Consider the following 57,671-nt stretch of genomic DNA (forward strand, 5'->3'; position numbering starts at 1 on the left):
ACGCCGTGTCCACGATTCGCAGGTTCGGCAGGCTGTGGCGCGTCGTCGCCGCCGCCGTCACGGCAGCGGTGGCCGTCGGCGGGCCCGCACTGACTGCAGCCCCCGCGAACGCCGCGCCACCGCTCCCGGCCGAGTTCAACCTGAACCTCTACACCCCGGTCAATCCCGGACCATTCCAATCGCTGGCCTATACCGACAACGGGCGGACGTTCTTCACCACGGGACGGTGGAAGTGCCAGATCGGTCCACGACCTCGCCACGTGGGCTGCCAGGGAGCCCCGGCGACCGCTCCCTCACCGACACCGGGCGCCAAGACACTGGGCGCCAAGACACTGGGCGCGGCCATCACCGCCGACCAGCAGGGGCCGTGGTGGGTGCGTACCGGTTTTCTGTACACACCGAGCTACAAGTTCGGCCCGAACAGTGGGTTCCGGCCACCGCTGCTTCGAGTCGGGCAGAGCCTGACCGCGGCGGGCGTCACATGCACGGTGCCACGCGCCGACGAGGTGGCCTGCCGGACCGGTGGGCGCGCACTGATTTTCACGCCCGCGTGGCACAAGTTCTATTGGCCTGCGTGGGACACCCAGGGACACAGCGCAAATCCTGCGCCACAGTACCTGCCGCCTCGGTTGCGGGGATCGAGTCACTTGCCGTAAGGGTTTGTTGGTTCGAGGTAAGCCGTTGGGCGATGGGGGTTTTCGGCTCTGCGTGGTCTCGACACGGTTCAGCGGAACAACGGGGCTCGTCCGGCAGCACAGGATGTGCCCAACTGCCACAGCCCGCCACACGCTTTCGCGTGTGACGGGCTGTGATCAGGTGTGCGTCGAACCGATCAGCCGGTGACGACGGCCAGCTGCACGCTGGCGGTGACGTCGGGGTGCAGGTTCACCACGATCGGGTAGGTGCCGGTGGCCTTGATGTGGGCCTTCGGCAGTTCCACGTTGCGCTTGTCGACGGCCGGGCCGCCGGCGGTGCGGATGGCACCGGCCACGTCGGCGGCGGTGACCGAACCGAACAGCTTGCCCGAGTCGTGGGTCTTCACGGTCAGCGAGACGTCGGTCAGGTTCTCCAGAGCCTGCTTGATCTCGTTGGCGTGCTCGAGGCCGCGGACCTCGCGGGCGGCCTGGACACGACGGATGTCGGCAACCTGCTTCTCGGCGCCACGGGTGGCCTTGATGGCCAGGCCGCGGGGCAGCAGGTAGTTACGGCCGTAACCGTCCTTGACCTCGACGGAATCGCCGGCCTCGCCGAGATTCTCCACAGCAGCAGTCAGGATGAGCTTCATGTTGTGTTCTCTCCCTTCGGCTTATCGGCTGGTCGAGGTGAAGGGCAGCAGAGCCACTTCACGCGAGTTCTTCACGGCCACCGCGACGTCACGCTGGTGCTGGACGCAGTTGCCGGTCACGCGACGCGAGCGGATCTTGCCGCGGTCGGACAGGAAGCGACGCAGCAGCGCGGTGTCCTTGTAGTCGATGTTGTTGGTGTTCTTGTCCTTGCAGAAGGAGCACGCCTTGGTCTTGGTGACCTTTTCGACGCGCACCTTCCGGCCGCCTTTTGCTTTAGCCATGTGTAAGTGATGCTCCAGTCAAAAAAATTTCAGAAAGGTGGTTCGTCGTCCGCTGCACTGCCGCCGCCGAACGAGGACCCGCTCGCGGGGGCACTGCCCCACGGATCCTCGGGCGCCGACGATCCCGATCCGCCGCCGCGGCTTGCGCCGCCACCGGAGGAACCGAAACCACCGCCGGACGATCCACCGCGTGAGGCCCGATTGACCCGTGCGGTGGCGAACTTCAGTGAGGGACCGATCTCCTCGACATCGAGTTCCACAACCGTGCGCTTCTCGCCTTCGCGGGTCTCATACGACCGCTGCTTCAGACGTCCCTGCACGATGACCCGGGTGCCCTTGGTCAGGCTTTCGGTGACATTCTCCGCGGCATCGCGCCAGATGCTGCAACGCAGGAACAGCGCTTCGCCGTCCTTCCACTCGTTGCTCTGACGGTCGAAGGTCCGAGGAGTGGAGGCCACCGTGAAACTGGCCACCGCTGCTCCCGCGGGCGTGAATCGCAATTCCGGATCCGCGGTCAGATTGCCTACAACGGTGATGACGGTGTCGCCTGCCATGTGTCTCCCCTTGGTCGTGGTTGGGCACTCGTTGATCGATATGCACCGGACTCTTATCGTCGCGATCGGCTCGCGACTGCCTTCAGGTGTTCACCCTAGGGTCCGGCACCGACTAACTCGGCACATCGGAAAGAAGTCTGTGGACTACTTCCGGAGAACCTTGGTGCGCAGCACCGATTCGTTCAGCTTCAGCTGACGATCGAGCTCGCTCACGGTCTGCGGTTCGGCGTTGAGGTCGATGACCGCGTAGATGCCCTCGCTGTGCTTGGCGATCTCGTAGGCAAGACGACGCTTGCCCCAGATGTCGACGTTGTCGACCTTGCCGCCGTCCTTGCGGACCACGTTCAGGAACGTGTCCAGAGACGGAGCAACGGTGCGCTCGTCGAGACTCGGGTCGAGGATGACCATCAATTCGTAATGACGCATGTGACCACATCACCTCCTATGGGCTCATCGGCCGCGGACTGTCCACGGCAGGAGGGTCGCCTGCGTCGGCAACCCCTCCAAGATACACGCATCACCCCTGACCAGCGAAATCGTCATCCACACCGCACCGCGAACAGGCTCGCCGGTTCATTGCGGACCGTGGCTGACCTCGATTGGGGGCACCGTAAGCCCGGCACGCAACCACCCGAGTCCCTGGGAGACATCCATGCATCTCGCCGCAACCCGCATCATCACCGACGACGTCGAGGGCCTCGTCGCGTTCTACGAGAAGGTCACCGGAGTCGCCGCGAATCGTCTGCATCCATTGTTCGCCGAGCTCGTGACGTCGGGCGGAACCCTCGCGATCGCGTCGTCGTCGACGGCACCACTCCTCGGCGAGAACGTCGTCGAGGCCGGCGTCAATCGTTCGGTGATGCTCGACTTCCACGTCGACGACGTCGACGCCCTCTACCCGACATTGACGCAGGTCGTCGACCATTTCGTGAACGAGCCGACGACCATGCCGTGGGGTAATCGTTCGCTGCTGTTCCGCGACCCCGACGGTAATCTGGTCAACTTCTTCACCCCCGTCGCCACGCCCGCGGCGCCTGCGCAGTGACGGCTCCGTGACGCCCCGGTGGGCGATGGTGACGCCGATCACCGTTGCCGACCGTGGCTCGGGACGCCGCGCCGCGTCCCCTACCCTGTAGCCCATGTCCGACCGCCTGAGCACGACGTTCCGCTACGGGCGCGTCACGTTGTCTCGTCGCGGGGATCTGGCATTGATCCTGACGGTGTCACTGCTGACCACCCTGCTGCTGATGTTCTGGAGCTACAAAGTCAAGGCCGCGTGCGGTGGTCCGCCGTTCTTCCCGGACGGCCGCAGTCACCGCTGGCCCGTCGGCGACCCCGACGCCGTGGTCCCCTGTTACTCGGACCTGATGTACCTGTGGATCGGGCGTGACATCAACAACCACGTCTTCCCCTATATCCACGGCGGCATCGGCGCCGATGGACAACTTTTCGGCGGGGCCGTCGAATACCCGGTGCTCTCCGGCCTGTTCATGTGGCTCGGCGCCATCGGCGCACACACCGACCTCGAGTTCTTCCGACACTCGGTGGTGCTGATCGCCCCCTTCGGACTGCTCATCACGGCGATGCTCGCGGTGCTGACCCGCTGGAATGTGTTGTGGTGGGCGCTCACTCCGCCCCTGGTGCTCTACGCCTTCCACAATTGGGAACTGCCCGTGGTGGCAACCGCAGTGGGTGCGGTGGCCGTGATGGCATGGGGCGCGAGCATCCATCCGGTCACCGGACGACGACGAATGACGCTGCGCACCAGCGCGATTCTCGCCGCAGTGGTCCTCGCCGTCGGATTCTGCCTGAAGCTCTATCCCGGGTTCTTCGTGCTACCGCTCGCGCTGTATGTGCTGACGCGCGGCGGATTCACGCGCTCCGACGACCCCGATGGCTCCGGCCGATCCGACGAGGACGCGTCGACGCCAACGCGTGGACCGCTGGACTGGGTCGGGGCGGCCTGGGTGGCCGCCGCCGCCGCGATCACCGTCATCCTCATCCAGTTGCCGTTCATGCTGCTCGGTTACGAGGGCTGGCGCGCCGCCACCACCTTCCAGGGCAAACGTCGCGCCGACCTCGACACCAATTCCATCTGGTACTGGGGACTGCGCCACCTGACCGGCGGCCAGACCGACACCTACAACTCGCTGGTCGGTGTGCTCTCACCGATCCTGATCCTGAGTTCCTTCGTGGTGGCGGTCTATTTGGGGTGGCGGCTGCGCCACCGGACCGGGGTGTACCCGTGGATCGGTGTCAGTGCCGCGATGCTCGCCGGTTTCATGGTGTTCCACAAGGTGCACTCGCCGCAGTACACGCTGTGGATTCTCCCCTTCTTCGTGCTCCTGCGGGTCCGGTGGCCGGTCATCGTGCTGTATCTGATCGCCGACTTCATCCTCGACACCACCATCTTCCGGCTCTTCGGCATCTACGTGTCGGGTGAGCCGATGAAGTGGTGGGTGATGGCCGGCGTCAACGTCGGGGTGTGGGTGCATGCCGTCCTGCTGGTGTATCTCATCTGGGCGTTCGTTCATGCCGGTATGCGTGAACCGCTCGCCTCGATCGGTCGCCGCCGGGTTCCGGCGCCGTACGATCCACCCGAACCCGACGACGTCGGACCCGGCGACCGCATCCGGGAAGACGCATGAGAGTGGTTGTATGAGTGGCTGGTTGGGCACCGACGCGCTCGTCGGCGATCGGGTGACGTTGCGTCCCTTCACCGTCGACGACGCCACCGCACTGGCACGGGTGGTGGGTGACCCCGGCCGATTCCGGTGGTCACCGGGCATCCCCACCGGCGTCGACGCCGCCCGCGAGTGGATCACCGCCGCGATCGCCGACCCGGAACGTCGCGTCGCCTACGCCGTCATCGACAACTCCGACGGCACGCTCGTCGGATCCACCAGCTTCTACGACATCGACTCCCCCAACCTGGCCTGCGCCATCGGGTACACCTTCTACAGCGAACGAGTGCAGGGAACCGCCGTGAACCCGACCGCCAAGTACCTGCTGATGTCGCACGCCTTCGAGCGCTGCGGGGCCGTGCGACTGGTGTGGCACACCCACGAGAACAACACCCAGTCCCGGGCGGCGATCACCAAACTCGGTGCGACATTCGAGGGGTTGCTGCGCAAGCATCGGCGCTTCGGCGACGGATGGCGCACCACCGCTCAGTACGCGATGATCGACGACGATTGGCCGGCGGCGAAAGAGGCTTTGCGCGCGCGACTTTGACGTTGTGCGCAGTCAGACGCCGGCGACATTCCACACGCAGGGAGTGGTTCCCGGTCGCAAGGTGATCAGGAACTCGCGAGTGGTCGTCGTCGGTTCACCGACGTAGTCGGAGATCGCCACCGTCATCGTCAGATCCAGCGGCACCTCCGTGTCGGTTCGGCGTGCGGTGTCGATGGTCGCCTCCGGCGTGCCCACCGGCTTCGTCGTCAGGTTGGGTGAGTTCGTGATGGCGTTCTCGGTGTCGGTGATGTTCGCCTGGAGCTGACCGCGCGCCGGCGACCCCTCGCACGTACGGGTCAGCGCGGCCCGCGGCTGAGACACATCACCGCCGGTGACCGTCGCGACGTCGACCGCAAACGTCCGGGCGAAGGCGACGTAGTCGGCATCGGACGGGCCGGCGTCACCCTGATCGCGGTGTGTCACCACCACCCAGACCGACCCCACGACGACGAGCACGACGGCCGCCCCGAGCGTCAGGCCGACGACGAATCCCAGTCGGCGTCGACGCGGCGACCCCGCCTGCGTGAAACCCGACTGCGTGGAGCCCTCGTGCGACGACCGCACTCCGGTTTGTTTCGCGGTCATGGCCACATTCTGCGCGACTCATGTGGTCCACACGTGCGGATCGGCGACGACACGCTGGACCGAACCTCGTCAGTAGTCGTCGGGGTAGCACTGATCGCGATACCGTGCGGGCCCCTCGTCGTCGCCGCGCGGATACGGCGGGGCACCCACATCGCCGTGCAGGGACGTCGAGATCTTGCGGCCGAGTCGCGAGAAGTCCTGCGCCACCGGCGACATCGGATAGAGAGTCGCGAACATGCCGAGCCAGTGGAAGATTCGACGCAGTTCCGCGGAGTTGAGAGGTCCCGGAACCCAGCCGTCGCGAGGCCAGGAGTCGCGTTCGAAGTTCTGCCACGGGTGGTCCCATCCGGTCGGTGGTGCGGTCGACACCAGACCGCGCACGATGACGTCGTTGCGGTCCGCGTCGGTTTCGTCGCGCCATCGACCGACGAGTGCGCAGTAGTCGGCGTACTCCTGTGGGGTCCAGGTGGTTGCGTGGAGGTCGTGCCATCCCGCACGTTTCAGGGCACGGGCGATCGGCGCCTCGAGCGGCTGACTCGGATGCGTCACCTCACCGGCACCCGCGAAGTAGAGGTACCAGGTGAATCCCGCGGGCCCGAAGCGGTCAATCTTGTTGCCGCCCTGGGATGGTCGCAGCATCTCGTACGCGGCGGCCGGATCCTCGCGGCCGCAGATCGCCGCGGTCTGCAGCAGTGCACCCAATCGTTGCCGGTCGACGCTGACGGCCGTGATGCGCTTCTTGGTGTCAGTGGTCTTGCGCCCGACGCAGAACGCGATGGTGTTCCACAGCAACGCGATGGCGTCGTCGGGGGAGTTCACCGCGGCGGCACCGAGGCGAAACAAGTCCTCTCGGCCGACCCAGTCACCACACATGACGTCGGCGAAGTTGCGTTCGACGAGTTCGGCTGTCCACCAGCGTCGGTCGATGTAGACCTTGTCGGCGAGAAGCTGTGCGGTGCGATCGGCCTCGGCGAGCCATGCGGTGAGGTCGGCGGGAACGGGAAGGGTTGTATGCGTCATGGTGGGTTGGACGCAGAAGGAGGCTCCACGGTTCCATCGAATTCAGCGGGTGTGGAGTGAGTGCGTCAGGTCCGAAGTCGAGCAGACACAACCGCTTTCCCTCGGTCGACGACGATCCCGGTGTTCCGACCTCGATATGAAGCATACCGCTGCGGAGCACTTCGAACTTCGAGGATCCGATCATCTCGGCGGGAATGAGGTGATCGCGTCCGTTCATGTCCACCCACTGAATGCCCTCGGCATTCAGGACGATGCGGGCGTCGGACTTCCAGGTCCGGTCCGCGGCCACGGTACCGGCGACCGCGCCATCGCCGGCGACAAGGCTCCCGGCGAGGGCAATGATCCGGTCACTCGCGTCAACGGACCTTTATCGCGAGTCCGAAGAGCAGGAATCCGAACGCACGTACCCCGATCGCCGTCGACGCCGCGAAAGCGCCGTCAGTGAAGGAGCGAGCGCCGTCAACGCTGGTGCGGGTCGGTATCCGGCGCCGGGCCCCACGCTAGTCCACCGCTTCCGGCCATCGCCGGTAGTTCACCGTCGGGGTCGACGTCGTGCCGGGGCCGGGTGAACACACGATGATCGGGCGCGCCGTCGAGGACGCCGCCGGCCGGGTCGTCGAGGTCGTTACCCTCGTTGTCGCGCCGCATCAGGTCGTTCTCCGGGCGGTAGATCTGCCAGATGACGATGGCGCACAGGGCGATCACGAACAACGCCCGGATGATGATGATCGTGGTGAACCATTCCTGCGGCAACCACTTTCGCGACGGGTCGATGAACAGCGACATCCGCGGAATCCAGACGAGTGCGTCGACGGTCATCCATGCCAGCAGCAGCCGGGTGTGTGGAATGGCCAGCACCGCAAGGGGAACCAGCCACAGGGAGTACTGCGGACTCCACACCTTGTTGACGAGTAGGAAGCCCGCCACGATCAGGAACAACAGCTGCGCAACCCGCGGGCGGGTCGGCGCGGTCAGCGCCACCACCGCGACGCCGATGATGACCGCGATCATCAGCCCCAACGAGACGACGTTGAGGACGTCGACATTCCAGCGCACCCCGACCGCCTTGGCCGCCAGTCGCAGCAGCGTGTCGGAGTCGGCATTTCGGTCGGAGTTGAGCCGGAAGAATTCGTACCAGCCCTGCGGATACCGCAGGAGGATCGGCAGGTTCACCGCCAGCCAGGCTGCCAGCGCAGCGAGCGCGGCGGCACCGAAGTCGCGGAGTTTCCCGGTGCGCAGGCACAGCACGAACAACACCACCAGGGCGAGCACCGGATAGAACTTGGCCGCGGCCCCCAGGCCGATGAATACGCCTGCCAGCCACGGTTTCCGGCGTGCCCAGCAGAGAATCGCGACGGCGAGGAACGCGGTGGCGATGGCGTCGAAGTTGGTGAAGGCGTGCACGATCACCAGCGGTGAGACGGCGGCGACCCAGGCCGCCCAGATCCGCGCTCGTGCGGTCAACGCGGTCGCCCAGATCGTCACCAGCCAGAACAGTGCCAAACCCAGTGCGGCGAGATCGAAATACAGCACCGCGGGCAGCGCTCCGGGAATGCCCCAGCTGTCCATGGCCTGCGACCACCGCAGCGCGATGCGGGAGACGCCGTACATGTACATCCCGGTGAGCACCGGATACTCCATGTACCGGGTGGTCTCGACGCCGTTCTCCGGTTCGGTCCACGACGTGCGGTACGGGAAAGTGGTGACGTCGTCGAGCTGTTCGGCCGGAAAGAGCTGCAGCACATCGGAGTAGCAGAGGTCGGTGAACAGCCGCTGATCGTCGTGGTCGAGGGTGAACGTCGCCGCGCCGGGCGCCGGATTCACCACCTGCTTCTGCTGCAGGCACCCGGCCTTGCCGAACCAGCCCAACGCGAGCGTGCACAGGGCGAGCAGGAACAGCACGCGGATGGGCGTCCAGTTGCGGCTGCGCCCCACCGCGGCGTGCACGCCGAGCGGTCCGCCGACAACTCGGGACGCCTCGGCGACGACCGGATCCTGATGGCTCGGGATCAGCCGTCTGGTGTCGACCCGCAGGTCCTCGGCCAGCGGCGCCGGGCTCTCGTCCGGGCCGCCGTCGCCGTCATCGGGCCGACGCGAATCCGCGTCAGCCGCCGGACTCAGGGACCGCTCCTCCGTCGCCGCCACCAGTATCGCCCGTTCCGCCGTCGCCGGTGTCATCGCCACCGTTACCGGCGCCACCGCCAGTACCGGTGCCACCGCCATTACCGGTACCACCGCCGTTGTTGGTGCCGCCACCACCGCCGGGCACCGGAATGGTGATGCCGGGGGCAACCGTCAGGTTGCCATCCTGACCGGCACCGGGGAGTCGCGGGATCGACGGCTGCTGCGCACGCGACGTCGGATACTCGGTGCTGTAGGTCGTTGGCGGCGGCTCGTACGGGACACCCGCCTGCCCGCCGACCGCGGCCGGCTCCGGGAACTGCTCGATGGGGTCGCCTGCGAGGGCGTTGTCCATCGTCTTCTTCCAGATCTGCGCGGGCAGACCACTGCCGTACACCGGTGAGCCGCCGTAGTTCACCAGCGCGGTGCCGCGGTCGGTACCAACCCACACCGCGGTGGACAGCTGCGGGGTGTAGCCAACCATCCAGGCGTCCTTGTTCTGGCCGGTGTCACCGAGCTGCGCGGTGCCGGTCTTGGCCGCCGACGGTCGCGAGCCGAGCTCGCCGTCGTAGAGCGAGTTGCCGTTGGAGTAGGCCGCGATCGGTTCGAGTGCCGCGGTCACGTTGTCGGCGACCTTGGCCGGGAACACCCGCTTGCCGGCGTCGGGCTGACGCTCGTAGAGCACCTCGCCGCTGGAGGTCTCGACCTTCTGCACGAAGTGCGGCGCTCGGTAGATACCCGACGCGGCCAGGGTCGCGTAGGCCGAGGCCATGTCGATGACGCGGGACGGATACTGCCCGAGCACCACACCACCCTCGACGCTGCCGTTGGCCTCCTGCAGGGTCTTGGCCGTGTCACCGAACGATTCGGCCACACCGGCGGCGTGCGCGGCGTCAGCGACATCCTGCGCCTTGTGATCGAGATCCATCATCAGGCGGTAGTAGACGGTGTTCAGCGACATCTTCATCGCGGTCGCCAGGTTGCACGATCCGCAGCTCTCACCGTCGGAGTTCTCGACGGTGATGTCGGTGTTCGGAATCGAATACGGGGCACTCGAGTACACCTTGGACAGCGGAACGCCCTGTTCGAGAGCCGCAACCAACGCGAACACCTTGAACGACGATCCGGTCTGCAGGCCGGCCTGGGCGTAGTCCCAGCCCTGCGCGTCGTCACCGCCGTAGTAGCCCTGCACACCGCCGGTCTTCGGGTCAATCGACACCACGGCACTGCGGATCTGTTTGGGCTCACCGTTGAGGACGCCGTTCTCACACGGGTAGATGTTGTTCGCCCGACACGCCGCCTGCACGGCGGCGTTCTGCACCTGCGGGTCGATCGTCGTGGTGATCTTGAGTCCCTCGGTACTCACCTGCTGCTCGGAGATCCCGAGGTCGGCGAGCTCGGCGAGCACCTGACGTTTGATCAGGCCGTTGGGGCCAGTGGTCTCGCCGGTGGCCGCAGGCGCCGCCGACACCTTCGGATACACCATGGCGGCACGGTCGGCCTGGGTCAGCGCACCGGTCTGCACCATCCCATCGAGGACGTAGTTCCAGCGGCCCACCGCCGCGTCCTCGTTCACTGCCGGGTCGTAATAGGAGGGCGAACGGATCGCCGCGGCCAGCACGGCCGATTCGGCGGGTGTGAGGTTCTTGACGTCCTTGCGGAAGTAGGCCTGTGACGCCGCGGCCACACCGTAGGCACCGCGACCGAAGTAGATGGTGTTGAGGTAGGCGGCCATGATGTCGTCCTTGGACCACTCGCTCGACATCTTGGTGGCGATCACCAGCTCGCGCAGCTTGCGCTCATAGCTGTGTTCGTCGCCGACCAGCGCGTTCTTGACGTACTGCTGGGTGATGGTCGATCCGCCGCCGGCGAGATCGTTGTCGGTGACGCGACCCCACACGGCGCGCGAGAGTCCTCGGACGGAGAAGCCGTCGTTGGTGCGGAACTCGCGATCCTCGGCCGCGATGACCGCTTCCTGCAGCGACTTCGGGATGTCGTTGATGCCGACGTCGGTGCGGTTGCCCTCCGGCGGCACGATCCTGGCCAGTTCTTTGCCCTTGGCGTTGACGATGGTCGCCACCTGGTTCTGCTTGATGTCACCGGGGCTCGGCACGGTCGCCGTTGCGTAGGCGATGAGGAAACCGACCACGGCGATCAGCGCGACCGTCGGCACGATCAGGCCGATAGCGCCGACCACCCAGGCGACGATCCGCTGACGGGAGCGGGTCGTGTCACCCTTCTTGTCGGGGCGGGTGCGTCGCGACGTCGTCGTCTCGCGTGACTCGCTCATCACCGGTCCTCCCACTGAACCGCATCCATCATCGGCTCAACGTTCCTCACACTACTTGTCGGCATTTTTCACCGCTGTCCACTCTGACTCATCTCCGCTGCCCTGCCAAAAGCGTCATCGGCGCACGACAGCGTCATCGGCGCACGACATGGCGCATCGCCGACGAAGATACTGGGTTCGTCGGCGACAAGTATTACTTGGCGACCCTGCGACGACGCTGAGAGCGCGGGGGCAGACCGGCAACGTAGGACTGGACCAGATGGTTCCAACTGCAGGTGCGGCACACCTCGACGACGTGCACGGAGAACTCCTCGGCGCTGGCGTCGAGGCGGGCGATCTCCTCGGCCGAGCGTGCCGATCCCGAGACCTGACCCAGCCGCTCACCGAAGACCCAGGAGACCAACGTCACCTGCTCTTTGCGACAGATCGGGCACAGCGTCGGAGTGGTGCGCCCGTGGAATTTGGCCGCCCGCAACAGATAGGGACTGGCGTCGCAGACCTCGGACACCGCGACGCGCCCGGAATGCACCGCAGACAGCCGTGATCGCCGCTGGAGGGCGTAGTCGACGATCTGGCGCTGCACGTGAACCAGGGTACGTGGTCCACCCGGACGACGTTGTCGTGACCGTCTCGGTCCTCCGTCCACTCGGTGTGCACCAACTCGACACTTTTTATATCGGTGCGATACATTGGGAAATGCATCGACACGAGGTGTTGATGCATCAGTGTCGTCGATACACGGAGCGAAGGGAGGCGTCGGTGCTCGAACTGGCGATCCTCGGTCTCCTCATCGAATCCCCGATGCACGGCTATGAGCTGCGCAAACGTCTCACCGGGCTGCTCGGCGCGTTTCGCGCGTTCTCCTACGGCTCGCTGTATCCGACGCTTCGGCGCATGCAAGCCGACGGCCTCATCGACGAGGCCAGTGCACCGTCGGGGACCAAGGTGCGTCGCGGACGCCGCGTCTATCAGCTCACCGACGCCGGACGAGTCCGGTTCAACGAACTGGTCGCCGACACCGGGCCGCAGAACTACACCGACGACGGTTTCGGTGTGCACCTCGCATTCTTCAGCCGTACCCCGGCCGTGGCGCGGATGCGCATCCTCGAGGGCCGTCGCCGGCAGGTCGAGGAACGCCGCGAGGGACTGCGCGAGCTCGTCGGACGTGCCACCGGCAGCGCCGACCGCTACACCCGGCAGATGCACGAGCTCAGCCTCGAATCCAGCGAGCGCGAGGTGCGCTGGCTCAATGAGCTCATCGCCGCCGAGGCATCCGAGGCGCAGCCGCGTACCGCCGAGCCACAGTCGAACCCCGCCGAATCGCAGCCGGGCGAGTCGGCCACCCCCACAGATTTCCCGCACGCCACGTCGTCGACGACCGGTGAGCAGGGTCAGGAAGAAACCGAGCACGATCAGCTCGGCCGAACCCCCGTGTCACAGCCCAGCGCTGCGACCCGACAAGAAAGAGGAGAACCCGACCATGGGTGAGCCCAATAAGGTGCGCGTGGCCATTGTGGGCGTAGGAAACTGCGCTTCATCCCTGGTCCAGGGCGTGCAGTACTACAAGGATGCCGACGAGAACTCGACCGTCCCCGGTCTGATGCACGTCACGTTCGGCCCTTACCACGTGCGTGACGTGGAGTTCGTCGCCGCATTCGACGTCGACGCCAAGAAGGTCGGCTTCGACCTGTCCGACGCGATCTTCGCCAGCGAGAACAACACCATCAAGATCGCCGACGTGCCGCCGACCGGCGTCACGGTGCAGCGCGGCCACACCCTCGACGGCCTCGGCAAGTACTACCGCGAGACCATCACCGAGGCCGACGGCGACGGTGTCGACGTCGTGCAGATCCTCAAGGACGCCGAGGTCGACGTCCTGGTCAGCTACCTCCCGGTGGGTTCGGATCAGGCCGACAAGTTCTACGCCCAGTGCGCCATCGATGCGAAGGTCGCCTTCGTCAACGCCCTGCCGGTGTTCATCGCCTCCGACCCCGAGTGGGCCGAGAAGTTCCGCGCGGCCGGTGTGCCGATCGTCGGCGACGACATCAAGAGCCAGGTCGGCGCGACCATCACCCACCGGGTGATGGCCAAGCTGTTCGAGGACCGCGGCGTCGCCCTCGACCGCACCTACCAGCTCAACGTCGGCGGCAACATGGACTTCAAGAACATGCTCGAGCGTGAGCGTCTGGAGTCCAAGAAGGTCTCCAAGACCCAGGCCGTCACCTCCAACCTGACCGGCTCGCTCGCCGGCAAGGTCGAGGACAAGAACGTCCACATCGGACCGTCGGATCACGTCGAGTGGCTCGACGACCGCAAGTGGGCCTACGTCCGCCTCGAGGGTCGCGCCTTCGGCGACGTTCCGCTCAACCTGGAGTACAAGCTCGAGGTGTGGGACTCCCCCAACTCGGCCGGCATCATCATCGACGCCGTGCGCGCGGCCAAGATCGCCAAGGACCGCGGCCTCGGTGGCCCGATCCTGCCGGCCTCGGCCTACCTGATGAAGAGCCCGCCGGAGCAGATCGCCGACGACATCGCGCGTCAGCAGCTCGAGGCCTTCATCATCGGAGCCGACGCCTGACGAACTGACAGCCGATTCGGTTGTCCGCGAAACATGATTGTCGCCCGCGAGTGAGATGTCACTCGCGGGCGACAGTCGTTTCCGGCCCTCACACCCGCAGTGCACGATTGACTCCGCCGGTGAAGTGGGGGCGACGTGGCAACGGGCTTCGGCCACGAACTCGTCGAGGGCAGCGCGTACCCGCACGTTGTATGAGGACGAGCCCCGTCCCCGGGGATGGAATCGAGACCCACCCGCAGGTCGAGCCGGGCGAAGTGATCGCGAAGCCCGAGTCGAGACCCGGCGAGGTAACGCTGGACATCACGTACGAGCCGGCGAACAGAGGTCCCCACACAGCCGTTCGGCCGGATGACGTGGCCGGCGCCGATGTCGGTGGGCCTCGGTAGGCTCGCACTGTTTCTGATGCGTTCGGGTTCTGATGGGTCGGGAGGAGTGGTCGTGGCGATGCGCTGGGGTCGATCGCGACCGAAGGAGGTGGTCGCCGAGTTCGCCGACGCCGCCCGCGCCGCGATCGCCGCCAATGGCGTCAGCACCCGTGATGCGTCGCTACCCGATCGGGTCGCCCGCTACGTCATCGACGGGGACGACATCGGGGTGATCGCGGCCATCCGTGCCGCCCACCGTGGGGGTTGGTCGTCCGACTGGAAGCCGTCTCAACGCGAGCCCCGACGCACGATGTACCGACTCCTCGACTCGGTACCTCCGGAGGTCGGGCTGCGCTGGGCACATGTCCTCACCGCGTTCGGGCACTGGGGGCTGACCTTGGCGCCGATCGCCGGCAGTGACTGGGCCGAGCTGCTGATCGATGACATCGGCAAGTGCTTCCGGTGGGGAGCCTTACAGGATCGCGAGCCACTCCCGTGCACCTACGCCGGAATCGAGGCGATCATCCTCGCCGGCGGTGGTCGTCGCGGGGAGCTGCTGGTCGCGATGTTCTCCTACAGCCCGCTGACCCCACCCGTCGGGAACACCTTCGGCAGTTTCACCGTCACACCGATCTCCCGCGCGTATGCGGGCCTGTTCTCCGGCGCCCGTTCCATCGTGTGCGCGATGAGTGACTACCGGCCGGCCGTGGCCGCCCATGCAAGCGAATTGGCCGATCTGGCACTGCATCCGGGCAAGGGCGGACCCACCATCATCGAACTCCTCGAGGCCCTCGACGACGACGGCCTGCGCCCGTTCGCGCCAGCCATTGCGGAGTTCCTGACCGGCACCAACACCACCCTCGCCCTCTCCGCCGAGAAGTTGGCCGGGCGGTGCCCGCCGACGGAACTGACTGCCGCGCTGCAGGACCGCGCGGTCGAGGGTGCGGGTGGGCAGCAGCTCCGCGCACTGCGCGCCCTGTGGAAGCTGAGGTCCCGAGATGTCGAGTCGACACAGGATTCGCGTTCGTGGGCAATGGATTTCGTCACCACCGCAACGTCGGCGGCCGCGAAGGCACTGGCCCGGGAATGGGCGGATCTGCCGGCCGACGGTCCGTCGCCGGGGTCAACCGCGTCGGCACCGGGGCCGCGAACCGGCACACCCGGGGCGTGGCAGATCGAGATGACGCCGGCACTGCACACCGCGTTGCTGAGGTTCCAATCCGACATCAACGTCGAGGTCGACGCGAAGATCCGCGAGTACGAGGCCAGTGAGTACCCGAAGGTCCGGGCCGTCGCGTCACGATACCGGCACTTCAGCGACCACGACCTCCGAGCCCTCATCGCGACGCTCACCACGGCGGTTCCGCCGTCACCGAAGGACACACCGCGCGACGTCCGGAAGCAGCGAGCACCAACGGGGCTGGGCATGCTCGACACGCGAGCCATCATCAACCTCAGCGGTACAGCCGGACTCACCGCCGAGGCCATGCTGACCGTGTTGTCCTTCGTCGACTCCCTGCGGTATCCGGCCGGGGACCGGACGCTGACCTGGGAGACCGTCAACTCGTTGCACACCATCGCCGAACGATCCTGGGGCGGAGACCATCCCGGCCTCACCCTGAGCCGGATTCGCGAACTTCTCGATCAGTTGGGCCTGGCCGGCAAGGATCTCGTCTTCGACGCATACTCGGGCTTCGCGCGTGGCCTTCCCGATGCGGCGCTGACCGACTTCGTCGAGTCGAACCTGTCGCGCTTCGCCGGGTTGCTCAACGACCCGCCGAGCTACTACACCGACGACAGCAAGCCCTACCTCGCACTGGCCACTCTGCCGGCGCTACCCGCCGATGTGGCCGACACGATGTATCGAGTGGCGCTGGGCACCAGTTCCCGCAATCGCGAACTGGCCCAGGACACCTTGGCCGATGACCCGCAACGTACGGCCCGCCTCAACACCGCGCTCCGGGCAAGCGATGCCGACACCCGCGCGATCGCCGCGGCCTGGTTGGGCCGCAGTGGAACCCGCGACGACATCGCCGAGCTGGAGTCGGCGTATGAGGTCGAGAAGACCGAGCGGGTGTCCCAGGCTCAACTCGATGCCCTTGCCGCACTGGGTAATCCACCCTCCACCTACCTGAACCGCGACACCCTCACCGCGGCCGCGTCCAAGGGGATGCGCAAGGGACCGGCGCCGCTGATCGCCTGGATCGACTGGGACACACTGCCACCCGTGCGGTGGGCGGGCACCGACGAGGGGGTCGACCTCTCCATCCTGCAGTGGCTGCTGGGTTCCGCGGCCAAGCTCAAGTCACCCGAACCCACGGTGGCGATCCGCTACTACTGCGCCCTCCTCGACGCCGACGACGCCGAGCGATTCGGTGATCACCTGCTGAACGTGTGGATCGACGTCGACCATCAGGGCGGCTCTGGCGGACAGTCCGTCTCGGCGGTCAAATGCAAAGGGCTGCTGGCCATCTGCGCCGCCACGTGCCGCGGTAATGCCGCACCGATCGCCGAGCAGGAGATCCGCGGACGCTACGGGTACGCCGCGTCGCAGTGCCGGTCGCTGCTCGGAATGCTGGCCTGGATCGACCAACCCAACGCCATACAACTGGTCCTGTCCATCGCGACCAAGTTCCGTACCAAGGGAATTCAGGACGAGGCCCGCAAACAGGTCGACGCGCTGGCCGCCCGGCGTGGCTGGACGCGCGCGGAGTTGGCGGATCGGACGGTACCCGACGCGGGATTCGGCGGCGATGGCACCCTGGTGCTCGACTACGGCCCGCACCAGTTCAGCGCCCGCATCGGCGACGACCTCAAGCTCTACCTCTCCGGCCCGGACGGCAAGCCGATCAAGGCACTTCCCGCTCCTCGAGTCACCGACGACGCTGCCCGGGTCGCGGAGGCCAAACGTCTCCTGAGTGGGGCCCGCAAGGCGGTCAAGACCCTCGTTCCCCAACAGGTTGCCCGTCTCGAGGAGGCGATGTACGCCGAGCGGTCCTGGCCGGTGGACGATTGGGAACGCTACCTGCATCGGCACCCCGTCGTCGCCATCCTGTGCCGACGTCTGGTGTGGGCCGAACTCACCGTCGACGGAACCCTCCGGCAGTCGTTCCGCCCACTCGACGACGGGACGCTCACCGACTCCGACGACGACGAGGTGACACTGGACCCGGAGTCGCACGTCACGGTGGTGCGCCCGGGACTCCTCGACGGTGCGCTCACCGAAGCATGGCGCACGCACCTGTCCGACTACGAGGTGACGCCGCTGTTCGATCAGCTCGGCGAACGCTACGAGCCCGCCGCCGATCACGATTCGGCGCAGACGCTGACCGCGTTCGAGGGGCACCTGTTGGAGGCCTTCACCCTGCGGTCGATGGCCCGCAAGCTCGGCTACACCCGCGGCGAGACCGGTGACGGCGGCGTCTTCTTCGACTACGTCAAGACCTATCCGTCACTGGGACTTGTTGCGGTGCTGGGGTTCTCCGGAAGCCAGCTCCCCGAGGAGAACACCACCGTCGCGCTCACCGAGATGTCCTACCGCAGTGTCGAGGATGGTTCCCCGGTCCCGCTGCGCGACGTGCCGGTCCTGCTGCTCGGCGCCGGCCATCGTGATCTCGCCGCGACCGCCGCGGCGGGGCCGGGTTACGACCCGAACTGGCGAACGAAGGTGAACTACGCATGAGCACATCGCCGCAGGGCACCGGATCGGTGGTACGGGCACCGGCCGAGGAGATCTACGCCGATCAACTCGCCCGGCTCGCCGAGAACGACGCCCATCCCCGACCCGCCGGATGGACACTGTCACCGAAGGCCGTGCGGGACTTCATCATCGGCAACCCCCGACTGGACATCGCGCCGAAGTTCCTCGGCGACAACGCCCTCGTCGAACGATGCATCGTGACCCTGATGAGCAATCGGGCGCTGCTACTGGTCGGTGAGCCCGGAACGGCGAAATCGATGCTGTCGGAACTGTTGTCGGCGGCGATCAGCGGGACGTCGGGGCTGGTGGTGCAGGGCAGCACCGGGACCACCGAAGACAAGATGCTGTACTCCTGGAACTACGCGCTCCTGCTCGCCGAAGGGCCGTCGCGACAGGCATTGGTGCCCGGGCCCCTCTACAGTGCGATGGCGTCCGGGGCGATGTGCCGCTTCGAGGAGGTCACGCGGGTGCAGCCGGAGATCTCCGACTCGCTGATCGGCGTGTTGTCCGAGAAGGTCATTCACGTTCCCGAGCTCGACAACGACGACGGGCACCTGCTGGCGCAGCAGGGCTTCAACGTGATCGCCACCGCCAACCTGCGTGACCGCGGCGTGCACGAGATGTCCAGTGCACTCAAACGGCGGTTCAATTTCGAGACGGTGCAACCCATCCGGGACCGCGAGGTGGCGGCGCAACTCATCACCGCCCAGACCGCCGGGCTCCTTGACGCGGCCGGCGTCGACACCCGGCTGGTCCCCGACGTGGTGGGTCTGCTGGTGGAGGTGTTCGACGATCTCCGATCCGGCCGGACCGCCGACGGGGTGGCCGTCGAGAAACCCGCCGCGGTGATGTCGGCGGCCGAGGCGGTCGCGGTCGGCTATTCGGCGGCACTCGACGCCCACTATTTCGGGGACGGCACCGTGGGCGGCGAGCATGTCGCACGGCAACTCATCGGCACCGTCCTCAAGGACAATGCCGACGACGCCTCGAAACTCGATCAGTACTTCGACGTCGTGGTTCGTGGCCGGGCGAAGAAGCAGAAGACGTGGTCGGCGGCGCTGGCCGCGCACCGAGAGTTCCGGCGCTGACGGCCTCCGGACATGCCACCGACATCCGTCGACGCGGCCGCGGTTCACCACATCGCGGCACGATTGCTCAGCCCCGAGGTGGTGATCCTGCCGGTCCGGCACCACTCACCCGCCTGTGCGCTACAGGTGCGTCGTGCCATCGAAACCCTCGGTCCCGCAGCCGTTCTGGTGGAGGGCCCACGCAGCTTCACCCCCCTGATTCCCGCACTGACCAGCACGCAGGCACACGCACCCCTCGCGGTGTACACCTACCTCGACCCGACGGGCCGCGCACCCGACGCACCCCGTCTGGGCGCCTACTACCCGTTCTGCGACTTCTCCCCCGAACTGGTCGCACTGCGTGAGGCGACGCGGCGCGACATCCCGGTACGGTTCATCGACCTCGAACTCGGGGAGCAACACGCCGTCAATCGAGCCGGCGAGGAGGTGATCCTCCTCGACGAACACCACTTCCGGCTCAGCGACGGATTGGCCCGACTCACCACCGACCTCGGCTGCGTCGACGAGGAAGACCTGTGGGAGAACCTCTTCGAGAGCGATGCGCACACCACGAGCCTCACCGATCACCTCTCGCGGCTCACCGCGTACTGCCTCCTCGCCCGCGCCGACGCCACCCCCGACCAGTTGCGCGCCGACGGTACCGCCGCACGCGAAGCCGAGATGACCTGGCATGTGCGGCAGGCGATCTCCGAGTTCTCCGGGAGCGGTCCGGTGCTGGTGGTGGTCGGCGGATTTCATGCGGTGGCGCTTCCGGATCTGCTCGCCGACCCGCCTCCGCGGCCGTCGATCACTGCACCGGCCGCGCAGGCGGCGCTGGTCCGATTCTCCTTCGACCGCGTCGACCGCATCAACGGGTACGCCGCCGGGATGACAGCCCCGGCCTGGCACCAACGCGTCTGGGATCAGCTGGCCGCGGCGGCACCGCCCGCCGACCCGCGGGCCTCCTCCGCCCGAGCCGCACTGCTCGACATCGCCGACGAACTCGACCGCCTCGGTCGGCGCCCCGCTCAGCCGTCGGTGACCGACGCCTACACCCACACCCTCGGGCTGGCATCGCTGCGGGATCATGCCGGGCCGTTGCGCTCGGACCTGCTGGATGCGGTGCGTGCCACCCTGATCAAGGGTCACGTCGACGTCGAGGGATCGGTGATCCTCGACGCCGCCCGACAGGCATTGTCCGGCAATCGGATCGGCGCCCTTCCACCCGGGGTGGCGGCACCGCCGTTGGTCGCCGACACCCTCGACCGCCTGCGTCGTGCGCGTCTGGCCGTCGATCAGCCCGGCGCGTCGACGGTGTCGCTGTCGGTGTATCGCACACCGTCGCACCGCGTCGCCAGCCGACTCCTACACGGACTCACCGAACTCGACGTGCCGTTCGCGACGTGGATCGGTGGACCGGACTTCGTCGCCGGCACCGACCTGCACCTGATCACCGAGCAGTGGCGCTATCGGTGGTCGCCGGGTACCGAGGCCGCGCTGGTGGAGGCGTCGCGTTTCGGCAGTACCCTCCCCGACGCGGTCGCCGCCTGCTTCGATGCGCACCTCGTCGACCTCACTGCGGCCGGGCGGCATCATGATTCGGCGACGAGCGCCGGGTTCCTGATGCGGGCGTGCCGGCTCGGCCTCGTCGACCGGGCGCAGCGCGTGCTCACCGTGGTCGCCGACGACCTCGGCGCCGATCCCTCGTTCTGTGGAGTGATCGCCGCGGCCACCAGCCTGGCTCTGCTGCGGCAGGCCCGCGAACCGCTCGGCGCCGAGAACCTCGATGGCCTCGGCGAGCTGCTGCAGACCGCCATCCGGCGCGCCCTCTACCTGGGGCGGCTGATCCCCGCCGAACCCGCGACCGACGTCGTCGCGGCACTGGTCGCGCTGCGTGAACTGGTCGCCGAACCCGACGCAGATGACGCCGCGGCTGCCGGATTGTTCACCGAGGTGATCGCCACCCTCGCCGAGGTGCACACCGATGCCCACATCCGGGGCGGTGCGGTCGGATTGTGTTACGGGGCAGATCTATTGGATGGTCCGGCGGTGGCCGGAGTGCTCCGCGGAACGCTGGCGGGCACGCTCGCCCCGGATGCCGCGGTGGCGTTCGTCGCCGGACTGCTCAGCACGGCTCGCGAAACACTCTGGCAGGAACCGGAACTCGTCGATGTGCTCGGCGACGTCGTCACCTCATGGCCGGATGAGGAGTTCATCGCCAGACTTCCCGCCCTGCGGTTGGCGTTCGCCGAGCTGACGCCCCGGGAGACCGATCAGGTGGCGCGGGTGGTCGCACGACGTCTCGGCGTCGCCGACCTGGGGCCGCTCGACCGGGGCGAGTTCGGCGCCGCGGAGGTGGCGGCGAACGTGGCGGCCTCGCGGCTCGCCGCGGATCTGCTGATCGCCGATGGTCTCGGCGAGTGGGTCGGTCATCCGGGAGCGCCACGATGAACGAACTCGATCGGTGGCGGCTGATACTCGGCCGATATGCCGAGGAACAACTCGACTCGGCCACCGAAGGGTCGGTCGCGGCGCGGCGGGCGGCCGCGCTCGACGAGCTCTACAGCCGGGCGTATCGCGGTCGAGGGGTTCGGCTCGACGACGGCACCGACGGCGCCATCGGCCCTGGTAACGGCGACCCGTCGGACCCTCGCCTGGTCGAATGGCTCGGCGAGGTCCGCGATCTGTTCGGAACCGAGGTCTCCGAGGTGATCGTCGAGCACGCCCTCGAGCGTTTCGGGCTCACCGGCATTCTCGCCGACCCGGTGGTGATGGAGTCACTGCCGGCGAGTACAGATCTCCTGAAACTGCTTCTGGTGCTGCGTCGTTCGCTTCCCTCCGCGGTCGATTCGCAGCTGCGGCGGATCGTCGCGGAGGTCGTCGCCGACATCCGCCGGCGCCTGGAGCCGGAGATCCGTCGAGTCCTCGCCGGTACGCAGCGGTCCTTCGGGCATTCGCCGCTGCCGGTGGCCGCCAACTTCGACATCGCCGGGACGGTGCGACGCAACTTGGCGCATTACGATCCGACGTCGCGCCGGCTGGTGGTCGAGGAGCTACTGTTCTTCGACCGCAAGAGCAAGCAGGTCCCGTGGGATGTCATCGTGTGCGTCGATCAGAGCGGCAGCATGGCCGAGTCGATGATCCACAGCGCGGTGATGACCGCGATCCTCGCCGGACTGCCGACCCTGCGGCTGCGGCTCGTCGTCTTCGACACCTCGGTGGTCGATCTCAGCGATCACGTCGACGACCCGATCACCACCCTGATGTCGGTACAACTCGGCGGTGGCACCGATATCGTTGCGGCACTGCGGTATTGCCGGATGCTTGTCACCAACCCGCACCGCACCGTGCTGGTGCTCGTCACCGACTTCTGCGAGGGCGGTTCGCCCACGGAGCTCTACCGGGTGACCGCGGGCCTGGCCGGCGACGGGGTGCGCCTGCTCGGGCTCGCCTCGTTGGCCGGGGCCGACGCCACCACGCCGTTCTATGACCGGGCGATCGCGGCGCGGCTCGCCGAACACGGCATGCACATCGCGGCGCTGACCCCGCGGCGGTTGGCCGACTGGCTGCTGGCGGCCACGTCGTGAACCAGCTGATCGGCATCTACCGCCGCATCGATGACGCCATGTGGACTTCCGTCGCGAATGCGGGCCTGCTGCGCCGCGCCCGCAAGGACCTCGCCACCCTCCACCCGGAGATCGTCGACGAGACCGATGACGCGCTCACCGTGGCGCTCGACGCCGTGCGGGTGACGCTCGATGCCGGTGGTCCGGCGACCGCGGTGTGCGATTGCCCGTCCACCGGGGTGTGCCGCCACATCATCGCCGCCGGATTGTGGTTGGCCGCGCTGGAACCGGACACGCCCGACAGTGCTGGTGTGGCAACGGAATTGGCGGCGTTCGACCGGGAGTACCTGCTGCGGCATGCGGGCCGTGCCGGTTATCGGTGGGCCCGTGATCACGTGGTCACCCTCGATGCCGACCACGTGATCACGCTCGACGATGGGTCGATGCAGCTGACATTGCCGGGTGTGATCCTGCGGTTTCCGGGTGGTGAGCTGACCGCGATGACCGCCGAACCGCCGGTCGACGATCTGCCGCGGTGGCAGGTGTGCGCGGTCCTCAGTTATCAGCGGTCGGTGGGTGTGTCGGTGGGTGATCCGGGTCCGCTGGAGCCGACACCCGCCGAATGTCGTCGCGCCGCGGAGCATCGGCAGATGTATGACCGGGTGCGCCGGCTCTTGTGCGACATCGTTTCCGCCGGGACCGCGCACATGTCGGCGGCCACCGTTGAGCGCTGTGACGCCGCGGCCATCACCGCGCAGACCCAGGATCACTTCCGGCTGGCGGCATCGCTGCGCAGGCTCGCGGCGGGGGGCCGCGCCATCCTCGACCGCACCGCGCGGGCCGGCGACGAATCGCTGTTCGCGGAATTGGCGTGGTGTCTGACGCTGGTGTCGGCACTGGCGGCCGCACCGTCGCCGCCGGAACGCCTGCTCGGTAGCGGCCGCACCGGGTACCGCGAGGTCGGGACGCTGGAACTGATCGGGCTCGGCGCGTATCCGTGGCGTGCGGACTCCGGCTATCTCGGACTGACCGCGGTGTTCTGGTGCGTCACCCGATCGGCCTTCCTCACCTACACCGACACCCGCCCCGCCACCATCGACACGTTCGACCCGCGCGCGCAGTATCGGCGTCACGATCCGGTGTGGACGGGCCTGTCGTCGGTGTCCGCGGCGACCGGGGCGCGGGTCCTGTTGTCCGAGGCCAAGATCAACGAGCAGGGACGACTGTCACGGTCGGCGGAGTCGCATGCCGTGGTGACGACGCTGGATCACCGCGACATCGTGGCATCGCTGCCGGTCATCGACGAGTGGACCGCGGTGGCCGGCTCCGGGCGCGGACGCGCACTGCTCGACCCGCCGGAACCGAATGGCGACTGGGTGGTGCTCTCGCCGAGTGCCACGGGGATCGGACGCTTCGACCCGATCGGTCAGGTGCTCACGCGTCCCGTGTTCGACACAGCCGACCGCTCGCTGGATCTGCGTCTGACCTACGACGAGGTCACCGGCCATGCCGTCGCCCGGTTGGATACCGATACCCGATTGCCGGCAGGCGGATTGATCGTCGGGCGGAGAAATGCGGTGGGTGCCGGCGCGGACTCGACGTCGACGGTGATGCCGGTGAGCGTCATCGATGCCGACGCCACTCGCACGAATCCGGTTGACGCGCTCCACTTCGACCCGGCGTCGACAGACCCGTCGGGTGAAGCGCTTCCGGCGGCACCGACCACGCGGCCGGCGCCTCGCACCGCGACAACGGCGCTGCTCGACACGTTCGCGGGCCGGCTCATCGGCACCATGGAACGCGGGACCGGCGGCCGGGGCGCTCGCGAACTCGACGATCTCGACGTCTGGCATCAGCGACTCGACCGAGCCGGTTTCGGCGTGTTTCACGTGAAGCAATCCGATGAGGTGGACGGTGTCGGCGGGGAGGAGCGGCTGCTGCGGTCGTATGCGGTGCTGTTGCAGGTGCTGCGATCGCGGACGACATGACGTCAGTCGTGGCGACGCCCATGCCCGTCAGCCAGCTTCGCCTGCAACCACTCCGGCTGAAGCTTCACATCGCGCGGATACTTCTTCGCATCCGTCACGTACGCGATCGGATCAACCGGAGCTGCCCACTGTGGCTCATCGTCGTAGTTGAATTCCCCGTCGATACCTCCGGACGGATCGACCCGCAGTACCGCGGAGAACCACGTCCCCAGCCCCGGCTGATACATCGCGTCACGCATCGCGGTGAGGGTGTCATCGTCGAAACCGCCACTGGGGGCGATGTTCTCCGAACGCCCATTGCCCCAGTCGACTCGGGCATGGATCTCCTGGAGTGGCACCAAACTCACTCACCCAGACGATCAGGAAAGAGGCACCCTCGGGAATCTCTGCCGCCGCCATGCGCCCGGACGCAACCTGCGCCCTCTGCAGCGCAAGAAATGAACCACCGTCGACCCCCATCTCGGAGCCCCCTTTACGTACTCGCCGAACTCGCAGCGCTCTCATCGGCACGCACCCGATCGATGGCGATGACCAACGAGATGATCATCGGCTCGAGGGCATCGTCGAAGACGTCGACTTCATAGGTGTCGGCCCACGACAGGAGTTTGCGGTGGATGCGTGCCACCTGTTGCCCGCCGCGCTGCACCGTGAAGTCCATGTCCCACCAGTCGCCGGATACCTGCAGTTCGGCGCCGTCGATGGAGTAGCGGGGCTTGAAGAAGCTGAACTCCTTACGGATGGTCGCGACCACCATGCCGCCCATCTCGACGGTGAACCGCGGCAGGAAGCTGAACACCGTCTTGGTGATGTCGGCCACCGGCGCGCCGGCGACGTCGGTGACCGCGAAGGTCTTCGGAATCTTCATGAAGCTGCCCTCGACGAAGTAGCGGGGCTGCTGCCTCTCGTCGAACACGGTGAACTTGCCGCCCACCGAGAAGATTTTCTGTTTGATGAAGAGTGTGGACATCATTGCCTCCCGGGAGTCCTGACCCACCTTAGGGAACGCCTGGCGTCCCCCACCCCCGCTCGTCATTCAGATACAGCTCGATCAGACGATCATTGACGCCGTCGATGTCGAGCGCATCGGGACCACCATCGATCAGCAGCATCGGCACGTACGACGACCGCTCACCCCACACGGTCTCGAGAACCACGCGGTACCGCTCCACCTCGCCGTCGTAGCGATGGGTGTAGGCGATGACGGCATCGCCGACACTACGCATCATGCTGACGCTCATCAGATCGGCAGCGAAGCCGCCTCGTTGCGCGAGGCCGATCAGGCCGTCCGGTGCGGAGTCGAGCGGCGTAAGGAACTGGCCGTCCCCGTCGATGAACTCGTACTCGCCGATCGCAGGGCGACCGAACAGGGCCTGGATGACAGCTGCCAGACCGGTGAGTCGCATCCAGTCCGGAACCTCCAACCGGCGCCACTGACGTGGCGACCCGTCCGGCCAGAGGAGTTCGATGCCGAGTGTCAGGGTCAGTTCGTCGTCGTAACCGTCGTCATCGTCAAACAGGTCATCGTCATCGTCGAACAGCCCGCCGTCATCGTCGTAGCAGTCATCCACATCGGATATCTCGATGCCACGACCGGCCATCTCACCGGTCGAGGCGACACCCGGCGACTCCGCCATGGACACGACCGGGACGACCCGCCGATCCGACCGCGCGGTCCCGCTCTTGCCCCCGATCTTTCCCCGGCGCTTGGCCTTGCGCCGATCACGCCGTGCCTTCTTGTCCTGCGATCTGATCCCCATGACCGAGACCATAGAACCCGACACCGACAATTCGGGCGCGGCGAATCCGGGCACCGGTACGTCGGCGACGTCGGGCACAATCGGCGACGATGACCGACCCGTTCCGCCCACCGCCACCACAAATCCCGATTCCGCCGCCCGATGCCGCCGGCGGCAGTCCGCGGCGATCGCCGATCTGGCCGTGGCTTGCCGGCGGCGCTGCATTCGTGCTGGTCGCGATCATCGTTCTCGCGGTCGTGCTCGTCGGAACCTCGGGCACGCCGGACTCGGAGACCGCCGCGAATCCCTCGGCCAGCGGTGCGGCCACGACGCCGTCGACGACGAGTTCTGCACAGTCCGGGTCGTCTCCACAGCCCGAGTCGTCCACGCCTCCGTCGTCCGCTCCGCTGTCGCGTACGGCCTCGCCGCAACTCGTCACCGCCTGGACCCAACTGCAGACACTGCCGGTGAAGGGCCGAGCGCCCAAGACCGGCTACAGCCGCGAGCAGTTCGGACAGTCCTGGACCGACGACGTCAACGTCGACGACGGACACAACGGATGCGACACCCGAAACGACATCCTGCGCCGCGACCTCGACGACGTCGTCCTCAAACCCGGCACGAACGGATGCGTCGTCGCGTCGGGAACCCTGCACGACCCGTATACCGGTACGTCCGTCCCATTCATCCGGGGCACCACGACGTCGTCGGAGGTGCAGATCGACCACGTCGTCGCGCTCGCCGACGCGTGGCAGAAGGGCGCCCAGCAGCTGACCCCCGAACGCCGGGCCGACTTCGCGAACGACCCGCGGAACCTGCAGGCCACCATCGGCCGGGTCAACCAACAGAAAAGTGCCGGCGACGCCGCGACCTGGCTACCGCCCGACACCGCCTACCGATGCACGTACGCCGCGCGGCAGATCGAGGTCAAGGCCGCCTACGACCTATGGGTGACCGCCGCCGAACGTGATGCGCTGGAACGCATCCTCCGCGGGTGCGGCGTCGGGGACTGACGAGGCGGCGACTCCCACTTCCTCGTCCGTGGACTCACCCTGGCATCCTGCCCACCGGCCTCGGGGCCTACCCGGCGTCAAGAACGACCGTCATCGGGAATGGTGATCGCACCGTCACCTCGCCGCTGGCCTGGTCACCGACATATCCCTCGGGCCCCAACCTCAGAACGGTGAAGGTGATCGGGGCATCAAGGTCGATGATCCAGTAGTGGGCGATACCAGCGTCGGCATACTCACTGCGCTTCATCACGTGATCGGTGCGCCGCGAGCCCGGCGAGACGACCTCAACGGCCAACACCACCTGATCACCAGTGATCATCGAGTCATCGGCATCGGTACGCCGGACAATCACATCAGGAATCCTCACTGTCGCCGGCGTGGCCGCGTCGATAACCACCTCGACCTCTTGCAACGCTTCGAAGCCTTCAGGAAGCTGCGCGGCCAACTGCTGCCACACTCGAGACGCGGCGCGGGAATGTGCCGGGGTGGGACGCGGAGAAACGATCGCCAGGCCTTCCTGAAGCTCGACTCGCTGCTCGGGCGCCTCCGGCAGCCCACGCCACTGCTCCAGCGACATCAGCTGGGGATACGCGGCAGCGGTCATGACCACGATTCTAGGGCGTGTCTCCCATTGTTTCTGCGAGGGATTGGCGGAATCGATTGGTCTCTGGCAAGGCGGAGGAGGGAGCAATAGCGGAGCTATTGTGACCGACGACAACGCAGCCAGGGGGCAATCGAGCCGCCAAGACCCGCAAAGGGCAATGGGAGACACGCCCCCAGAGTCCGGTCGCGGCGCGCGGCGGCTCTTTGAGCCCCATCACCTATCGACCCTGTCGAGGCCGCCGGTGAACACGCTGTCGGTGAACACGATCCGGCCCGGTGGCGCGCCGATCCACTCACCGCAGCCGAGCGTGATGCGCTCGAACGCATCCTCCGCGGGTGTGGCGTCGGGGACTGACGAGGCGCTCGACTCTCAGTCGTCCCTGCCCCGTCGCCGGCCATACCCGCAGGCCACCAACCTCGGTAGCCCATTCAAAGGAAAAGTTGCGGCGGCCTGAGCACATTGTCGGTGTTGTGTGACAGCATTCGTGCTGTGTCGACTCCCCCCAATCCGTTCGGGCCCCCTCCCGGCGGTCCGGGCGCGCCGCCCCCCAGTGGCCGCGGTGCCGCGCCGTTCGGCGGCCCGTCACCCTACGGCGGGCAGGCCCCGACCAGCGGTGGTCAGTCCCCCTTCGGTCCCGCTGCCGGCGGTGGTGGTCTCCCCGGGGGAGCACCGATCGCCCCGTCGACGCCGTCCTCCACCGCGCCGGCCGGCCCACCGACGGTTCTGCTGATCGTCGCGGGCGTGATCGCCGCCGTCGGCATCGTGGTCGGCGCGGTGTTCTGGGGCAGCTGGATCGCCGGCATCGGCTGGCTGTTGGCCGGCCCGGTCGCGATCGGCGTCGTCGCCGTCTTCATCGCCAAGGACACCGCTCGCCGCGCCGAACCGATCTACCTGCGCCCCGGCTGGATCACCGCCGCCTACGCCGTGGTGATGGTGCTCGTCGCGGCCGGCGTCATCGTCGGAGCGCTCGGATTCGCATTCTGGATGGGTCGCCGGTGAACGCAACTGTCTCGACCGCGGCCACCCGCCGCCGTCGTCTCCGCACTGTCCCGATCGTCGTGCTGGTGGCCTGGCTGCTGACCTCGATGTTCGCGCCGTCCATGGCGAATGCGGCACCCGCCGACGACGCCAACGCCGGCGTCAACCGCTTCGGTGCGTGTCTCGCCGCGCAGCATTCCGGACAGGTGCTGCTGCTCATCGACGAGTCGCGCAGTCTGCAGCAGACCGACCCGCAGGCCGCCCGCGTCACCGCCGCGAAATACCTCACCGAACAACTGGCCGACTTCGCGACGTCGACCGACGCCAACCTCGACATCGCCGTATCCGGATTCTCCGACAGCTACCACAACTACCTCGGCTGGACGAAGCTTCAGGGCTCGTCCGTCGGCACCGTCAACTCGGCCATCGACCAGTTGGGCAACGCGAACAACGGGCAGGACACCGACTACTGGCTCGCCCTCGACGGCGCCCGGCAGACCCTCGCGCAGAAGCGGCCCGCCGACGCGAACGTGCAGGGCTGCCAGATGATCGCCTGGTTCACCGACGGTGAGCTCGACTTCACCCCGCGGTCCGGCGTCACCAAACCCTACGCGCCGGGACAGTCACTGGACACCGAGGCCGACCGCACCGCGATGATCGCATCGGCCCAGCAGAGCATCTGCCGCTCCGGCGGCCTCGCCGATCAGCTCCGGTCGTCAGGCATCGTCACGATCGCGATCGGGCTGTCGGCCAACGAGGGACAGCAACCGAACTTCGACCTGCTGAAGTCGATCGCCACCGGTGAACCCACCTCGACCGGACCCTGCGGTGACATCCGCGAACCGGTGCCCGGTGATTTCTATCCCGCGTCCAACATCGACGACCTGCTGTTCGCCTTCGACAACCTGTCCACGCCCGGCCAGCCACCGCTCACCCAGGAGACCGGCGCGTGTGTGGTGCGGGTCTGTGAACAGGCAAAACACCGCTTCGTCCTCGACAGTGCGGTCGGTTCGGTGAGCATCCTCGCCGCCGCCGACCGGTCAGGTCTGGTGCCGGTGCTGATCGCGCCGAACGGCAGCGAGATCCGTATGCAGCCGTCGTCGCCGAACAGCGTCACGCAGGGCGGGGTGAAGATCGACTACCGGTTCCCGTCCGACAAGTCGGTGTCGATCCAGATGTCGAACTCGTCGGCGCAACTGTGGACCGGCGTGTGGGCCCTGGTCTTCCTCGCCGACAGCGACGAGGCCGCCCGCACCCGCTCGAGCATCCACATCACCGGCGATCTGCGCCCGGTGTGGACCGGCGAGGACACCACCACCCTGCACTCCGGTGACACCGACATCCCGATGTCCTTCGCCATCCAGAACACCGCCGGCAATCCCGTCGACGCCGCCGGCCTGCCCGGCACCGCCGCTCTGACGACGACACTGGTCACCGCATCGGGCAAGGAGATCCCGATCGCGGCCAACGTCGGCAAGGACAAGATCACCGCACCGCAGCGCCTGAACCTTGACGGTGTCGACCCCGGGCGGGCCACCCTGCGGATGACCCTGGCCGTCACCACCGCGTCGGCGCGGGACTCCACCGGACGCACCGTGCCCGGCACCGAACTGTCGCCGTCGACGGTGGACCTGCCCGTGGTGATCAGCCCGCCGGTCGGCTACCCGACCATCGCCGGCCGCGTCGACTTCGGCACCATCACCGGGGCCGGCAGCGGCACCGCGGCACTGTCGATCACCGGACCCGGATGCGTGTGGCTTAATGCCTCCCAGCCGCCGAAGTTCCTGGCCACCCCGGACGACGCCGGCACCCTCACCGTGGGCGCGAACGCGTCCGCGCAGGACGCGTGCGTGAAGGTCGACGAGGGCCAGACCGGCAACCTGGATCTGACCCTGACCGCGCCGAACGCCGTCAACGGCACCGCCAACGGCACGGTGATCGTGATGGTCGCCCCCAAGGACGGCTCGGGTGAACCGCTCCCGGTGGAGGTGCCGTTCACGGTGGCACTGCAGAAACCGTTGAACACCACCAACTTCATCGTCACGCTCGTCATCGCCCTCATTCTCGGGCCGCTGATCCCGCTGCTGCTGCTCTATCTGGCCAAGTGGTTCACCGCGCGGATCCCCGGACATGCGTTGCGCGCCGAGCAGTTCCGCATCCGCCTCAACGGCACCACCGTGGTCCGGGAGAACGGGGCCCCGTTCGCGGTCGGCGACACCGACTTCGTGCGGCTCGTCCCCGGACTCGACGGACCGGCCCGCCGGATCGACCTCGGGGGCGTGGTGCTGCGCACCCGGATCGGCAAGTCGCCGTTCGGCGCCGGATTCGTCACCGCGTCCGCACCCGGGATGGCCGGCGCCGCGGGCAAGGCCGCCCAGTGGTGGGGCAAGACCCCGGACGCGAGACTGCCTCTCGCGGTCCACAATTCGTGGTTCATACTGCACGATCCGCGGGGTCCGGAGCAGTCGGCGACCCTCGTCATGCTCGTCGGCGGGGACGCCGACCGCAGTCGCATCGATCAGCTGGTCCGTGAGGTCAACGAGTCGGTGCCGACGGTGCTGCCGCGCCTGCGGGCCAAGGCCCTCGAACGACTCGGCGACGACGCCCCGCCACCGAGTTCGGGTCCCGACGTCAACCCGTTCGGTGGTGGCGGAGCTCCCCCGGGCGGCGGACCCACCCAGGGCAACCCGTTCGGCGCGTCGGGCGGTGCTCAGCCGCCGGGGCAGGGTTACGCCCCGCCGACTCAGGCCGGACCGGGTTATGCGCCACCGACGCAGGCCGCGCCGCGACCGCCGGGCCAGGCATATCCGGGGCAGGGGCATCCGGCACCGAACAATCCCTTCGGTCCCGGCTCGGCGGGCCCACCGCAACAGGGACCGTCGGGTCCGTTCGGACCGGGGCCGTCCGGAACCGGCCGCCCCGGCAACCCGTTCCAACCCTGAGCATCCCCCTGATCGTTGTCCCCTGAACCGTTTGTCACCGAGGTAAGGACACCACTCACATGAAGCGACTGTTGATCGTCGGATGCGGCGGTTCCGGCGGCGCGGCGCTGGCCTACATGATGGACCAGCTGCGCTCCGACCTCGCCGGTCACGGGATCAGCCGCCTCCCCGCCGGCTGGCAGTTCGTCCACCTCGACGTGCCGACGTCACCGTCGTCGGTGGAGGGCGTCGGCAGTGTCCGCGACCAGGGCGGCACCTACGTCGGCACCGGACCCGAAAGCGACAGCTACAAGGTCCTCGACAACGCACTCACCCAACGACTGGCCACCAACCAGGCGATCGACACCATCGCCACCTGGGCACCCCGCGACCCCGAATCGGTGTACACGCCGCTGTCCACCGGCGCCGGCCAGTACCGCGCGCTCGGCCGGATGATCACCCTCAGCCGCGTCGGACAGGTCCGTGATGCCCTCCAAAAGGCTTGGGACACTCTCTATCTCAACTCCACCGACAGCGAGATGCGGTCGCTGTCGATCCCGGGGGCCGGGGCCTACAGCCCCGACGATCAACCGCTGGTGCTCGTCGTGTCGTCGATGGCCGGCGGCGCCGGTGCGTCGATGGCCCTCGACATCTGCCGCATCCTCACCCTCGTACAGGGCGTCGACCCGCGCCTGATGGCGGTGTTCATGGTGACCCCGGACATCTTCGAATCGCTGCCGGCCTCCGCGGTCACCGGCACCCGCGCCAACGCCCTGGCCATGCTCGGCGAAATCGTTGCCGCGCAGACGGGTTCGGCCCGCGAATCCGATGTTGCGCTGCTACGTGCACTCGGTTACGAACGTGGCCAGGGCGAGCGCATCCCGTTCGCGCGGGTCTTCCCGGTGGGCCGCTACGTCGGCGCGCAACGCACCGTCTTCGGCGACGGCACCCCCAACGCCGTCTACCGCGGCCTCGGACGCGGGCTCGCCGGTCTGACCCTGTCGGGTCCGGCCCTGCAGCAGTTCGTCGAATGGGACCTCACCAACGGCGTCGGTGACCAGGGATCGCTGGAGTTCCTCGGCTGGGGTAACCGGCAGTGGAACAACATCCCGTGGGGCACTTTCGGTTACGCGAGCCTGAGCATGGGACGTGACCGCTACGCCGAGTACGCCGCGCAGCGGGTGGCCCGGGCCAGCGCCGACAAACTGCTGCACGGGCATCTGCAACCCGGTAACGACGCCTCCGACGAGGAGCAGGTCAACTCGATCCTGGACAACCAGTGGGAGAACATCTGCCGGCGTCTGGGCCTGCCCGGCACCGAACCGGTCGGGCAGTGGCTCGGCTCGACGGTGCTGCCCGCCCAGCAGGTCGGTGCGCACGCCACCGGCATCATCAACAAGACGGTGCGCCCACGGATCGATCAGAGCCCCGGTGTCAACGGCGATCAGTGGGCCGCCTCGGTGTACCGGGTGCTCGGCGAACAACGCGAATCCATCAAGGGCGAGGCCGGCAACACCGCCTACGCGGTGGCCTACAGCTGGCATCAGTACTTCGCGGGTGCCCTGCAGCAGGTGACCACCGACGCCCTCGCGCAGATCGGCCTGCCCTACGCGACCGGCCTGGTCAAGCGGGTCGCCCGCCTGATGAGCGACATCATCCTGCCCGAGGCCGGGCAGCTTTCCGGGTACGCCCCCGGCGACGTCGTCGAACCCGGACCGGAGGCGACGCGAACCCTGGCCTCGCTCAAGGGAACCCTGGCCAACACCGCCGCGGTCAGCGAGCAGGTCTTCAGCGGGTTGCGTCCCCAGGTGGAACGTCAGATCTACGCGATGCTGGCCTACCAGATCTCCAACGCGGCCGGAGCCATCGTCGGCGAGATCTTCGATCCGCTGCTCACCGCGCTCAACGAGGCGCAGACCCTGCTGCGTCAGGCGGCCGCCGCCCCGCGGCGCGAGACCGGCCTGGCGCATCTGCAGACCACCGAGTACGCCGCCTGGCCCGCCGATTCCGACGAGCGCGTGGCCGCCCGCTTCTCCGAGGCCGACAACGAGGTGATGCTCACCCGGTCCGGAGAGTTCAAGCAGCGCTATGAGATCGACCTGCCCAGCTCGGTGGGAGCGGCCACCGCCGACCCCCACTCGTTCCGGCTCGCCGTCGCCCGCGCCGCCGGACACGTCATCACCGGATCGTGGCCGACGGTCGGCGGGACCCGCCCACCCGGTGAACGGCAACCGACGGTGGAACGCACCGCGGCGTGGGTCTCGCGGGCGTTCCCGCGGCACCCGGAGAGCGGCGAAACCCTCATCGCCTCCCCCGCCGCCTTCGACGTCCATCTCCGTCCGGCCGAATTGCTCTCCCGGGCGCGCGAATTCATCGCACGCCCGGGTGAGGCCTTCGACCGGTTCTGCTCGGTGTCGTTGCGCGAGTATGTGACCGGACGCACCAGCGGGGATCTGCAGGTCGCCGAATCCGAATTGGCCTCGCGCCGTAGGGATCTGCTGCTTCGCTTCGGCGAGGCGGTGAGCCTGGCGCGGCCGCTGGCCAGCGTCAACGAGAATGCGATGCAGGCCATTCACGGGGTCTCGGAGATGATGTACCGCTACAAGTTCTCCGCGGTGCCCTTCCACAGTCTCGCCGTCGCCGACGACCTCTCGACCTCGCTGAATCAGCAGATGCGGGTCGACAAGAACAGCGTCGGCGCCTTCACCAACGCGCTGTCGGACGAGGCGAACATCAAACGCATCGACATCTTCGGGTCATACCCCAATTACTCTCCGCTGGCCTATGACTCGGTGATCGAACCGGCGTCACGGCAGTGGTTGGAGGCCTCGGCCGCCGAACGCAAGGCCTTCTGGACCTACCGCCGTGCCCGCCCCCTCGCCGCGAGCCTGCCGATGCACATCGACGAACGCCGTGCGATGGTCGGCGGCTGGATCCTCGGCCGCAGCCTCGGCTACGTCAGCGTCCCCGACGCGCCGTACACGCAGGGTGCCCGCGTCTGGGACGACGAGACCAAGCGGTGGCTGCCGTTCCCGGCGCAACTGCTCACGCCACCGTCGGAATTCCTCGCCGACTACGACTGGCTGCCGGCCATCCTCGAGTCGGTACTGCTGGCGATCGCCAACAGTCACCAGCCACCGGCGATGAGTTCGATGCATCCGTATCGGGCATTGCGGCGCATCTACGACGGTGCCCAGCAGAACACGACATCCGGGCTCGAGCAGGATCAGCTGGCCGGTCGCCTGCACATGATCGACTGGCTGCGCACCGGGGATGCCGGCACCGGCGTCGCGTCGGTGATCGCCGACACCGGCCCCGAGACCTCCGTCGACGCCCGCGCCGAACGGCTCACCGCCTACCTCACCGATTACCGGCAGTTCGTCGGCACCCACTTCATGAAGCCCGGCGACGGGGCGGTCGACGGACATCCGCCGGCACCCGGCGGCGGTGTGTTCTCGATGATCACCGTCCGGGCGCAGGCGTCGAAGACCCCGTTCTTCCGCGACCTCGCCGCCGATGTGTATTGGGCGGCAAGCCAATTGCTGGATCTGGTGCCGGCCGCGGCGGCCGCCGCCGCACGCCCGGTGTCCACGCCGGGACCGCAGACACCGGCGTCGGTACGCGAAGACGATTGGACACCACCACATATGGACTTCGGATCGGGTTCGGGGAGTGTTTTCTGATGGCCACACTGACCGTGTTCGTTGCACCGAGCGGCCCCGCCGACGGTGTGCTCGCCGCACTCACCGACCTGTCGGCGGCCGGCCTCGTCGACGAGTTCGCCTGGATCACCGACCCGGTCGCCGAGCATCCGCCGCAGGCGGTGATGCTGGTGGCCGCCGGTGCCGCCCGCGACGTCGCGCTGACCGAACTCGTCACCAACCGCCGCATCACGGCCCTGCGGATCTGCTCGATCGTCCCGGTCGCCGACGACGCGCCACGCCTGTCGATCGGCGCCGAACTGAGTGTCGGCTCGACGCTGGCGTCGGCGACCGGCGCCACCACGATCATCCGGATCCGGGCGTTACTCACCGGCTCCGAGGGCATCGACGGTCCGCTGTCGGCGCTGGCCGTCGAGGGCTGGCACAACGTGGTGATCTCACCGGAGGATTCCCGCGCACCGGGATTCGGCCGCGTCCCGATTCCCGCCGAGCCCACCGCGACCGACTTCGGACGGTTCTGCGGACCGGCCGTCGCCGGGCTGACCGGACTGTGGTCGGGTATCGAACACACCCCGCTCGACGACGCCCCGGTCCTGCCCGGCCAGGTGGTGCGACTGGCACGCTCGTACTACCGCAAACTCGAGACCGCCGACATCGAGAACACCCTGCGCACCGAGCTGCTCAGCCAGGACGGGCACCTGCCGCTGCCGAGTGATCAACGGGCCCAGGTGGTGTACCTGCAGGACACCGGTCTGGCCGGCACCACGATGGCCTCGGCCCTGTGGCACAAGTACGGTGCGGTGCTGCGCGGACCCCGGCTGAGCTATCAGGCGCAGTCGGTGGAGGTCACCGGCCCCTGGGCGGCGATCAAGATGTTCTTCGGATTCCTGTGGGCGTCACTGCGACTGGCGCCGTCGTCCTGGTACAACAAGATCGCCGGCGGCGTGGCGAGCCGGGTGGCGATCGGCGTCCAGCAGGCGGTGTTCACCCAGGCACCGGCCGCCTACGAGGTGGTGGTGCGGGGTCGCCGCGCCAACGGACAACACGCCGGCTGGGCCGACATCGGCGCCGCGTCGGATCACCTGCGGGGCCTGCTGGCCGGGCCCGCACCGGTCCACGACGCCGGCACCGACCTGTCCGGACTGTGGCAGGACTACGCGAAATCCGCTCTCACCCTTGCCGACGCGGGCAACCGCTCCTCGGATCTGCCGCCGGTGCAGGTGGGGGCGGCGCGCGGCGTGATCCGTGAGGCCGCCGCCGTCATGCCCGGACCCACCGAACGTTTCACCGACATCCCGGGCGTCATCGGTGCGGCCGCGGAGACCGACGGGGTCGACGCCGTCGACGCCCTCGGCGTCCACGATCTGCAGTTCCGTCTCGCCGACCTGCAACGCGACCCCAACCACGGGCTGGCGGCCGGCTCCACGCTGTCGTCGCTCAACGAGTGGCGCCAGCACCACGAACGCAGTTTCGGTGCGGCCGTGGGCAATACCCTCGCCGACTCCTTCCGCGGCTGCTACGCCGAGGTCCAGCAGTTGCTGGAGAAGCTGCGCAACGCCCAGCTGCCGCCGGACCCGGGTTCGAAGAACCTGGGCCTGGCCCGCTGGATCCAGGTGGCCGCGGTGATCTGGATCCTGCTGACCGGAGTGTTCGTCTGGTTCGCGATCGATCACATCGTCGTCTGGTGGGTCGCGCTGATCGTCGTCGTCGGCAGCCTGCTGTTGCTGCTGCTCGCCCTCGGCGTGGCGTTCATCAGTACCCAACGACGATTGTTCGCCCTGCTGCATCAACGTCGGTCGGTGATCGCCGAATACGAGGTCGATCACCAGAATCTGCTGTCGGCCTTCCAGGATCTGCGCCGCCTGTCCCAGGCCTACGGGCAGTTCCTGTCGTGGAGCCGCATCATCGGCAGCTTCCTGGCCGCGCCGCTGGGACCGGACATGCACCGCAGCGCCGAAGTGCTCCACATCTCGAACGGCATGCCGATGTCGACGCAGGTCGGCGTCGCCCGGCCGGCCGCCACCGAGGTCGGGACCACCGCCGGCTACCTCAAACGCGACCTCTTCCACCCTGGCTGGCTCACCCGATCGTGGGAGGAACTCATCCTGCGGGCCGCACCACCGCAGCCCGGCGCACGCGACACCACCGTCGGATCGTCGGTCCTGTGGTCGGAGCGGGGACGTTTCTCCGGGTCTCGCCTCGATCAGTTCTCCGGCGAGATGTACACCGGCACGGTCACCTCCTCGGGTGCCGACGTCGTGTGGCGTCAGGCCCTCGAGCGGCTGGCCGGTCCGATGAGTGGTCTGGTGCCGCGGCTCCTGGCGGTCGTCGCCCCGGTGGGCGGCGCCGAGACCAGCATCGGGGAATTCCTCGGCGGACTCGACCAGCAAACCGCACCCGAGGGTTCGTTCCCCGACACCCTGCTCACCGACGGTGCCGTCATGTCGTCGGTGGCGAAGGTCGTCACCGACTACCGTCGTCCCCGGCTGCACGGCCTCGGCATCATCTGTGCGGCAACCCAACTCAGTGACGCCTTCGCCGTGGACAATCTGGTGACCACAGCCGACCGCAGCGCCCGGGTGGACACCGAATGGACGCCGCAGACCACCACCGCCCCGGACTTCACCGACCGCGCCGCGGGCGGGACCACCGCACCTCTACCGGCCACCGAGCCGCAGGAGTACCGCGCACCCGACCTCGGACGAGGATTCGAGTTCTGATGACGCCGGCAACTCCCGAGGATTACCTCGACGTCCTGCGCCTGTGGTCGGACTGGACCGTCGCGCAACGATTCCCGACCGTCGGACCGTCCCGCCTGGTGGAGATCTCCCGCGACCCACAGGGCTGGTCGACGGCGGCGTTGACCCCGGTGGAGGCCGGGTGGGCACCGACGATCCAGCACCTCCTCGATCAGGTCGCCCTCGGCGTCCGCCCGCAGATCGCCGTCGCGCATCTGCCCGACCGGTTGCGCCGGGCACCCGATGTGCCCGACGACGAGCCGCCGACGACCCCGGCCACGGAGCCCGCGAGTGGGGCCCATGCCGACAGTGCTGCCGCCGACGACCCGCTCGCCCGGCTCACCGCCCTGCTCTTCGAATGGCGCACTGAGCAGATCGCGCGCGGCGTCGAGGGTGCCGACACGATCCGCGACGTCACCCTGCGCAAGCTCGCCGAACTCGGCTGGACCGATGCCGCCCGCATCCAGGGCCGGCTCACCGGACCGGCCGCCGGAGCACTCGCCCTCGAGATCGCGCAGGTGATCGCCGGGTTCAAGGGTGAGGCCTCGCAGGCGCCGGCCGCGGCGGCCACGCCACCGGCATCCACGACGGCGCCGCCCGCACCGCCGCAGGCATCGACACCCGAGTGGAGCACCCCGACCCCACCCACCCCGGAGCCGGCTCCGAGTTCGCGGCCCGCGAGCACCGCACCCCCGGCGGACGCCGCGTCGCCCTCCGTCACCCCGGCGCCGCCGCCCCCGATGGCGCCACCCCCGATGGCGCCGGGCCGCACCTGGTCACACGACGATTTCGCGGTCTATGACTACCCGGAGACCGACGTCCAGCCGGGTCGCATCACCGTGGCACCGGTCGGCGACGCGGTGCGGCTGACCTGGGACGACTGGCCCGCCGCTGCCGGCGAGATGGTCCTGTATCGCGTGGTGTCCAGCGATGACGTCGCTCCCTACAAGCCCGAATCCGGCGAACTGCTCGACGTCACGACCACCCCGTCGCACACCGACGGCCGGTTCCTCAGCTCCGCGGTACGCATCTATCAGGTGTGGGTGCACGTCGGCGCCGACGAGGCGAGTGCCCGTGCGGCGCAACCGATTCAGTGGGCCGGCGGCGAGGAGGTCAGCCCGGTCGACAAGATGCGGTTGTCCGAGGAGTCGGGACGGGTGATCGGCGAGTGGGAGGTGTTCCCGGGCACCCGCAGCGTGCGGATCTTCCGGATCCCACTCGACGGCGGCGGACCCCCGACCGCCAGTCCGAGCAACCAGATCCTCACCGACCAGGCCAATCTGACCGGGTTCGTCGACGCCGCCGTCCCGCGCGGCAAACGATTCCTGTACTCGGTGCAGGCCGAGGTGATGGTCAACGAGTCCGCGCGCCTGTCCCGCGCCATCAAGAAGGACATCCTGGTGTCGGTGGATCTCGTGCCGATCACCGACCTCGCGGTCGAGATGGCCGAATCCGGCAGCACGTTCAATCTGCGGTGGACCACCCCGAAGGAGGGGCAGCAGGTCCGCATCCACCGTTTCCCCGCGCCGCCGCCGGCCGGCCTGGAGAACGAGGACCGCGACGAATCCGCGATCACCGTGCAGGGATTCACCGAGGAGACCCGCATCAAGGACCCGGTGACCGCACTCGATCCCGAGACCTCGCAGATCACCGGGGTGTTGTGGCCACCCACCTGGGAACGGGCCTATCTCACGCCGGTGACCACCTTCAACGGCCGGGTCCGGATCGGCACCACCCAGGTGCAGACACGCCCGCTGCCCGCGGTGATCGAGCCGCGGATCGTCGAGCGGTTCAACACCGAACTCATCACCTTCGGGTGGCCGGTCGGCGCCGCCGCGGTGCAGGTCTTCGTCGGGCCGAAAACGCTGCCCCCGGAACAGATCTGCGCGCAGCCGCAGAGCTTCGCCGAGGTGACCGCGTCCACCCATCGGCGTGACGGCGCCATCATCCTGCCGCAGGCGCTGCCCGGCAACGGTTGTACGGTATGCCTTGTGCCCGTGGCCTATTCGAGGGGTGAACAGATCCGCGGGGAGATCGCCACCCTGGACTATCCGGGGCTGGCGCGGGTGTTCTACTGGTTCGACGCGGTCGCCACCCCGAATCCGATGTCGCGCGTGCTGCGTCTGGTGATGCGGTCCTACACCGAGATCGCCAACCCTCCGGCACTGGTGCTGGTCGCCAATCCGCAACGGCTGCCGCTGGATTCGCGGGACGGACAGATCCTGCAGTTCCACCATCGGGGGCAGTCACTGCCGCACTGCGACCTGCCGCGCATCCCGCACGGCACCCACCCCACCGAGTACACCGTCGACCTCGGCGACACGTATGCCTTCATCCGGCTGTTCGTCCACGAGGCCGGCGAGGTGACACCGGCGATGGCAGTACATGATCCGGCCCTGACCCAGCTGATGCGCTTCCAGCCGCCACTGCCGCCGGGAGAACCGGTATGACCGAACCGTTCTCCCCCGCACGATCGCGCAGTGCGCAACTGATCTACACCTCCTTCGACGACGGTGCCGGACGCGGCGGGTGGCAGGTCAAGCAGATCGCCGGCGATCTCGACGACACCGAACGCGACGCGCTGGTCGGGCGGGTGGTGACCCGCTTCGATCTCGAACCCCGCCTGCCCGACTTCCCGACCGCCGAGCAGATCGCCGCCCGTCCGGCCCGGCTGAGTTACGGGCGGGTGGAGGGGCTCGGCGCCTTCTGGCATACCGTCGCGGCGGGACCGGATGCGTCTGGTCGACCGGGAAATGTGTTCGCGCACATGGCCGTCGACCGGGCCACGCCCACCGACATGACGTATCGGCCGATCGCGCTGTGGGGGTCACCGGACTGGTTGCGGCCCTATGGTCCGGCCGAGGTCGCCGCGGCCGCCCTGCCCGGTGCCGAGCTGCCGCAGGCCAATCCGGCCATGTCGGCCCGCGCGGCCATCGACTTCCTCACCGACCTGCACACCGACCGGCAGGGCGTGTTCCGGGTGTTGCTCGACGCCGTGGTGGAGGCGCTGGCCACCTCGTCGTCGGTGGTGCTGCTGACCCGCTCGCATGAGGAGTCCGCGTCGTGGATCGCGGCGGTGTCGCACTTCCTGCCGCTGGCAGCGACGCACCGGCTCTCCTGGACCACCCACGACCGATCCGATCAGGTGGCCATCGACATCGATCGCGGGCATCACCTGATCGCGGTGCCCGCCGACAGCGTCGACGAACGCACCCGCTTTCCCGGCGCCATCGTCATCGACGCCGCCGAGATCCCCGGGCTCGCCATGCCCGGCGAATCGCATCGGGTCGCCCGAGGGGAGGTGGAGGCGTCGGCGCTGTCGTCCTTCGTCGAGGGCATCCTCGAGGATCCCGACGTCGCGCTCGCCGTCCTCGATCGGCGTGATCGGGTGGCCGCCGACGTCACCGATCCCGCCATGGTGCCCGCCTGGCCGCTGGCGGTCGCCGTCGCCGAACATCCCCAGTTGGCGGAGTTCCACGACGACGCCCTGCACGTCGTCGCCTTCGAGGCACCCGCCGGCGTCGAGCAGATCGCTTGGGCCGGTGAACTTCTGGGACGTGCGTATGCGCGTCATCCGCTGACTCCGGCCGACACCTTCCATCCGCTGCAGCGTCTGGTGCGGCAACGGCAGGACACCGCGGTCGCGGCCACCCGGTTCCTCACCGCGGTGCTGCATGACCAGCAGTGGCTGGAGAATCAGCCGCTCAACACCATTCCGTCGGTCGGCTCGGTCGATCTGGGCGCACTGCGCGAGGTGATCTCCGAACGGATCGGCCACTTCGTGGCGTCGACGGAGTCCGACCCGGTACGCCACGCCGCCCTGATCATCCGCCTGACCGTGATCCTGTATCGCCTGGGTCGACGCGACGCGGGGTTCACCGGCGTCCTCGCCGACCTCACCCGCGCATGGGAGGCGATCGACATCTCGATCGTGTGGTCCGGCCATCGACCCGCCAATCTGCAAGACACCAAGGCGATCTCACCGGTCATCCGCGCCGAACTGCTGCGCCCGGCGTTGCTGCGGTGGCCTCGGGAGGTGCTGGAACGGTTCGACGGTCCGGCGTGGGCGTGGTTCTACGACGACGGGAGCGGCGCCCCGCTGCCGCCGCCGGCCAACCCGTCGGCCGCCGACCTGACGCTGTACCCGATCGCGGTGGCGTCGACGTTGCAGGGCAGCGCCCTACCGATGAGCCCCGATCAACGCCGCGCCGCGGTGACCGAGGCCGTCGAATTCGCGCTGTCGGACCCGGAACTCGACGACGCCGCCTGCCGCGACCTCACCGACACGCTGATCTCCCGGCATCGGCCCGACGCCGCGTCGATGCTGGCGTGGGCCGCCCGGGAGCCGAACCGGACGTCACCGGCGATGCTGCATGCCGCGGTCTTCTACGAGCCGCCGGACATGGGACTGCTCGCCGACCTGGCCCACGGGCAGAACGCGGACGACGATCCCGGGTTGCGCGCGTTGGTGGCCGCGTCGCGGTTGCGTCTGGCCGCGCGCGATCCGCGGCAGTGGCCGCAGACACCGGCCCTTTTCGACGACGAGGTGGCGGCCTGCCTCGCCGATCCGACGGGCTGGGACTATCGGCTCGCCGAGGATCTGGTCACCATGCTCTACGCCGGTATCGTCGCCGCGCAGTCGCGCCGGGTGTCGTTCGCCACCGACCCCACGGTGACCGCGCGCCTGACCAATCAGCCGCCGCGGTCGCCGGGTGGCCTGGAATCGACGCTGCGGATCGTCGCCCAACGCGGATTCCTCGATCTCGGCTGGGTGGCCGCGCGATCGTTCGTCGCCCGATTCGACTCCCTGCGACCGGAACCGGTGATCCTCGACCGTCTCCACCGCGACGGCACCCGATGGTCGGACCGGCTGCTGGAATGGGCGCTCGAGGAGAACCGGTACCCGGGCCCGACCACCCCGATCGAACTGCGCGACGCGGCGTGGCCGATCGTGGCCACCGGCACCGCGGCCGATGCCCAGGATTTCTTCGACGAGTACGAGTCACGCGCCAAGGACTGGGCAAAAGCGTTGCACCTGAACAACTCCGATCCGTCGTCCGGCCGGTCGATGATCGGTCGCTTCACCCGAGAGGACCGATGAGATGACCACCTACGTGCTCGACGGCAAGGCCTCGGCGTCGCTGCCGCGGCGACCCCTCGCGGTCCGCATGGCCACGGCGGGTGGCTCGGTGCTCAGTGCCCGGCTGGCCGCCCGGTCGGCCGACGGGCAGGCACCCCGCGTCATCCAGCAGTCCGGTGGTCTGCTGATCCTGCCGCGGGTGGACGGTGAGGTCACCATCGTCGCCGTCCCCGAGACCGGGCTCTCCCGATTCGATCCGGGCACCGTGCTGCATGTGTCCTTCGGCCCCGACAACCTCGACGATCTCTCCGCCGACGTCGCCCAGTTGACGCCGCGCGACGTGTCGGGGATGAGCTTCATCGAGCTGGCGACGGTCGCCCCGGGCGGTGCGGATTCGCTGGTCGTGCGGACACGTCTGGCGGTCCCCGACGCACCGCTGCCGCCGTTGGCCGCGAGTGCGCGGGTGGCGTGCCGCGCGGTGCTGCGTGCCGATCAGATCGCCGAGACCGACACCCACAGCGTGCGCTGCGTCATCGACACCTCCGCCTCGATGGCACGGCTGTTCGCCGACGGTGTGGTGGCGGCATCCGGGGAGGTCATCGCCGGAATCGCCGCGGTGATCGGCGAAGGGGCGGCGGTGTCGTGTGCGTTTGCCGGCGGTGACGTCACCGACATCGAACCGGCCCGGCTCGGTGACTTCCTGGCCCGTCCCCCGGCCCGTGGATACGGTTTCGTCACCCCCGTCGAACCGGCACACCCGCTGCCGGACGCGTCACGCTCGCTGACGATCGTCGTCACCGACGGCACCACCGCGGCGGCGGCAGCCACATCGCCCTCGGCGTCGACGGCGACACTGGTGCTGTCCGCGGCGCACTCGGCCGTCACCCGCGCCGGTTTCACCGGCGCACTGTTCCCGCCCCCGCCGGCCGGTCAGGACCCGCGTGCCGCCCTGGCCGCCGACACCGAACAGCTCAGCGCCATCGTGTCGGGGCTGCTGGCGCCGACCGGACTGGTCGGTGCACGCCGATGACGACGGGATACGTCGGCACCAAGTGCCCGCGCTGCTTCAATCCGCTGCCCCACGACCGGGTGTCGTGGACGGAGGCGACCCCGGAGTCGGTGTCGCACAACCCGACCGCGTCGGCCTATGCCGGTGTGGACACCACCACCGGGGTCATCCACAGCGCCGACCGCCCGCTGGGTGGCGCCGCCGACTGGGCCCCCGCCGGCTACGACCCGGCCGTCCACGTCGAGGTCTGTCCCACCTGCCATTACACGCTGCCGCCGCTGTGGCGGTGGGGTGATGCGACCTGCATCGCGATGGCCGGGGCCCGCTACACCGGCAAGACCGTGTTCATCGCGGTGCTCATCAAACAGTTGCAGCAGTACGCCGAGCGGTTCAACCACGAGGTCATCCCGGCCGACGAACTGACCGCCTCGCGGTACGAATCCATCTACGAGACACCACTGTTCGTCGAACGCGGCATCGTGCAGGCCACGCCGAGCGCCGCGTCGCAGGCACATCACCCGCTCGTCTTCAGCCTCGGCATGTGGGACGGCGTCAACCGCTTCCTGGTGATCCGCGACGTCGCGGGCGAGGACCTCGAGGAGGCCAAGGTGGGTGGACGCGCGTGGGAGTTCTTCGCCCGCGCCGACGCGGTGCTGTTCCTCTTCGATCCGCTGCGGGTGGAGGACGTCTCCGATCAGCTCCGCGACCTCATCCCGGACACCGCGCGGGTCGGTGGTGATCCGCGCGAGGTGCTGCGCGTGGTGATGCGCCTGATCTCCGGCGGCAATCCGAGACTGGGTGTGATCCTGTCGAAATTCGATGCGCTGCAAGCACTGTCGAATGTGCGCCGAAGCGCGTGGGGTCGCGTCATGGGACATGCGGGTGCGGCGTTCAACCGCGATCCGGGATTGGTCAACCGACGCTACGACGAGGTCGACGGACAGTTGCTCGACGCCGAGGTGCGCAGTCTGCTGCAACGCCTGCACGCCGGGCCGTTGCTGCTGAACATGACCAATCCGGTCACCGGTCAGCAGTATCACAACCGGTTCTTCGCGGTGTCCGCACTCGGCGAGTCCCCCGAGGGAGAACGACTGCACCGCAACGGGATCTCGCCGTTCCGCTGCATGGATCCGATCCGTTGGGTGCTCGCCGACCGCAACGTCCTGCAGGAGTGAGTGATGTACCCGAACCCGTTCGGCGAACCGCCACCCGAGCACCGCGGCACCGGGTATCCGGCCGCGCCGCAGCAGGGTTTCACACAGTCCGGCATGCCGCAGCCGGGTGCGCCGTGGCCGAGCACCCCGCAGCCGGGTGCCGCCGGACACAATCCGTTCGCACCGCCGCCGTATCCGGCCGACCCCAATCCCTACGCCGCCAATCCCGCTACCGGCAATCCCTACGCCGCCAATCCCTATGGGCAGCCGCCGCCCACCGCGTCGCCACCCGCCGTCCGGCCACGACTCACCCGTCCACCGACCGTCGTCGCGGCCACCGCGCTCCTGGTGCTGGCTGCCGTTCTGGTGGTGGTGCAGGTGGTGGCGGGGTCGATCGCGATCGCCCGCGTCGACCGTGCCGTCGACGCCGCCTCACTCGCCGATCCCACCGACACCACCGCCTGGGCCGGCGACTGGATCGACACCGGGCAGACGTGGGCCATCGTGCTCGCCGCCCTCCTCGGACTGGCGTTCGTCGCGACCTATCTCGCGTTCGCGTACGCGGCGTGGAGCGCAAGGTCGTGGCCACGATTCGCCGCCCTGGTGTTGGCGGCGTTCTCGCTGTTCGGGCTGCTCGGTGGACCGATCACCATCGCCATCGTGGTGGTCGGCGTCGCGGCGACGGTGCTGCTGTGGGTGCCGCCATCCCGTCACTACGCCTCGCCGTACACACCGCCCCCACCCGACCCGTTCCGCGGCTGATCACTGATCAACCATCCCTGACCCTGCGACCCCACGAGGACTTCGATGCCGACAAAAACGCCCGACCGCCTGGCCGTGGTCGTCGCCGCCCTGGACTGGGATGCCGAGCACACCGCCGACGATCGGCTCGACCTCGACCTGACCGCATTCGTCCTCGGTGGTGACGGGCAGGTGATCTCCGATGACTACTTCGTGTTCTTCAACAATCTCTCCTCCCCCGAGCAGGCCGTCCGACTGACCGGTGGCACCGACGGGGTGCGCTCGGAGACCCTCGTCATCGACACCACCGAGCTGCCACCGCAGGCCCGCTCGGTGGTGATCGCGGTGACCGTCTACGACGGGCTGGCCGGATTCGGCCAGGTGGCCGACGCCGTCATCACCGTCGACGACAGCGCCTGCGGCAGCGTCGCGGAGTACTCGCTCAGTGCCGGGCATCGGGATGCCGCGGCCGTCGTCTACGCCACCCTGGTCGTCGAGAACGGCAAGTGGCGGTTCCAGGCCTCCGGTGAGAAGTTCCCCTCGCTGGCGGCGATGACCGATCGTTACGGCATCAAGACCTGATGCACGCGCGACGCTGGGTGGCGATCGGCCCGAACGGACTCGACGACCTCGCGTTCGTCGACGCCGAGGTGGTCCCACCGGGCGTCGGCGAGGTGACCGTCGAGGTCGCCGCCGCCGGGGTGAATCCCGCCGATCTCAAACACGCGATGGCGGCGACGGAGTTCCCGCTGCCGATCGGTTACGAGGTGGCCGGACGGATCGCTGCCGTCGGTACGGACACCGCGATCGCCTCGGGTCCGTGTGCGGTGGGTGAGGAGATCCTCGCCTTCCGGGTGCGGGGTGGATACGCGACCGCACTCACCGTGCCCGCGGAGAAGGTGTTCGCGCGACCGCCCACCCTCGGCGTCGACGAGGCCGCGGGTCTGCTGCTGGCCGGAACCACCGCCGCCGACTTGCTGCGTGCCGCGCGCGCCGAACGTGACGACCTGATCCTGCTGCACGGCGCGTCCGGTGCGGTGGGGATGGCCGTCCTGCAACTCGCCGGCCTGCGTGGCATCCGGGTCATCGGTACCTGCGGTCCGTCGAGTGCCGAGCGGGTCCGCCGCTTCGGCGGCCTCCCCGTCGAGTACGGGCCCAACCTGCTCGGCCGACTGCGCACCATGCTCGGCGGCCATCGGATCGACGCCGCCCTCGACGCAGTCGGCACCGACGAGGCGGTCGGGGCGTCGCTGGCGCTGGTCGCCGACCGTTCCCGCGTCGTCACCGTCGCCGCACCCGCCCGCGCCGCGGCGGAGGGTTTCGTCGCCCTGGGTGGACGCCTGCCCGAGAGCGCCGAGTTCCGCGACACCGTGCGCTCCAGCCTGATCCGGCTTGCGGGCAACGGCGAACTCGTGGTTCCGATCGCGGCGACGTTCCCGCTCGAGCAGGCACGCGACGCCGTGGCCCTGGTGTCCGGCGGACATGCCGGGGGCAAGGTGGTGCTGCATGTGTGAGATCAGCTGCAGCGCATGGGGAGTTCTCCCCTCACGCACCGCCATTGCGCGCGTGTAGCACAAGGGTCTGACACCAGAATGGGGGCCATGGGGAGTTCTCCCCTCTCCCAACATGATTCCCCTCGATGAGGACTTCTCCCCTCCGGCGCGGCTACCACCGAGATGGGAAGTTCTCCCCCGCCACAACGTGATTCCGCCCATCGATAGCATGACCATCCGACACTCCGTGGCCATGGGGACTTCTCCCCCACACTCCACCGGTCGACAATAGATGTTGTTGCGCAACATGTTTCGTCGTATCGGCGATATCGGGTAGTTCTCCCCCGGTCGTGTGACTGGCCGAATTGCCTGCGCGGAGCTCGCTTTCGCGATCACGGCGACACACACTGTGACGGTCACCGAAACACCCCGGCTTTCCCGAAGGCGTGACGGCGCACCACTCTCCCGACACCCATTCCCCCTCGACGAGAAGGACCCCGTGATGAACATCAGCGACCTGGACCTGGCGGTGGCAGTGACCGAACGCGCACGCCGCCGCGTCCCCGCCTACGCCGACTTCCTCCGCCGCAACGGCGTCGACCCCTGCGACCGGGTCGACGCCGCGTCGTTCACACGCCTGCCCGAGATGACCAAGGACAACTACCTCACCCATTACCCGCAGCCGGAGCGCTACTGGGACGGCCGGCTCACCGAGGCGACGGTGTGGTCGTCGAGTTCCGGGTCGTCGAGCGGAGTACCCACCCAGTTCGGCCGTGGCGCCCTCGCCCTCGACCAGAGCGCCGCCATGTACGACCGGATCTTCACCGCTTCCTTCGCCTCCCAGTCGCGGACGACGTTGCTCATCAATTGCTTCGCGATGGGCACCTGGATCGGCGGGACCTACACGATGGCCGGCGTACTCGAACTCGCCCACCGCGGACACCACATCAGCATCGCGACCCCCGGCATCGACATCGAGGTGGCGGTGGCCACGCTCGCCGACCTCGGCCCGCATTACGACCAGGTGGTCCTGGCCGGGTATCCGCCGCTGATCAAGGACCTGCTCGACAACACCCCGGCACACCTGCGGACCATGGACGTCAAGATCCTCCTCGCGGGTGAGGCGATCACCGAGAAGTGGCGGGATCACGTCCTGGCTCTGCTCGGCCGCGAGGGCGAACCGGAGCGGATCTGCCTCAAGTACGGCACCGCCGACGCCGGCCTGATGGGTTACGAGACGCCGACCTCGGTGGCCATCCGTCGGGCCGCGTTCGACGACGATGCGTTGTCGCAGGCCCTGTTCGGGGTGAGCGTCGACGAACCGCAGCCGACGTTCGTGCGGTATCACCCTGAATACCGTTACACCGAATGCGATTCCGAGGGTTATCTGCTGTTCACGGTCGATTCGGCCATGCCGTTGATCCGCTACCGGATCAACGACCGCGGAAAGGTGCTCGACGACATCACCATTCGGCGACTACTCCGTGCCTCCGGGCGCACCGAACTCGCCGACCGCGTCGAACTCGGCTCGCGCTTTTTGGTGTTGCAGGGCCGCACCGACATCGCGGCAATCTTCCACTCGCTGAACATCTATCCGGACAACATCAGGCCGGCGTTCGAGGAACCGGATCTCGAGAACGCCCTCACCGGACGGTTTCTCGTCGAGGTCCTCTCCGACGAGGAGCATCGCCAGTCGCTGCACATCCGGGTGGAACTGGCTCGTGGTGTCACCGGCAACGCGCGGATCGCAGAGCTGTTCACCGCACGCAGCCAGGCGTCGCTGGTGCGCACCAACTCCGAATACCGCACACTGAGTGCATCATTGGGCGACGCCGCCCGACCCGTCGTGTCCCTGCACGACTACCACTCGGCCGGTTTCGGCTCGGGTGCCAAGGACGTCTACATCCGAAAGGCAGCATGATGATCGAGATCCTTCACCCCACCCGCGACCGCCGGCGCATCGCCACCCTGCTCGACGACGAGGGTTACCGGTTGGTGGATGCGTGGGTCAGCGCACTGCCGGAACTGACCGCACTCGCGCAGTTCAGTGGTGATTGCGTGCCCGCGGGCGATCAGCTCGACACCTACAGCCGATATGCGGTCTATCCGTGGCGACGCACCGTCGTCCGGGTGCCGGTGGATGACCTCTTCCATCGCCTACGCACCGCCCGCAACAGTGTCCTCATCACCGAGGACGAGCAGCGGGCCTGGTCGGCGGCGCGGTTGGCGATCGCCGGGTTGAGCGTCGGAGCCTCGGTCGTCGGGGTCGCCTCCCTCACCGGCGCACGGCGATTCCACCTCGCCGACCCGGACACGTTGGGGCCGACCAACCTCAACCGGCTCTCCGGGTCGGTGTGCGACCTCGGCATGGCCAAGGCGGCATTGGCGACGCGGCGGGTTCTCGAGACGGATCCGTACGCGTCGGTGGTGTCGTGGGATCAGGGCTTCCGCCCGGCGGCGGCCGCCGACTTCCTGCGTGGCCGCGACGGCCGGCCCGTGGACATCGTCATCGAGGAGATGGACGACCTGGCGATGAAGGTCGAGATGCGGCGGCACGTCGCACGCGCACGGCTCCCACTGATCATGGTCACCGACGACGGCGACAACGTCATTCTCGACGTCGAACGTCACGACCTCGACGCCGACTACCCGCCGTTCCACGGATCGGCGGGCGATATCACCGAGCTGGACCCGGACACCCTACGGGACCCGGCGAACCGGGTGAAGCTGGCCGGGGCCATCGTCGGGCGCGATGTCTCGCCGCGGGTGCACGACGCATTGGCGCAGGTCGGTCGCACCATTGGCTCGTGGCCGCAATTGGGCACGGCGGCCACCCTGGCGGGGGTGGTGGGTGCGTTCGCGGCGCGGACCATCGTGTGCGGTGGTGACTTGCCCTCGGGGCGTTACCGTTTCGCGGTGGATACGGCGGTGGCCGCGTGAGTCGGGTCAGGGTTCCAGGACGTCGGCGTGCCCGTTGCGGCGGCACCAACTGCGCATATAGCGGGCGTGCACGCCGCACCACCGGTACACCGACGCCTGGGTCATCGGGAGGTCCTCGTCGTGTTCGCCACGTTTGATGATCATCGGACCGAGATAGTGGCTGGTGATTTTGTTGGCGGTGTTCGGCGACACCTTGGCCACTCTGGCCAACGAGGCGTTGTCGGTGACGTGCCCGGCCGCGATCGCGCCCGCCATACGTCCCGCGGTGTTGCCACGCTGCCCGGTGAACAGCTCGTAGAGACTCGGACGGCGGTTGGCGGGCGGCCCGTCACCGATCCGGCGTCCGACCGCCGCGGCGCGCAGTGCGTCGGCAAACACTCCGAATCCCTCGGCCTTCGCGACCACGCCGACGACCTCCGGTCGCTGACGCGCCTCGTCGAGCAGATCCTCCTCCATACTGTGTCCCTGTGTGGCCAGCAGCACCGGCGCCAGGCGATCATGGGTTCGCAACGCCTCGATGACATCCAGCCCGTCGAAGGACCACTCGGTATCAGGCCGATTCCACACGAGATCGGCGGAGACCACATCGAAGCGCACGCGTCCGGCGACGTTGTGAATGAAGTCGGCCTCGTCGGTGGCCACGACAACCGTCCAGTCGGGAAACGCGGTCGCCAGCGGCGCTGCGATCACCTTGCCCAACGGGGAGGCGATCAACACTCGCATACCTTCGCTCATGCGCTAATTGTGCCTCACAACGATCGATCGTGCGTAATCGCGCATGATTAGCAGGGGTCAGAACCGTTTCATGCTCAACTCCGCCGATTTCATGTCGCAAGATATGGTGACTCACGCATCTCCGGACGACAGTCTTGATGGCGTGACATCAAATCGTGGACAACTTACCGTTGCCGTCGCCGCCGAAGGCGACATCACCGACACCGCCCTGTGCGCCTACGTCGAACGGCTCGGCTTCACCGCCGTCCTCGTCCACGCCGACGCCCCCGTGACCGCGGCTCCCGACCCGGCAGCCGCCATCGACGTCGTGCTCGTCCGATCAACCCAGCAGGTTGACGCTCTTCGTCAGCACTCGTGGTTGCTGGACGCCGCGCTCATCGGAATCGGCATCCGCATCGGCGATCCCCGCGGTATCGATGTCGCCGACACGGGACGGTCGGCGCCCCTGATCGCCGGCTTCCTCGCCGATCTTGCCGAAAACCGTCAGCCCCGCACCGGCGCCATCCGCATGACCGAACGGGAACGTCAGATTCTGACCACCTACGCTCTCGGTGCGACGATGAGCACGACCGCCGCCACTCATCACATTGCCGAAAGCACTGTGCGCGAACACTATCGCCGTGTGGTACAGAGGTACAACGATGCCGGGCGCCCCATTGGCAACAAGGCTCAGCTCCTGCTCCGTCTGATGGCCGACGGCTGGGTGCAGCCGCGCGAGATCCTCAGCGCCGCCGGCTGAGCAGGGTTCGCACACTGTCCGAGGCTTTCGCCTCTCGTGTAGATCCCCCGCGGCTGCCCACGATGGAGTCGTGACCACCCGAACCGCGCAGTCCCACCTCCGGCCCTGGCCCGCCTGGGTCCTGGCGGTGGTCGAGGCCTTCATCGCCTACCAGGCGGTCTCCGGCGGTGTCGCACTCATCGACGACCGCTGGGGGATGCCGCGGGAATGGTTGCAGCGCACTCCCTTTGACACGTGGATCGGTCCCGGCTGGGTGCTCATCACGCTGATCGGGATACCTCAGGCCCTGGCCGCGCTGGTGATCGTGGTGGTCGTCGTCGACGCGCGCCCGGCCGTCCTGGCCGGGTTCCTCGCCGGGGCGTCGCTGCTGGTGTGGATCGTGATCCAACTGGCCTTGCTGCAGGTGTTCTTCTTCCTCCAGCCGGTGATCGCCGTCGCCGGACTGATCGAGATCGGGTTGGCGTGGTTGTGGCGACGCCGGATCGATGCCCCGCCGGACGGCATGAGCCGTCGGTGACGCGGGTGGTCACGTGGCACAGTGGATCCGTGCTGCTACTGCCGACGATGATCCCGAACGCTCCCGACCTCGACGACGCCGTCGTCATCGGCGACGATCACCTCTCCCGCGAGGAACTCGTCGGCGCGGCGACCGCGGTGGCCGAACGCATCCGCGGGGCGCACACCCTGGCCGTCCTGGCACGGCCCACGATCTCGACGATCCTCGCCATCGCGGGCGGTTTGATCGCCGGCGTGGCCATCGTCCCGATCCCGCCGGATTCCGGACGCCGCGAACTCGACCACATCCTCACTGACTCCGGCGCGCAGGCCTGGCTCGGCGACGCCCCCGACGGTGATGCTCACGGCACCGCCACTCTCCCGACGATCCCGGTGCGACGGTACGCGAAGTCGTGGCATTTCCACCCGGAACCGCCGGCCGACTCCGTCGCTCTCGTTCTGTACACCTCGGGCACGACCGGATTACCCAAGGGCGTGCCCATCACGCGTCGCGCGATCGCCGCCGGACTCGACGCACTCGCCGACGCCTGGGACTGGACCGCTGCCGACACCCTCGCGCACGGGCTTCCCCTGTTCCACGTGCACGGCCTGATCCTTGGCGTGCTCGGGCCGCTGCGACGCGGTGGGCGGCTGCATCACACGGTCAAGCCCACCCCCGAGAACTATGCCCGCGCCGCCCAGACGGGCGCGACGATGTTCTTCGGCGTGCCGACGGTGTGGTCCCGGGTGGGTGCCGACCCGTCGACGGCGGGGGAACTGTCATCGGCGCGGCTCCTCGTGTCGGGCAGCGCGCCGCTGCCGGTGCCGGTGTTCAACGAGATCCGCGAGGCCACCGGCCACGAGATCGTCGAACGCTACGGCATGACCGAAACCATGATCACGGTGAGCACCCGCGCCGACGGCGAGCGACGTCCGGGCTGGGTCGGCATGCCGGTGACCGGCGTGCAGACGCGACTGCGCGAGGGTGCCGACGATCTCCCGCACGACGGCGAGAGCGTCGGCGACCTCCATGTCCGCGGCCCGATGGTGGCCTCGGGCTACCTGAACCGTCCGGAGGCGACCGCCGAATCCTGGCTCGACGACGGCTGGTTCGCCACCGGCGACGTCGCGGTCATCGGAGCCGACGGTATGCATCGCATCGTCGGCCGCCGCGCCACCGACCTCATCAAGTCCGGCGGATTCCGGATCGGTGCCGGCGAGATCGAGACGGTGTTGCTCGCCCATTCCGCGGTCACCGAGGTGGCCGTCGTCGGCGTCGACGATGACGATCTCGGGCAGCGGATCGTCGCCTACGTCGTCGGCGAGCAGGTGCCCGACGCCGAGTTGATCGATCTCGTCGCCGAGGAACTGTCGGCGCACAAGCGGCCCCGCGAGATCCGTTGGGTCGCATCGCTGCCGCGCAATGCGATGGGGAAGGTGCAGAAGAAGCTGTTGGGGTAGCGGTAGGCCAACGTAAAATGCTGCCGTACAACACGTTTCATCCAGATGTCCGCAGAATCGAGGAGTGCGTCCGCGGACGCGGGGCCATGCGGATTCCATCGTTCAGGTGACCTACCCGGACCTGTCGCATGTCCGACTCTTCCCCTACAGTGTGGGTCATCGCACGTAGAGTGGCGGATGGCCGTTCAACGACAGAAAGGCAGCACAACCATGGGCGTAAGCCTGAGCAAGGGCGGAAATGTCTCGCTGACCAAGGAGGCTCCGGGACTCACCGCGGTCGCCGTGGGTCTCGGCTGGGATGCGCGTAGCACCACCGGAACCGACTTCGATCTCGACGCCAGCGCCATTGGACTCGGCGCCGACAAGAAGGTCCTGTCCGACCAGCACTTCGTGTTCTTCAACAACCTCAAGTCGCCCGACGGCTCGATCGAGCACACCGGTGACAACCTGACCGGTGAGGGCGAGGGCGACGACGAGGTCATCAACGTCGACCTGGCCGGCACCCCACCGAACGTCGACAGCATCGTGTTCCCGGTCTCGATCTACGATGCCGACACCCGGGCCCAGTCCTTCGGCCAGGTCCGCAACGCCTACATCCGCGTCGTGAACCGCGCCAACGGCTCCGAGATCGCCCGCTACGACCTCTCGGAGGACGCCTCGACCGAGACCGCGATGGTCTTCGGCGAGATCTACCGCAATGGCGCCGAGTGGAAGTTCCGCGCCATCGGCCAGGGTTACGCCTCCGGTCTCGCGGGTATCGCCCGTGACTACGGGGTCAATGTCTGATTAGGGTAGTTACACCCCGCGGATGCCGCACTCGCTCATGAGACCGGGTGCGGCATTCGTCGTCCACCGGGCGTCGCGACGCGGCACGCCCTCCGCGTAACCAGAAAGGCCACGCCCACGTGGTACTCCGTATATTCGGCTTGTCCATAGTCATCACGATCGTGTCGCTGATCGCCGCCTTCCTCTATGGCGGCACCACGGCGCTGTTCCTCACCCTGATCCTCGGCATCCTCGAGGTCTCACTGTCCTTCGACAACGCGGTCATCAACGCCACCGTGCTGCGGCGGATGAGCGACTTCTGGCAGAAGATCTTCCTCACCGTCGGCATCCTGATCGCCGTCTTCGGCATGCGTCTGGTCTTCCCGCTCGCCATCGTGTGGCTAGCATCGGGTCTCAGTCCATTCCAGGCACTGGACCTCGCGCTCAACCCACCGGCCAACGGCGCCGAGTACTTCCCCGACGGCAGCCCGTCCTACGAGACGATCATCACCGACGCCCACCCGCAGATCGCGGCGTTCGGCGGCATGTTCCTGTTGATGCTGTTCCTGGGCTTCATCTTCGAGGAGAAGGAGATCACCTGGCTCTCCTGGATCGAACGTCCGCTGGAAAAGATCGGCAAGCTCGATCAGCTCGAGGTGGTTGTCGCCTCGATCCTGCTGGTCATCACCGCCGAGTTCATCGCCCCCGATGACGAACGGTCGACGGTTCTGTTCGCCGGCCTCCTCGGCATGATCACCTACATCGTCGTCAACGGCCTGGGCGAGTTGTTCAGCACCCCGGACGGCGAGGACGACCCCGAGGAGTCCGATGATGAACGGGCGCAGGCGGAACGCACACCTGCGGTGAACGAGGCGGCTTCGGTCGCCGACGCCGAACTCCGACGCCGTTCGGGTCCCAGCGACCTCGCGAAGGCCACCGGTAAGGCCGGCTTCTTCCTGTTCCTGTACCTCGAGGTTCTCGACGCGTCGTTCTCCTTCGACGGTGTCATCGGCGCGTTCGCGATCACCGCGGACCCGATCATCATCGCCCTGGGCCTCGGCTTCATCGGTGCGATGTTCGTCCGTTCGCTCACCGTCTACCTGGTCCGCAAGGGCACGCTGAGCGAGTACGTCTACCTCGAGCACGGCGCCCACTGGGCGATCGGTGCGCTGGCACTGATCCTGTTCTACTCGATCGGCACCCACGTGCCCGAGGTGGTCACCGGCCTCGTCGGTGTCGTCCTGATCGCAGCCAGCTTCATCTCAAGCATCATCCGGCGGCGCAACGAGCCGGAGGATGCGAAGGACCACATCGAGATCTGACACCTCCAGCAGTTCCGACAGCCCCCCGGCGAGCATTCGTCGGGGGGCTGTTGACGTTGACGAGGCGACCGTTGACAGAACCGCACCCTTCCGGTCGAGCGCCCATCCCGCCGGTCGATCCGGTGAGGAGCGCCAGACCGAAGCCCGTGTCCGCCGGGCCGAGCTTGTCGAGGCCGCGGTCGACACCGACGTGATCGATGCCGAAGCGATCGGTGCCGAAACGATCGATGCCGAAACTGCTGACACCGAAGCCGAAGCTGCCCAATCCGATCCGGTCGAACCCCGGCGACCCGACCAGCGGGACAGGCCCGACGCCGCAGGCGGCGAACGCTCAGACGAACCCGGCGTCACGGGTGCCGGGGAACTCGAGGACGCCCACGGCTCGCCCGACGTCGAGGTCACCGCGGATCCCGACGATCCCGGCACCGCGGGCACGATGCATGCATCCAGTGCCCGTATCCGCGTCCGCGGCACGGTCACCGACGGACAGGTCGCTTTGCGAGGCCTCGACTCGCGGCTCGCCCTCGGGGCTCGTCACGGCTCGTCCGACGGGGAAGTGCTCGACCAGCGCTCGGCCGGCAGGAGTGGCCACTCCCTACTGGTGCTGCCCCAACTGCTGCGTGATCTGCTGGTTGATCTGCATCAGGCCCGGTTGTGAGAGGCCGGGGAGGTGGCCCTGGATGGTGCGGACGATCGACATGTCGTTCATCACCTTCTCGCTGGATTGGATGAGAACCGTTCCGGCGCCGGTGAAGTCGAACTGACGCTCCTCCCCGGAGTTGATGCCCATCCGGTGACCGGCCGCGGCGATGAAGGAGTTCACCCACGCCTGGTCGTAGTGGTGGCTGGGGGCCGGGCAGTCCGACCAGCCGACCAGCGCCTCCGGGTCCACACGCACCGGAGGCTCCACGAACATCACCGGACCGTTCGACGACGCGAGGAACTTACCCGTGCCGATCAGGGTGAGGAAACCCGGGACGATCGACTGCTGTAGTGACAGATTCGGTTCGAAGGCAAGCAGACTCGCGGCCCGGATGGTGAGGTTGCCGTCCTCGAGATCGTAGGAGTTGATGTTGTAGCCGCGATCGCCGATGACCAGTTTGCCGTTTCCCTCGACCACGACGTAGTCACCGAGGTGCAGCGGAGCCGAGAACTGCTGCGCCACCATGTGCAGCAACTGCCCCTGCAGACCGTGCTGCAGCGACGTGAAGTTCATCTGGCCGTAGTAGGCGATCATCGCGCCCTTCGACATGAACCACGGCTTGTTGAGCTCGATGACGTAGGAGTAATCGTTGTCCGGGACATTGTCGTCGGCGGGCAGCGTCATCGGATTCCAGACGGTGTTGAGCTGACTCACAACTTCTCCTCGGATGCCTGAACAAACACGACGCCGTGCCCGGCGCACTCCAATTGCATTCCCTCACCGCCGGTTCGGCCCATATTGCGCCAA

47 protein-coding genes (2 of these 47 running past the window's edge) are annotated in these 57,671 nt (G+C 67.9%); 31 read left to right on the top strand and 16 right to left on the bottom strand.

The window, feature by feature from the left end:
• On the top strand, nucleotides 1–656 hold the 3' portion of the coding sequence (locus ACWETB_RS01145; protein WP_452208720.1) for a hypothetical protein. 4 nt of this gene lie to the left of the window's left edge; only the last 656 of its 660 coding nucleotides appear in the window; its start codon lies beyond the left edge, outside the window; the stop codon is at nucleotides 654–656.
• Nucleotides 657–832: 176 nt separating this feature from the next.
• On the opposite strand, the gene rplI is transcribed toward ACWETB_RS01145, so the two are convergent.
• The 4 genes from rplI to rpsF form a co-directional block, all read right to left on the bottom strand.
• A complete protein-coding gene (gene rplI / locus ACWETB_RS01150) occupies nucleotides 833–1,285 on the bottom strand; it encodes a 50S ribosomal protein L9 (protein ID WP_348806958.1) in 453 nt (150 codons plus the stop codon).
• A 21-nt stretch (nucleotides 1,286–1,306) separates the two neighbouring features.
• A complete protein-coding gene (rpsR, locus tag ACWETB_RS01155; RefSeq protein WP_449743457.1) occupies nucleotides 1,307–1,567 on the bottom strand; it encodes a 30S ribosomal protein S18 in 261 nt (86 codons plus the stop codon).
• A gap of 29 nt (nucleotides 1,568–1,596) precedes the next feature.
• Nucleotides 1,597–2,121, bottom strand: a complete 525-nt coding sequence (locus ACWETB_RS01160; protein ID WP_348806956.1) for a single-stranded DNA-binding protein — start codon at nucleotides 2,119–2,121, stop codon at nucleotides 1,597–1,599.
• A gap of 144 nt (nucleotides 2,122–2,265) precedes the next feature.
• Nucleotides 2,266–2,547, bottom strand: coding sequence for a 30S ribosomal protein S6 (gene rpsF, locus ACWETB_RS01165; protein ID WP_348810031.1), 282 nt, complete (start codon nucleotides 2,545–2,547; stop codon nucleotides 2,266–2,268).
• Nucleotides 2,548–2,773: 226 nt separating this feature from the next.
• On the opposite strand from rpsF, the gene ACWETB_RS01170 reads away from it, so the two are divergent.
• The 3 genes from ACWETB_RS01170 (at nucleotide 2,774) to ACWETB_RS01180 (ending at nucleotide 5,355) form a co-directional block, all read left to right on the top strand.
• Entirely contained in the window at nucleotides 2,774–3,166 is a 393-nt protein-coding gene (locus ACWETB_RS01170) for a VOC family protein (RefSeq protein ID WP_449743456.1), read from the top strand.
• A gap of 94 nt (nucleotides 3,167–3,260) precedes the next feature.
• Nucleotides 3,261–4,769: a hypothetical protein gene (locus ACWETB_RS01175; RefSeq protein ID WP_348810030.1), complete on the top strand. Its 1,509-nt coding sequence runs from the start codon at nucleotides 3,261–3,263 to the stop codon at nucleotides 4,767–4,769.
• A gap of 10 nt (nucleotides 4,770–4,779) precedes the next feature.
• Nucleotides 4,780–5,355, top strand: a complete 576-nt coding sequence (locus ACWETB_RS01180) for a GNAT family N-acetyltransferase (RefSeq protein WP_452208724.1) — start codon at nucleotides 4,780–4,782, stop codon at nucleotides 5,353–5,355.
• 12 nt (nucleotides 5,356–5,367) lie between these two features.
• Here ACWETB_RS01180 and ACWETB_RS01185 read toward each other — a convergent pair whose 3' ends face one another.
• From ACWETB_RS01185 to ACWETB_RS01205, 5 genes are all read right to left on the bottom strand, one after another.
• Nucleotides 5,368–5,940, bottom strand: coding sequence for a hypothetical protein (locus tag ACWETB_RS01185; protein ID WP_348806951.1), 573 nt, complete (start codon nucleotides 5,938–5,940; stop codon nucleotides 5,368–5,370).
• Between the two features lie 69 nt (nucleotides 5,941–6,009).
• On the bottom strand, nucleotides 6,010–6,960 hold the full coding sequence (locus ACWETB_RS01190) for an 8-oxoguanine DNA glycosylase OGG fold protein (RefSeq protein ID WP_452208727.1): 951 nt from the start codon (nucleotides 6,958–6,960) through the stop codon (nucleotides 6,010–6,012).
• A gap of 459 nt (nucleotides 6,961–7,419) precedes the next feature.
• Entirely contained in the window at nucleotides 7,420–9,138 is a 1,719-nt protein-coding gene (locus ACWETB_RS01195; protein WP_452208729.1) for a glycosyltransferase family 87 protein, read from the bottom strand.
• Entirely contained in the window at nucleotides 9,065–11,371 is a 2,307-nt protein-coding gene (locus ACWETB_RS01200) for a transglycosylase domain-containing protein (protein ID WP_449743453.1), read from the bottom strand. The genes ACWETB_RS01195 and ACWETB_RS01200 overlap by 74 nt, the downstream gene beginning before the upstream one ends.
• Nucleotides 11,372–11,564: 193 nt before the next feature.
• Nucleotides 11,565–11,954, bottom strand: a complete 390-nt coding sequence (locus tag ACWETB_RS01205; RefSeq protein ID WP_449743452.1) for a DUF5318 family protein — start codon at nucleotides 11,952–11,954, stop codon at nucleotides 11,565–11,567.
• A 176-nt stretch (nucleotides 11,955–12,130) separates the two neighbouring features.
• Here ACWETB_RS01205 and ACWETB_RS01210 point away from each other — a divergent pair, with 176 nt between their 5' ends.
• From ACWETB_RS01210 to ACWETB_RS01240, 7 genes are all read left to right on the top strand, one after another.
• Nucleotides 12,131–12,859: a PadR family transcriptional regulator gene (locus tag ACWETB_RS01210; protein WP_449743451.1), complete on the top strand. Its 729-nt coding sequence runs from the start codon at nucleotides 12,131–12,133 to the stop codon at nucleotides 12,857–12,859.
• On the top strand, nucleotides 12,852–13,949 hold the full coding sequence (locus tag ACWETB_RS01215) for an inositol-3-phosphate synthase (protein ID WP_348806945.1): 1,098 nt from the start codon (nucleotides 12,852–12,854) through the stop codon (nucleotides 13,947–13,949). Before ACWETB_RS01210 ends, ACWETB_RS01215 begins: the two co-directional genes overlap by 8 nt.
• 444 nt (nucleotides 13,950–14,393) lie before the next feature.
• A complete protein-coding gene (locus tag ACWETB_RS01220) occupies nucleotides 14,394–17,996 on the top strand; it encodes a DUF4132 domain-containing protein (protein WP_452208732.1) in 3,603 nt (1,200 codons plus the stop codon).
• Nucleotides 17,993–19,102 carry an ATP-binding protein gene (locus tag ACWETB_RS01225; protein WP_348806940.1) on the top strand — a complete coding sequence of 370 codons (1,110 nt, stop codon included), beginning with the start codon at nucleotides 17,993–17,995 and terminating at the stop codon, nucleotides 19,100–19,102. The genes ACWETB_RS01220 and ACWETB_RS01225 overlap by 4 nt, the downstream gene beginning before the upstream one ends.
• A gap of 12 nt (nucleotides 19,103–19,114) precedes the next feature.
• On the top strand, nucleotides 19,115–21,532 hold the full coding sequence (locus tag ACWETB_RS01230; protein ID WP_452208734.1) for a DUF5682 family protein: 2,418 nt from the start codon (nucleotides 19,115–19,117) through the stop codon (nucleotides 21,530–21,532).
• Nucleotides 21,529–22,668 (top strand): VWA domain-containing protein, encoded by a 1,140-nt coding sequence (locus ACWETB_RS01235; protein WP_452208735.1) that lies wholly within the window; start codon nucleotides 21,529–21,531, stop codon nucleotides 22,666–22,668. The genes ACWETB_RS01230 and ACWETB_RS01235 overlap by 4 nt, the downstream gene beginning before the upstream one ends.
• Nucleotides 22,665–24,635: a hypothetical protein gene (locus ACWETB_RS01240; protein WP_452208737.1), complete on the top strand. Its 1,971-nt coding sequence runs from the start codon at nucleotides 22,665–22,667 to the stop codon at nucleotides 24,633–24,635. The genes ACWETB_RS01235 and ACWETB_RS01240 overlap by 4 nt, the downstream gene beginning before the upstream one ends.
• Before the next feature lie 2 nt (nucleotides 24,636–24,637).
• On the opposite strand, the gene ACWETB_RS01245 is transcribed toward ACWETB_RS01240, so the two are convergent.
• The 3 genes from ACWETB_RS01245 to ACWETB_RS01255 form a co-directional block, all read right to left on the bottom strand.
• A complete protein-coding gene (locus ACWETB_RS01245) occupies nucleotides 24,638–24,982 on the bottom strand; it encodes a hypothetical protein (RefSeq protein WP_452208739.1) in 345 nt (114 codons plus the stop codon).
• Nucleotides 24,983–25,107: 125 nt separating this feature from the next.
• Nucleotides 25,108–25,605: an LURP-one-related/scramblase family protein gene (locus ACWETB_RS01250; protein ID WP_348806935.1), complete on the bottom strand. Its 498-nt coding sequence runs from the start codon at nucleotides 25,603–25,605 to the stop codon at nucleotides 25,108–25,110.
• Nucleotides 25,606–25,630: 25 nt separating this feature from the next.
• A complete protein-coding gene (locus ACWETB_RS01255; protein ID WP_452208741.1) occupies nucleotides 25,631–26,470 on the bottom strand; it encodes a hypothetical protein in 840 nt (279 codons plus the stop codon).
• A gap of 11 nt (nucleotides 26,471–26,481) precedes the next feature.
• On the opposite strand from ACWETB_RS01255, the gene ACWETB_RS01260 reads away from it, so the two are divergent.
• Complete coding sequence (locus tag ACWETB_RS01260; RefSeq protein WP_348806933.1) at nucleotides 26,482–27,384, top strand: HNH endonuclease family protein; 903 nt, start codon at nucleotides 26,482–26,484, stop codon at nucleotides 27,382–27,384.
• 67 nt (nucleotides 27,385–27,451) lie between these two features.
• Here ACWETB_RS01260 and ACWETB_RS01265 read toward each other — a convergent pair whose 3' ends face one another.
• Nucleotides 27,452–27,988, bottom strand: a complete 537-nt coding sequence (locus ACWETB_RS01265; protein WP_348810021.1) for a Uma2 family endonuclease — start codon at nucleotides 27,986–27,988, stop codon at nucleotides 27,452–27,454.
• 489 nt (nucleotides 27,989–28,477) lie between these two features.
• Here ACWETB_RS01265 and ACWETB_RS01270 point away from each other — a divergent pair, with 489 nt between their 5' ends.
• The 13 genes from ACWETB_RS01270 to ACWETB_RS01330 all read left to right on the top strand — a co-directional run bounded on the left by ACWETB_RS01270 (nucleotide 28,478) and on the right by ACWETB_RS01330 (nucleotide 50,704).
• Nucleotides 28,478–28,987 (top strand): hypothetical protein, encoded by a 510-nt coding sequence (locus tag ACWETB_RS01270; RefSeq protein ID WP_348806931.1) that lies wholly within the window; start codon nucleotides 28,478–28,480, stop codon nucleotides 28,985–28,987.
• Entirely contained in the window at nucleotides 28,984–31,908 is a 2,925-nt protein-coding gene (locus ACWETB_RS01275) for a VWA domain-containing protein (protein ID WP_452208744.1), read from the top strand. Before ACWETB_RS01270 ends, ACWETB_RS01275 begins: the two co-directional genes overlap by 4 nt.
• 59 nt (nucleotides 31,909–31,967) lie before the next feature.
• Nucleotides 31,968–35,570: a tubulin-like doman-containing protein gene (locus ACWETB_RS01280; RefSeq protein WP_452208746.1), complete on the top strand. Its 3,603-nt coding sequence runs from the start codon at nucleotides 31,968–31,970 to the stop codon at nucleotides 35,568–35,570.
• Nucleotides 35,570–38,269: a hypothetical protein gene (locus ACWETB_RS01285; protein ID WP_348806928.1), complete on the top strand. Its 2,700-nt coding sequence runs from the start codon at nucleotides 35,570–35,572 to the stop codon at nucleotides 38,267–38,269. Before ACWETB_RS01280 ends, ACWETB_RS01285 begins: the two co-directional genes overlap by 1 nt.
• A complete protein-coding gene (locus ACWETB_RS01290) occupies nucleotides 38,269–40,737 on the top strand; it encodes a hypothetical protein (protein WP_348806927.1) in 2,469 nt (822 codons plus the stop codon). Before ACWETB_RS01285 ends, ACWETB_RS01290 begins: the two co-directional genes overlap by 1 nt.
• Complete coding sequence (locus ACWETB_RS01295) at nucleotides 40,734–43,388, top strand: GAP1-N2 domain-containing protein (protein ID WP_348806926.1); 2,655 nt, start codon at nucleotides 40,734–40,736, stop codon at nucleotides 43,386–43,388. Before ACWETB_RS01290 ends, ACWETB_RS01295 begins: the two co-directional genes overlap by 4 nt.
• 1 nt (nucleotide 43,389) lies before the next feature.
• A complete protein-coding gene (locus ACWETB_RS01300) occupies nucleotides 43,390–44,397 on the top strand; it encodes a vWA domain-containing protein (RefSeq protein WP_348806925.1) in 1,008 nt (335 codons plus the stop codon).
• Nucleotides 44,394–45,551, top strand: a complete 1,158-nt coding sequence (locus tag ACWETB_RS01305) for a TRAFAC clade GTPase domain-containing protein (RefSeq protein ID WP_348806924.1) — start codon at nucleotides 44,394–44,396, stop codon at nucleotides 45,549–45,551. The genes ACWETB_RS01300 and ACWETB_RS01305 overlap by 4 nt, the downstream gene beginning before the upstream one ends.
• A gap of 3 nt (nucleotides 45,552–45,554) precedes the next feature.
• Nucleotides 45,555–46,292 carry a hypothetical protein gene (locus ACWETB_RS01310; protein WP_348806923.1) on the top strand — a complete coding sequence of 246 codons (738 nt, stop codon included), beginning with the start codon at nucleotides 45,555–45,557 and terminating at the stop codon, nucleotides 46,290–46,292.
• 45 nt (nucleotides 46,293–46,337) lie between these two features.
• Nucleotides 46,338–46,853 carry a TerD family protein gene (locus ACWETB_RS01315; protein WP_348810019.1) on the top strand — a complete coding sequence of 172 codons (516 nt, stop codon included), beginning with the start codon at nucleotides 46,338–46,340 and terminating at the stop codon, nucleotides 46,851–46,853.
• Nucleotides 46,853–47,785 carry a zinc-binding dehydrogenase gene (locus ACWETB_RS01320; protein WP_452208749.1) on the top strand — a complete coding sequence of 311 codons (933 nt, stop codon included), beginning with the start codon at nucleotides 46,853–46,855 and terminating at the stop codon, nucleotides 47,783–47,785. Before ACWETB_RS01315 ends, ACWETB_RS01320 begins: the two co-directional genes overlap by 1 nt.
• Before the next feature lie 481 nt (nucleotides 47,786–48,266).
• Nucleotides 48,267–49,685, top strand: a complete 1,419-nt coding sequence (locus ACWETB_RS01325) for a phenylacetate--CoA ligase family protein (RefSeq protein WP_452208751.1) — start codon at nucleotides 48,267–48,269, stop codon at nucleotides 49,683–49,685.
• Nucleotides 49,682–50,704, top strand: a complete 1,023-nt coding sequence (locus tag ACWETB_RS01330; RefSeq protein WP_452208753.1) for a ThiF family adenylyltransferase — start codon at nucleotides 49,682–49,684, stop codon at nucleotides 50,702–50,704. The genes ACWETB_RS01325 and ACWETB_RS01330 overlap by 4 nt, the downstream gene beginning before the upstream one ends.
• Nucleotides 50,705–50,710: 6 nt before the next feature.
• Here ACWETB_RS01330 and ACWETB_RS01335 read toward each other — a convergent pair whose 3' ends face one another.
• Nucleotides 50,711–51,439 (bottom strand): MSMEG_1198 family transcriptional regulator, encoded by a 729-nt coding sequence (locus tag ACWETB_RS01335; RefSeq protein ID WP_449743431.1) that lies wholly within the window; start codon nucleotides 51,437–51,439, stop codon nucleotides 50,711–50,713.
• A gap of 142 nt (nucleotides 51,440–51,581) precedes the next feature.
• Between ACWETB_RS01335 and ACWETB_RS01340 the strand changes: the two genes are divergently transcribed.
• The 6 genes from ACWETB_RS01340 to ACWETB_RS01365 all read left to right on the top strand — a co-directional run bounded on the left by ACWETB_RS01340 (nucleotide 51,582) and on the right by ACWETB_RS01365 (nucleotide 56,879).
• Nucleotides 51,582–52,178 carry a LuxR C-terminal-related transcriptional regulator gene (locus ACWETB_RS01340; RefSeq protein ID WP_452208755.1) on the top strand — a complete coding sequence of 199 codons (597 nt, stop codon included), beginning with the start codon at nucleotides 51,582–51,584 and terminating at the stop codon, nucleotides 52,176–52,178.
• 70 nt (nucleotides 52,179–52,248) lie between these two features.
• Complete coding sequence (locus ACWETB_RS01345) at nucleotides 52,249–52,695, top strand: hypothetical protein (RefSeq protein WP_452208757.1); 447 nt, start codon at nucleotides 52,249–52,251, stop codon at nucleotides 52,693–52,695.
• 32 nt (nucleotides 52,696–52,727) lie between these two features.
• The gene (locus tag ACWETB_RS01350) at nucleotides 52,728–54,134 is read left to right on the top strand and encodes an acyl-CoA synthetase (RefSeq protein WP_449743481.1); all 1,407 of its coding nucleotides are present in this window, start codon (nucleotides 52,728–52,730) and stop codon (nucleotides 54,132–54,134) included.
• A 210-nt stretch (nucleotides 54,135–54,344) separates the two neighbouring features.
• Nucleotides 54,345–54,920, top strand: a complete 576-nt coding sequence (locus ACWETB_RS01355) for a TerD family protein (RefSeq protein WP_449743428.1) — start codon at nucleotides 54,345–54,347, stop codon at nucleotides 54,918–54,920.
• A gap of 119 nt (nucleotides 54,921–55,039) precedes the next feature.
• Nucleotides 55,040–56,221, top strand: a complete 1,182-nt coding sequence (locus tag ACWETB_RS01360) for a DUF475 domain-containing protein (protein WP_449743427.1) — start codon at nucleotides 55,040–55,042, stop codon at nucleotides 56,219–56,221.
• A gap of 190 nt (nucleotides 56,222–56,411) precedes the next feature.
• On the top strand, nucleotides 56,412–56,879 hold the full coding sequence (locus ACWETB_RS01365; RefSeq protein ID WP_452208760.1) for a hypothetical protein: 468 nt from the start codon (nucleotides 56,412–56,414) through the stop codon (nucleotides 56,877–56,879).
• Here ACWETB_RS01365 and ACWETB_RS01370 read toward each other — a convergent pair.
• Nucleotides 56,817–57,578, bottom strand: a complete 762-nt coding sequence (locus tag ACWETB_RS01370) for an AIM24 family protein (RefSeq protein WP_348805505.1) — start codon at nucleotides 57,576–57,578, stop codon at nucleotides 56,817–56,819. The two genes, ACWETB_RS01365 and ACWETB_RS01370, sit on opposite strands and share 63 nt — an antisense overlap.
• Nucleotides 57,575–57,671, bottom strand: the 3' portion of a protein-coding gene (locus tag ACWETB_RS01375; RefSeq protein ID WP_449743425.1) for an AIM24 family protein. The gene runs 614 nt beyond the window's last position; the window shows 97 of its 711 coding nt (coding positions 615–711); the start codon falls outside the window, past its right edge — the gene reads right to left on this strand; it ends in the stop codon at nucleotides 57,575–57,577. Before ACWETB_RS01375 ends, ACWETB_RS01370 begins: the two co-directional genes overlap by 4 nt.

The organism is Gordonia sp. NPDC003950 (assembly GCF_053605205.1).

What these genes read in the sequence shown, in the direction of transcription:
- rplI (WP_348806958.1), bottom strand. Translation starts at nt 1,285, where the DNA reads ATGAAGCTCATCCTGACTGCTGCTGTGGAGAATCTCGGCGAGGCCGGC.
- rpsR (WP_449743457.1), bottom strand. Translation starts at nt 1,567, where the DNA reads ATGGCTAAAGCAAAAGGCGGCCGGAAGGTGCGCGTCGAAAAGGTCACC.
- ACWETB_RS01160 (WP_348806956.1), bottom strand. Translation starts at nt 2,121, where the DNA reads ATGGCAGGCGACACCGTCATCACCGTTGTAGGCAATCTGACCGCGGAT.
- rpsF (WP_348810031.1), bottom strand. Translation starts at nt 2,547, where the DNA reads ATGCGTCATTACGAATTGATGGTCATCCTCGACCCGAGTCTCGACGAG.
- ACWETB_RS01170 (WP_449743456.1), top strand. Translation starts at nt 2,774, where the DNA reads ATGCATCTCGCCGCAACCCGCATCATCACCGACGACGTCGAGGGCCTC.
- ACWETB_RS01175 (WP_348810030.1), top strand. Translation starts at nt 3,261, where the DNA reads ATGTCCGACCGCCTGAGCACGACGTTCCGCTACGGGCGCGTCACGTTG.
- ACWETB_RS01180 (WP_452208724.1), top strand. Translation starts at nt 4,780, where the DNA reads ATGAGTGGCTGGTTGGGCACCGACGCGCTCGTCGGCGATCGGGTGACG.
- ACWETB_RS01185 (WP_348806951.1), bottom strand. Translation starts at nt 5,940, where the DNA reads ATGACCGCGAAACAAACCGGAGTGCGGTCGTCGCACGAGGGCTCCACG.
- ACWETB_RS01190 (WP_452208727.1), bottom strand. Translation starts at nt 6,960, where the DNA reads ATGACGCATACAACCCTTCCCGTTCCCGCCGACCTCACCGCATGGCTC.
- ACWETB_RS01195 (WP_452208729.1), bottom strand. Translation starts at nt 9,138, where the DNA reads ATGACACCGGCGACGGCGGAACGGGCGATACTGGTGGCGGCGACGGAG.
- ACWETB_RS01200 (WP_449743453.1), bottom strand. Translation starts at nt 11,371, where the DNA reads ATGAGCGAGTCACGCGAGACGACGACGTCGCGACGCACCCGCCCCGAC.
- ACWETB_RS01215 (WP_348806945.1), top strand. Translation starts at nt 12,852, where the DNA reads ATGGGTGAGCCCAATAAGGTGCGCGTGGCCATTGTGGGCGTAGGAAAC.
- ACWETB_RS01220 (WP_452208732.1), top strand. Translation starts at nt 14,394, where the DNA reads ATGCGCTGGGGTCGATCGCGACCGAAGGAGGTGGTCGCCGAGTTCGCC.
- ACWETB_RS01225 (WP_348806940.1), top strand. Translation starts at nt 17,993, where the DNA reads ATGAGCACATCGCCGCAGGGCACCGGATCGGTGGTACGGGCACCGGCC.
- ACWETB_RS01230 (WP_452208734.1), top strand. Translation starts at nt 19,115, where the DNA reads ATGCCACCGACATCCGTCGACGCGGCCGCGGTTCACCACATCGCGGCA.
- ACWETB_RS01235 (WP_452208735.1), top strand. Translation starts at nt 21,529, where the DNA reads ATGAACGAACTCGATCGGTGGCGGCTGATACTCGGCCGATATGCCGAG.
- ACWETB_RS01250 (WP_348806935.1), bottom strand. Translation starts at nt 25,605, where the DNA reads ATGATGTCCACACTCTTCATCAAACAGAAAATCTTCTCGGTGGGCGGC.
- ACWETB_RS01260 (WP_348806933.1), top strand. Translation starts at nt 26,482, where the DNA reads ATGACCGACCCGTTCCGCCCACCGCCACCACAAATCCCGATTCCGCCG.
- ACWETB_RS01265 (WP_348810021.1), bottom strand. Translation starts at nt 27,988, where the DNA reads ATGACCGCTGCCGCGTATCCCCAGCTGATGTCGCTGGAGCAGTGGCGT.
- ACWETB_RS01280 (WP_452208746.1), top strand. Translation starts at nt 31,968, where the DNA reads ATGAAGCGACTGTTGATCGTCGGATGCGGCGGTTCCGGCGGCGCGGCG.
- ACWETB_RS01285 (WP_348806928.1), top strand. Translation starts at nt 35,570, where the DNA reads ATGGCCACACTGACCGTGTTCGTTGCACCGAGCGGCCCCGCCGACGGT.
- ACWETB_RS01290 (WP_348806927.1), top strand. Translation starts at nt 38,269, where the DNA reads ATGACGCCGGCAACTCCCGAGGATTACCTCGACGTCCTGCGCCTGTGG.
- ACWETB_RS01295 (WP_348806926.1), top strand. Translation starts at nt 40,734, where the DNA reads ATGACCGAACCGTTCTCCCCCGCACGATCGCGCAGTGCGCAACTGATC.
- ACWETB_RS01300 (WP_348806925.1), top strand. Translation starts at nt 43,390, where the DNA reads ATGACCACCTACGTGCTCGACGGCAAGGCCTCGGCGTCGCTGCCGCGG.
- ACWETB_RS01305 (WP_348806924.1), top strand. Translation starts at nt 44,394, where the DNA reads ATGACGACGGGATACGTCGGCACCAAGTGCCCGCGCTGCTTCAATCCG.
- ACWETB_RS01310 (WP_348806923.1), top strand. Translation starts at nt 45,555, where the DNA reads ATGTACCCGAACCCGTTCGGCGAACCGCCACCCGAGCACCGCGGCACC.
- ACWETB_RS01315 (WP_348810019.1), top strand. Translation starts at nt 46,338, where the DNA reads ATGCCGACAAAAACGCCCGACCGCCTGGCCGTGGTCGTCGCCGCCCTG.
- ACWETB_RS01320 (WP_452208749.1), top strand. Translation starts at nt 46,853, where the DNA reads ATGCACGCGCGACGCTGGGTGGCGATCGGCCCGAACGGACTCGACGAC.
- ACWETB_RS01325 (WP_452208751.1), top strand. Translation starts at nt 48,267, where the DNA reads ATGAACATCAGCGACCTGGACCTGGCGGTGGCAGTGACCGAACGCGCA.
- ACWETB_RS01330 (WP_452208753.1), top strand. Translation starts at nt 49,682, where the DNA reads ATGATGATCGAGATCCTTCACCCCACCCGCGACCGCCGGCGCATCGCC.
- ACWETB_RS01335 (WP_449743431.1), bottom strand. Translation starts at nt 51,439, where the DNA reads ATGAGCGAAGGTATGCGAGTGTTGATCGCCTCCCCGTTGGGCAAGGTG.
- ACWETB_RS01355 (WP_449743428.1), top strand. Translation starts at nt 54,345, where the DNA reads ATGGGCGTAAGCCTGAGCAAGGGCGGAAATGTCTCGCTGACCAAGGAG.